Annotated in this window: 42 protein-coding genes and 1 pseudogene; 23 read left to right on the top strand and 20 right to left on the bottom strand. The window is 60.3% G+C overall.

Features of this window, described 5'->3' with window-relative positions; all coding sequences use genetic code 11:
* The 4 genes and pseudogenes from HMPREF2967_RS08455 to HMPREF2967_RS08440 all read right to left on the bottom strand — a co-directional run.
* Positions 1-514 (bottom strand): annotated as a pseudogene (locus HMPREF2967_RS08455) (HNH endonuclease); the annotation flags it as partial.
* Between the two features lie 187 nt (positions 515-701).
* Positions 702-1,892, bottom strand: coding sequence for an MFS transporter (locus HMPREF2967_RS08450; protein WP_070524013.1), 1,191 nt, complete (start codon positions 1,890-1,892; stop codon positions 702-704).
* Positions 1,893-1,994: 102 nt separating this feature from the next.
* Entirely contained in the window at positions 1,995-3,278 is a 1,284-nt protein-coding gene (locus HMPREF2967_RS08445; protein WP_070686023.1) for a D-arabinono-1,4-lactone oxidase, read from the bottom strand.
* Positions 3,275-4,447, bottom strand: coding sequence for an alanine racemase (locus tag HMPREF2967_RS08440; RefSeq protein WP_070686021.1), 1,173 nt, complete (start codon positions 4,445-4,447; stop codon positions 3,275-3,277). Before HMPREF2967_RS08440 ends, HMPREF2967_RS08445 begins: the two co-directional genes overlap by 4 nt.
* Before the next feature lie 90 nt (positions 4,448-4,537).
* Between HMPREF2967_RS08440 and HMPREF2967_RS08435 the strand changes: the two genes are divergently transcribed.
* Positions 4,538-6,085 carry a succinic semialdehyde dehydrogenase gene (locus tag HMPREF2967_RS08435; protein ID WP_070686019.1) on the top strand — a complete coding sequence of 516 codons (1,548 nt, stop codon included), beginning with the start codon at positions 4,538-4,540 and terminating at the stop codon, positions 6,083-6,085.
* A gap of 11 nt (positions 6,086-6,096) precedes the next feature.
* Entirely contained in the window at positions 6,097-7,059 is a 963-nt protein-coding gene (locus tag HMPREF2967_RS08430) for a winged helix DNA-binding domain-containing protein (RefSeq protein WP_070686017.1), read from the top strand.
* On the opposite strand, the gene HMPREF2967_RS08425 is transcribed toward HMPREF2967_RS08430, so the two are convergent.
* Positions 7,045-7,953: a cation diffusion facilitator family transporter gene (locus tag HMPREF2967_RS08425; RefSeq protein WP_070686015.1), complete on the bottom strand. Its 909-nt coding sequence runs from the start codon at positions 7,951-7,953 to the stop codon at positions 7,045-7,047. The genes HMPREF2967_RS08430 and HMPREF2967_RS08425 overlap by 15 nt on opposite strands.
* A 144-nt stretch (positions 7,954-8,097) precedes the next feature.
* Between HMPREF2967_RS08425 and HMPREF2967_RS08420 the strand changes: the two genes are divergently transcribed.
* The 6 genes from HMPREF2967_RS08420 to HMPREF2967_RS08395 are packed head-to-tail and all read left to right on the top strand — an operon-like array spanning position 8,098 to position 13,044.
* On the top strand, positions 8,098-8,751 hold the full coding sequence (locus HMPREF2967_RS08420; RefSeq protein ID WP_070686013.1) for an HAD family hydrolase: 654 nt from the start codon (positions 8,098-8,100) through the stop codon (positions 8,749-8,751).
* A gap of 32 nt (positions 8,752-8,783) precedes the next feature.
* Entirely contained in the window at positions 8,784-9,770 is a 987-nt protein-coding gene (locus tag HMPREF2967_RS08415) for a phosphate/phosphite/phosphonate ABC transporter substrate-binding protein (protein WP_070623775.1), read from the top strand.
* A gap of 31 nt (positions 9,771-9,801) precedes the next feature.
* Positions 9,802-10,602, top strand: coding sequence for a phosphonate ABC transporter ATP-binding protein (gene phnC / locus HMPREF2967_RS08410; RefSeq protein ID WP_049155476.1), 801 nt, complete (start codon positions 9,802-9,804; stop codon positions 10,600-10,602).
* Positions 10,599-11,393 carry a phosphonate ABC transporter, permease protein PhnE gene (gene phnE / locus HMPREF2967_RS08405; RefSeq protein ID WP_046649249.1) on the top strand — a complete coding sequence of 265 codons (795 nt, stop codon included), beginning with the start codon at positions 10,599-10,601 and terminating at the stop codon, positions 11,391-11,393. The genes phnC and phnE (HMPREF2967_RS08405) overlap by 4 nt, the downstream gene beginning before the upstream one ends.
* Entirely contained in the window at positions 11,390-12,190 is an 801-nt protein-coding gene (phnE, locus tag HMPREF2967_RS08400) for a phosphonate ABC transporter, permease protein PhnE (protein WP_070523995.1), read from the top strand. Before phnE (HMPREF2967_RS08405) ends, phnE (HMPREF2967_RS08400) begins: the two co-directional genes overlap by 4 nt.
* An 11-nt stretch (positions 12,191-12,201) precedes the next feature.
* Positions 12,202-13,044, top strand: coding sequence for a MurR/RpiR family transcriptional regulator (locus HMPREF2967_RS08395; RefSeq protein WP_070686011.1), 843 nt, complete (start codon positions 12,202-12,204; stop codon positions 13,042-13,044).
* On the opposite strand, the gene HMPREF2967_RS08390 is transcribed toward HMPREF2967_RS08395, so the two are convergent.
* Positions 13,041-14,231, bottom strand: a complete 1,191-nt coding sequence (locus HMPREF2967_RS08390; RefSeq protein ID WP_070686009.1) for an amidohydrolase — start codon at positions 14,229-14,231, stop codon at positions 13,041-13,043. The two genes, HMPREF2967_RS08395 and HMPREF2967_RS08390, sit on opposite strands and share 4 nt — an antisense overlap.
* A 31-nt stretch (positions 14,232-14,262) precedes the next feature.
* Positions 14,263-15,348, bottom strand: coding sequence for a redox-regulated ATPase YchF (gene ychF, locus HMPREF2967_RS08385; RefSeq protein ID WP_070523989.1), 1,086 nt, complete (start codon positions 15,346-15,348; stop codon positions 14,263-14,265).
* 47 nt (positions 15,349-15,395) lie between these two features.
* On the opposite strand from ychF, the gene HMPREF2967_RS08380 reads away from it, so the two are divergent.
* The 3 genes from HMPREF2967_RS08380 to HMPREF2967_RS08370 are packed head-to-tail and all read left to right on the top strand — an operon-like array spanning position 15,396 to position 18,769.
* A complete protein-coding gene (locus HMPREF2967_RS08380; RefSeq protein ID WP_070686007.1) occupies positions 15,396-16,883 on the top strand; it encodes an AI-2E family transporter in 1,488 nt (495 codons plus the stop codon).
* Positions 16,884-16,919: 36 nt separating this feature from the next.
* Positions 16,920-17,990, top strand: coding sequence for a DNA recombination protein RmuC (locus tag HMPREF2967_RS08375; RefSeq protein ID WP_070562602.1), 1,071 nt, complete (start codon positions 16,920-16,922; stop codon positions 17,988-17,990).
* A 35-nt stretch (positions 17,991-18,025) separates the two neighbouring features.
* Positions 18,026-18,769: a DUF6542 domain-containing protein gene (locus HMPREF2967_RS08370; RefSeq protein WP_232770788.1), complete on the top strand. Its 744-nt coding sequence runs from the start codon at positions 18,026-18,028 to the stop codon at positions 18,767-18,769.
* Here the strand turns inward: HMPREF2967_RS08370 and HMPREF2967_RS08365 are convergent.
* The gene (locus HMPREF2967_RS08365; RefSeq protein WP_180952102.1) at positions 18,766-19,725 is read right to left on the bottom strand and encodes a 4-hydroxy-3-methylbut-2-enyl diphosphate reductase; all 960 of its coding nucleotides are present in this window, start codon (positions 19,723-19,725) and stop codon (positions 18,766-18,768) included. The two genes, HMPREF2967_RS08370 and HMPREF2967_RS08365, sit on opposite strands and share 4 nt — an antisense overlap.
* 142 nt (positions 19,726-19,867) lie before the next feature.
* Here HMPREF2967_RS08365 and xseA point away from each other — a divergent pair, with 142 nt between their 5' ends.
* Genes xseA through HMPREF2967_RS08350 form a run of 3 tightly spaced genes read left to right on the top strand, consistent with a single transcriptional unit; the run spans position 19,868 to position 21,790 of the window.
* Positions 19,868-21,109, top strand: coding sequence for an exodeoxyribonuclease VII large subunit (gene xseA, locus HMPREF2967_RS08360; RefSeq protein WP_070523981.1), 1,242 nt, complete (start codon positions 19,868-19,870; stop codon positions 21,107-21,109).
* A gap of 39 nt (positions 21,110-21,148) precedes the next feature.
* Positions 21,149-21,436 carry an exodeoxyribonuclease VII small subunit gene (locus HMPREF2967_RS08355; RefSeq protein ID WP_070523979.1) on the top strand — a complete coding sequence of 96 codons (288 nt, stop codon included), beginning with the start codon at positions 21,149-21,151 and terminating at the stop codon, positions 21,434-21,436.
* Positions 21,437-21,790, top strand: a complete 354-nt coding sequence (locus HMPREF2967_RS08350; protein ID WP_070523977.1) for a hypothetical protein — start codon at positions 21,437-21,439, stop codon at positions 21,788-21,790.
* Between the two features lie 4 nt (positions 21,791-21,794).
* On the opposite strand, the gene HMPREF2967_RS08345 is transcribed toward HMPREF2967_RS08350, so the two are convergent.
* Complete coding sequence (locus tag HMPREF2967_RS08345; RefSeq protein WP_070562565.1) at positions 21,795-22,385, bottom strand: DUF4245 domain-containing protein; 591 nt, start codon at positions 22,383-22,385, stop codon at positions 21,795-21,797.
* Between the two features lie 201 nt (positions 22,386-22,586).
* On the opposite strand from HMPREF2967_RS08345, the gene glpX reads away from it, so the two are divergent.
* From glpX to HMPREF2967_RS08325, 4 genes are all read left to right on the top strand, one after another.
* Positions 22,587-23,606 (top strand): class II fructose-bisphosphatase, encoded by a 1,020-nt coding sequence (glpX, locus tag HMPREF2967_RS08340; RefSeq protein ID WP_070523973.1) that lies wholly within the window; start codon positions 22,587-22,589, stop codon positions 23,604-23,606.
* Positions 23,607-23,704: 98 nt separating this feature from the next.
* On the top strand, positions 23,705-25,105 hold the full coding sequence (locus HMPREF2967_RS08335) for a class II fumarate hydratase (protein WP_070623765.1): 1,401 nt from the start codon (positions 23,705-23,707) through the stop codon (positions 25,103-25,105).
* A gap of 180 nt (positions 25,106-25,285) precedes the next feature.
* Entirely contained in the window at positions 25,286-25,897 is a 612-nt protein-coding gene (locus HMPREF2967_RS08330; protein WP_154762179.1) for a TetR/AcrR family transcriptional regulator, read from the top strand.
* Positions 25,891-27,465 carry an MDR family MFS transporter gene (locus HMPREF2967_RS08325; protein WP_070686003.1) on the top strand — a complete coding sequence of 525 codons (1,575 nt, stop codon included), beginning with the start codon at positions 25,891-25,893 and terminating at the stop codon, positions 27,463-27,465. Before HMPREF2967_RS08330 ends, HMPREF2967_RS08325 begins: the two co-directional genes overlap by 7 nt.
* Before the next feature lie 150 nt (positions 27,466-27,615).
* Here HMPREF2967_RS08325 and HMPREF2967_RS08320 read toward each other — a convergent pair whose 3' ends face one another.
* The 5 genes from HMPREF2967_RS08320 to HMPREF2967_RS08300 form a co-directional block, all read right to left on the bottom strand.
* Positions 27,616-28,752, bottom strand: a complete 1,137-nt coding sequence (locus HMPREF2967_RS08320; RefSeq protein ID WP_070686001.1) for a hypothetical protein — start codon at positions 28,750-28,752, stop codon at positions 27,616-27,618.
* An 82-nt stretch (positions 28,753-28,834) separates the two neighbouring features.
* Positions 28,835-29,410 (bottom strand): GNAT family N-acetyltransferase, encoded by a 576-nt coding sequence (locus tag HMPREF2967_RS08315; RefSeq protein WP_070523963.1) that lies wholly within the window; start codon positions 29,408-29,410, stop codon positions 28,835-28,837.
* A 71-nt stretch (positions 29,411-29,481) separates the two neighbouring features.
* On the bottom strand, positions 29,482-30,840 hold the full coding sequence (locus HMPREF2967_RS08310) for a PhoH family protein (protein ID WP_070523961.1): 1,359 nt from the start codon (positions 30,838-30,840) through the stop codon (positions 29,482-29,484).
* A gap of 373 nt (positions 30,841-31,213) precedes the next feature.
* The gene (locus HMPREF2967_RS08305) at positions 31,214-31,876 is read right to left on the bottom strand and encodes an LGFP repeat-containing protein (RefSeq protein WP_070686000.1); all 663 of its coding nucleotides are present in this window, start codon (positions 31,874-31,876) and stop codon (positions 31,214-31,216) included.
* A gap of 127 nt (positions 31,877-32,003) precedes the next feature.
* Positions 32,004-32,705: a LysR family transcriptional regulator substrate-binding protein gene (locus HMPREF2967_RS08300; RefSeq protein ID WP_070685998.1), complete on the bottom strand. Its 702-nt coding sequence runs from the start codon at positions 32,703-32,705 to the stop codon at positions 32,004-32,006.
* Positions 32,706-32,803: 98 nt separating this feature from the next.
* On the opposite strand from HMPREF2967_RS08300, the gene HMPREF2967_RS08295 reads away from it, so the two are divergent.
* Positions 32,804-33,124: a DUF5997 family protein gene (locus HMPREF2967_RS08295; protein ID WP_083299207.1), complete on the top strand. Its 321-nt coding sequence runs from the start codon at positions 32,804-32,806 to the stop codon at positions 33,122-33,124.
* Here the strand turns inward: HMPREF2967_RS08295 and glyA are convergent.
* Positions 33,121-34,422 carry a serine hydroxymethyltransferase gene (gene glyA / locus HMPREF2967_RS08290; protein WP_070685995.1) on the bottom strand — a complete coding sequence of 434 codons (1,302 nt, stop codon included), beginning with the start codon at positions 34,420-34,422 and terminating at the stop codon, positions 33,121-33,123. The two genes, HMPREF2967_RS08295 and glyA, sit on opposite strands and share 4 nt — an antisense overlap.
* Before the next feature lie 195 nt (positions 34,423-34,617).
* Between glyA and coaA the strand changes: the two genes are divergently transcribed.
* Positions 34,618-35,544 (top strand): type I pantothenate kinase, encoded by a 927-nt coding sequence (gene coaA / locus HMPREF2967_RS08285; protein WP_070523949.1) that lies wholly within the window; start codon positions 34,618-34,620, stop codon positions 35,542-35,544.
* A 14-nt stretch (positions 35,545-35,558) separates the two neighbouring features.
* Here coaA and HMPREF2967_RS08280 read toward each other — a convergent pair whose 3' ends face one another.
* Genes HMPREF2967_RS08280 through mca form a run of 3 tightly spaced genes read right to left on the bottom strand, consistent with a single transcriptional unit; the run spans position 35,559 to position 37,537 of the window.
* A complete protein-coding gene (locus HMPREF2967_RS08280) occupies positions 35,559-36,329 on the bottom strand; it encodes an isoprenyl transferase (RefSeq protein ID WP_070523948.1) in 771 nt (256 codons plus the stop codon).
* A gap of 20 nt (positions 36,330-36,349) precedes the next feature.
* Complete coding sequence (locus tag HMPREF2967_RS08275; protein ID WP_070523946.1) at positions 36,350-36,643, bottom strand: hypothetical protein; 294 nt, start codon at positions 36,641-36,643, stop codon at positions 36,350-36,352.
* 3 nt (positions 36,644-36,646) lie between these two features.
* Complete coding sequence (gene mca, locus HMPREF2967_RS08270; RefSeq protein ID WP_070524017.1) at positions 36,647-37,537, bottom strand: mycothiol conjugate amidase Mca; 891 nt, start codon at positions 37,535-37,537, stop codon at positions 36,647-36,649.
* Between the two features lie 117 nt (positions 37,538-37,654).
* Here mca and HMPREF2967_RS08265 point away from each other — a divergent pair, with 117 nt between their 5' ends.
* From HMPREF2967_RS08265 to HMPREF2967_RS08255, 3 genes are all read left to right on the top strand, one after another.
* Positions 37,655-38,146 carry a DUF4307 domain-containing protein gene (locus HMPREF2967_RS08265; protein WP_070523944.1) on the top strand — a complete coding sequence of 164 codons (492 nt, stop codon included), beginning with the start codon at positions 37,655-37,657 and terminating at the stop codon, positions 38,144-38,146.
* Positions 38,147-38,263: 117 nt separating this feature from the next.
* Positions 38,264-38,785 carry a transcription elongation factor GreA gene (greA, locus tag HMPREF2967_RS08260; protein ID WP_010187368.1) on the top strand — a complete coding sequence of 174 codons (522 nt, stop codon included), beginning with the start codon at positions 38,264-38,266 and terminating at the stop codon, positions 38,783-38,785.
* Positions 38,786-38,833: 48 nt separating this feature from the next.
* Positions 38,834-39,094 (top strand): hypothetical protein, encoded by a 261-nt coding sequence (locus HMPREF2967_RS08255; RefSeq protein WP_070523942.1) that lies wholly within the window; start codon positions 38,834-38,836, stop codon positions 39,092-39,094.
* Positions 39,095-39,174: 80 nt separating this feature from the next.
* Here HMPREF2967_RS08255 and HMPREF2967_RS08250 read toward each other — a convergent pair whose 3' ends face one another.
* Together HMPREF2967_RS08250 and HMPREF2967_RS13130 are read right to left on the bottom strand one after the other, a co-directional pair.
* Complete coding sequence (locus HMPREF2967_RS08250) at positions 39,175-40,680, bottom strand: hypothetical protein (protein ID WP_070686025.1); 1,506 nt, start codon at positions 40,678-40,680, stop codon at positions 39,175-39,177.
* Positions 40,681-41,033: 353 nt separating this feature from the next.
* Positions 41,034-41,285 (bottom strand): hypothetical protein, encoded by a 252-nt coding sequence (locus HMPREF2967_RS13130; protein ID WP_158014708.1) that lies wholly within the window; start codon positions 41,283-41,285, stop codon positions 41,034-41,036.
* Between the last annotated feature and the right edge of the window lie 856 nt (positions 41,286-42,141).

Raw genomic sequence — 42,141 nt, 5'->3', positions numbered from 1 at the left:
TGGAAGAAAAGCGGTAGGTGTCTTTGGGGCGGGTGTCGCGAAAAGCGATGGAATCATCCAGGGTTTTACAGATGTCGCGGACTTTACGCCTGATTTGGCTGCGGGTAGGAAAAGCCTGATTGGGTTTCGAAGGGGTGAAAAAGTCAGCCAGGATGGTGTCGATAAAATCCAGGGTTTCCGTAGTCAAGGCGGTTAGTGCCGACATGGGCTGGTCAATAGCGATGAGGGACTCGATGTCGAGCAGGCAGTGGGTGTCTTGTATGGCTTTGACTTTCGGCAGGCTATCAAGCCGGTGGATGGCACGCAGTCCGGATTTGATGTGACCTTCCGGAAGTGACCAGGCCGCCACTAAAGATAGGGCGGTGGTGTTGATATCGGCTTGTAGGCTGGGCATGGCAGCCTGCCAAGTGTCATAGATGGCACGGCGGGCTTTAGCGCGAGCAACCGCGTGTGGGTTATTAGGGTTGGTCGTTGAGAAGAAAAAGGTAGGCGGGCGTGTAGCGGTGGTGGTCATGGGTATCTCCCCCGAGATAAACCTGCATTAGAAGAAATGTTCTAAACATAATCCTAGCGGCCACCGCCACACATCGCTATAGCCAGTGGTAAATTCCCGTCAAATCATTACTATAAACGGGGGTAGACACCATGGGTTAGCCAGGACATTCGACGCCAACCAACGAAAAATCCCACCAACGTGGAATCTATTCGTAGCGCACGTCACCACGTGCAACGTCCTTGCGCCCATGAACAATGAAGTAGACCACCGAGGCCACCAGCATCAAGGCAGCCAACATCCAGTACATGACGGAATAGCCCGCCGCGGAGATGATCTGCCCCAGCAGAATCGGTCCAAAGCCAATACCTAGGTCCAGCAGCAAAAAGAAGGTCGAGATTCCCGCCCCCATCTCATGCATGGGAACCAAGCGCACGGCGATAGCCTGGCCCGCCGGCAAAATTGAGCCGTAACCAAAGCCCACCAAGGCACCCGCAACAATGATCTGCCAATCAGCTGCAGCCAAAGCAAGGACTACCAGGCCAGCAATAAAGAAGACGAGCGAGGAATAGATGATGATGTTGTCACCGCGACGATCTTGCAGCTTGCCCAGCACAAAGCGCAGAATGAGGCTCACCACCGCATAGGCCAGGAAGAAGTAGCTAGCGCCCTTCTCCAGGCCCGCATGGGAGGAGTAGCCGTTAAGAAACGTAATAATGCCCGTGTACGCAACGCCAACCAAAAGGATAAAGACGCCAAAAGGCGCCACCGCTGGGTGCACGATATTCCCCAAAGAGAACGACACGCTGGGCCGCTCCTGTGTCGGGGCCTTCACAACGAGACCCAGCCCCAACGCCACCACCGTCAGCGTCAGCGCCACCATAAACACGGTGTTATAGCCAGCTTGGTGGACAATCGCCAAACCAGCCGCTGGACCAAAGGCAGTGGCTAGGGTCGTCCCCAAGGCGAAGTAGCCGGTCCCCTCGGCACGACGGTGGTCCGGAATCACCGATTGCGCCACTGCCATCACAGCAGTCGAGGCCACCGCATAACCGAAGCCGTGCAAAATACGGACGGCAAAAAGCATCGGCAACGAGTGCGCTGGCATGTACAGCGCCATGGCTACAGCCACCACAATGAGCGAGGCCACCAACGAGCGTTTTCGCCCAGCCGCGTCAACGATGTAACCGGAGAAGAGACGAGCAATCGTCGCCCCCACCACAAAGGCACTGGACGCAAACCCGCCCGCCGTATCCGAAGCCTGAAACTGCTCCACGGCATAGAGCGCCATGATGGTCACAAGCAGATAGAAGACCGTAAACTGGGCGAAATTTACCAACCACGCAAACACGAATGTCGGCGTAATGAGGGACTGGGATTCAGAGGACGTTTGAGACACCTTCTTCGATAGCGTTATGGAATTAAGACTTCCACACGCTACCAAAGATCAGAGATACTTTCGAATCCAATTCACGGATTGCACTGCGCTTGACGACGCCCTCTACCCGAACAGTTTCCGCAGGTAGGGCGAACCGAACTTCCACTCCGGATCCATCTTTTCGCGCAGTTCGCAGAACTCATCAAATCTTGTATAAAGTTGAGCAAAGTCATTCCGGGACAGGGAGTTCATCTTGCCCCAGTGCGGGCGCCCACCTGCTGCACGGAAAATAGGTTCCAGCTTCGGCATGTAGTCCTGCGGATTCAGCGCACGCGGAATGTGGAAGGCAATGTACATCGATTCACGGCCCGACGCCGTCGAAAGAGCAACGTCATCCGCGGCCGTCGTACGCAGCTCCATCGGGAATCCGATGCGCCAGTCCTGTTCATCGATGAAGCGACGGATTTCGCGGACGGTGGCGGGGCCGTCGGCAAGCGGCACGGCGTACTCCATCTCGTGGAAACGAACCCGGCGCGGGCTGACAAACACGTCGTGGGCGGCGGAACGGTAGCGATTATGAGAAATGACCGAGGTGGCGAACTTATTAAGGGTCGGAATCGTTCCCGGAATCAGGCGCCCCAACGCCAAGGCGGCGGCAAAGGCGCCGTTGCCGATGAGCTCGTCGTCGATAAGTGCTTTGAGACGTGAGCGGCGCTCCCCATTCGGTTCGAGGCGCGTGTTGGCCTTGACCATCGCGCGGTCGGTATGCGGGAACCAATAGGACTCGAAGTGGTCGACGCTGCGGGAGAGCTCCTCCCAGTTGTCCATCAACTCATCGAAGGCAATGCCGGACTCCTCTGCCAGCAGGTCGAAGGCATCCACACACTGCATTTCGACTTCGACGACCACGCCGAGCGCGCCCACGCTGACGACTACGAGGCGCAGGAGCTCCGGGTCCTCGTCGATGGAATAGGTGCGGGTGTTGCCGTCGGCGTCGATAAGCGTCAGCCCAGTGACCGTCCCCGCAAATCCCGTGTAATTGATGCCGGTGCCGTGGGTCGAGGTCGAAATCGCACCCGCCAGCGATTGCGGGTCCACATCGCCCTGGTTAGCCAGGGCAAGCCCAAACGGGCGCAGGAGCCTAGGCACATCCCGCAAGCGAGTGCCGGCCAGGAACCGGACGCGTTTGCGCTGCTTATCGACGCTCACCAGCCCACTCACGTGGTCTAGGTTGAGCATCGTCTCCTCCCCTGCCGCGATGGGAGTGAAGGAGTGGCCGGCGCCCACCGCACGCACGCTGCGGGAGCGGCTAATAGTTCCGGGGATCTCGTCTATGCGGGAGGGCTGTACAAACTCCTGCGGTTTCGCAGCAACCGAACCTGCCCAATTGCTAAATGTGGTTGTCATCGGAGTGTCCATCCTTGTCCTCTATAGGTGTCCCATACATCAACGCCGTCGTGCCCGACGGCGAGGAGGCGGTCGACGTTTTCCGTCATTTCGCCGGCCTTGGCGTGGCGGAACCACACCAGGTCCTCGACTTCTAAGTCAGCCCCGCGCAGTGGGGTCTGGACCTCACCGGCGCCCTCAGTACTGGAGTAGCTAAGGCCCGCCGGCCACACCGGTACGGGGACGCGATCCTTCGCGGGAGGGCCGGAGGCGATCCAGCCGCCGGAGTTGACCGTGGCCCAGCCCGGCGCGGGCACACGGGATACTTGGCAGACGAAGAACGCGGCCGCCTTGTGGTTAATGCCAGTGAAATCATCAAAGATCGCTGGCGTATAGAAACCGGATCCAGCGGCCAGCTCGGTCAAGGTTCCCTCGGCCGCGGATTCCTGGAGGCTGCCCGTGCCACCGCCGTTGACGAATTCGATGTCCGCTACCTCCCGCGCGGCCTCCACGCAGGCTCGGCGCCGCGGGGCGAGGTCCGCCATGGACTTTGAACGCAACCAACGCTTGACCGCTCCCACCGGCCCCGGCAAGCCATCCGCTACGGACGCCACCTGCCCCTCATAGGCCATGAGCCCCACCAACCGGTGACCGCGCCGAAGAATTTCACGCGCCAGCGCTGAGACCTGTTCCGGAGTGCGCACGGGCGAGCGCCGCGGGCCGATGACCGCACCCGGCAAATGGAGGGTGCAGTCAATATCGATGGCCACGCGTACAGAACCCTCGAGCAGGCTCAACAGCTCCACGCTATCCACCATGACGGTGATGGATTCGCGCGCCGTGTCATCTGCGGCGAGCTCACGCAGGGCTTGACGGTTAACGCTCGGGTAGGCCACTACGATGTCGCGGAAACCCTCCCCGACCAGATGCAGCGCCTCCGGTACGGAATACGCGAGGATGCCTCGGTAGCCCTCATGCTCGAGGGCACGGCGTAGTGCCGCCACGCTGCGTATTGACTTCGAGGCCACGCGGATGGGCAGTCCCCCGGCGCGGGTGGGCATCTGTGCAGCGTTGTAGTCGAATGCATCGAGGTCGATAACGCCGACGGGCGCTGAGCTTTCACCGGACCTGACGAGCGGCTCAACGGCCGAACGCACCTGGGCCTGTGGAGTGGTCGCGAGGATTGGCATAGCGTCATCCTAACCACAACTAGTTTAGTTTGTGAGACAAATCTCGAAAAACTCATAGCGGCATCCCATATTTTTGGGACAATAGACCGCATGAAAACCTTCACTCAGACACGCCTGCCCCAGCGAGTGCACAATTTCTTGGATACGGACCCCGCCCGCGATGTTCGCGGCACGGGTGAGCAGAACCAAGCTCACGCGCCGTTTAGCGGTGACAAGCTCTTTAGCTTCCCCGTCGCCACCGCCGGGGACGTCGAGAAGGCAGTCACCTATGCGCGCACCGGCGTCGGGCAAGGTGACCGCGCCGCTATCCTGCTGCGCCTGCACGACCTCGTTCACGAGAACGAGGAGCTCATCCTCGACCTGATCCAAGCCGAAAACGGCAAGTCCCGCTCCCACGCCTATGACGAGCTGATGGATCTGTATAACTGTGCTCGGTTCTATGCCGTCAGCATCCGCAAAGCTTTCGGAAACGACCGCCGCCCCGGCGCGCTTCCCGTGCTGACCAAGACACGCACGCAGTACTACCCACTCGGCGTGGTGGGGCTCATCTCCCCGTGGAATTACCCACTGTCCTTGGGCGTGGGCGACGTCCTGGCAGCACTCTCCGCCGGCAATGCCGTGGTACACAAGCCGGACTCCCAGACCACGTTGACGGCAATTCTGCTGCGACGCCTAGCCATTGAGGCGGGCCTTCCGGAGGCCGCCTGGCAGCTGGTTCCCGGCCTGGGTGCCGAGGTGGGTGACGCCCTGGTTCCTCTGGTGGATGGGCTCTCCTTTACCGGTTCCACCCAGGCTGGCAAGTCGATTGCCACCCAGGCCGCGGGGCGCCTCATCCCCACCATGCTGGAGTTGGGCGGCAAGAACCCGATGCTCGTGCTTGACGACGCCCCCCTTAAACCCACCGCCCAAGGTGCCGTACGCACCGCCTTCTCCTCCTCCGGGCAGCTGTGCATGTCCGCCGAGCGCGCCTATGTCCACGAGAGCGTCTTTGAGGAGTTCCTCGCAGAACTCAAGAACGCCCTGGACCAGCAAGTGCTCGGGGCAGCATTCTCCGATGCTGCCACCATCGGCTCGCTGACCTCGCAGCGCCAGCTCGATGCAGTAGTTTCCCACGTCGAGGACGCCCTGTCCAAGGGCGCCACCGTGGTATATGGCGGAAAGGCTCGGCCGGATCTTGGGCCCTTCTTCTATGAGCCCACCGTGCTCACCGGCGTGACCCCAAAGATGGATCTCTATGCCACCGAGACTTTCGGCCCAGTGTTGGCGGTATACCCGGTGAGCTCCGATGCCGAGGCCATCCAGCGCGCCAATGACACCACCTACGGTCTTTCTGCCTCAGTATGGTCCGGAAATTCCCGCCGCGCGTGGAAGGTTGCCTCCCAGCTAGAGGCCGGCATGGTCAACATCAACGAAGGCTTCGCCGCCGCCTACGGTTCTATCGCCGCGCCAGGTGGAGGCGTCAAGGAATCTGGCCTGAACCACCGCCACGGTATTACCGGCATGCGCCTGTGGGCCAACGAGCGCACCGTGGCCGAGCAGCGCCTGCACCCGCTTGCGCCGTCGGAGTACGTCTCACCGGAACGCTTCCGCCAGCTGGTTTCGACGGGCATGCAGCTGATGAAGACCTTCCGGCTCTAATGTAGACAGCCATGAAGGAACTTAACCGCGACGAACTTCTAGCCCGCCGGCTCATTGCTCAAGGCCTCGCCCCATCGGCCGCGAGGCCATCGCTCGCCTCGGCGCTGGACGTCGCTGAGCATCTCCTCGCTCTGCAGGGGCAGACCTACGATGCCGGCATCACAGCACTAGCCCTTCGCGCCGGCTGCACTGATCAAGAGGTGCTCGGTGAAGTTGGACACTATCGCGTGGTGCGCTGTTGGCCACAGCGCGGCACGCTGCACTTCATGCCGGCTGCCGACGTCCGCTGGATGTCCCGCTTGCTCTATCCGCGCGTGGCCTCCAGCCAGAAATCCCGGCGACCGAGCTTGGGGCTCAGCGAAGACATGGTGGCAGCAGCTTCGGAAGCACTACATGGCGCAGCCACCGAGCCTCTCACTCGCACGGAGGTCTACGAGATTTTCGCTGAGGTTGGAGTGGACCCCACAGAAGGCAGGGGCTCCCACCTACTCCGCGCATTCGGCGGTGCCGGTGACTTGGTACAGGGCCCAAAAGCTGGCAACCAAGAGACCTTCCTCCATGTCGATGCGCTACCTACCGTCCAGCGTGAACCGGACCAACCGCTCTCAGAGCTAGCCCAGCGCTATGTCGAAGGCCACGGCCCCGTATCCGTAGCCGACCTCCAAACATGGTCCAAGCTCAGCAAATCCCAGGCTGCCAAGGCTCTTGCGAGCACGGAGGCCACGACCGTTAGCCATGATGGGCAGACACTGTGGATGGCGGGCTGGCAGGAGGATGTCACCGCGAGCGAAATCGACGGTGCCTTAAAAATCCGGCTCGAACTCCCCGCCTTCGACGAATACCTGCTGGGCTATGCCAACAAGGATTGGATCGTGCCCGATGAGATCCGAGCAAACGTCCTCACTCGAAATGGCCTCAGTTGGCCGTGGGTCATGGAAGGCGGGCGCGGCGTAGCCAGCCTACGGCATCCGTAGGATGCGGCGATGAACCGTTCCTTCGGGCTCGACATGGATAAACACTTCCGCACCGGGAAAAAGCTCATCGATGGCGTCTTCGATGCGGTCGGCGATTGTGTGCGAGTGCAGCACCGTCCACTCGCCGGGAACATCCATGGTGAGGTAAACAAGGCGCTGGCGCCCTGCCGCGACCGTGCGGCGTGAGGTGAAGGAAACATCGTGACGGCCCTCCAGCTCATTGAGAAGCGCGTCCAGCTGGGCGTGCTCTTCCTTCGGTAGAGACTCCGACAACAGGGAGCTCAAGGATTCCTTGAGCAGCTTATACCCAGTCCACAAGATGTTAATGCCCACTGCCAGCGCAATGACGGGATCCAACCACAGCCAGCCAGTCAGTGCGACTGCACCAATGCCGAGGAGGACGCCGACGGACGTCCAGACGTCGGTAAGCAAGTGCTTTCCGTCCGCCTGCAAGGTAGCTGAACGGTGTTGCTTGCCTGCACGCACGAGCAGGAGGCCCACGCCCAAGTTCAGCAAGGAGGCGATGAGTGACAGTAAGAGGCCGAGCCCAGGTTGCTCCAGCGGCTGCGGAGCCAGAAATCGGCGGATGGCCGTGTAGATGATCATCGCGGCGGCCACGAAAATCATCGCGCCCTCTACCAACGCGGAAACATACTCGGCCTTGCCGTGGCCGAACTGGTGGTTTGCGTCTGCCGGCTTCGCCGCAATTTTGATAGCCACAAACCCCACGACGGCGGCCACGAGGTTCACACCGGATTCGAGGGCGTCGGAAAGAAAGCCCACCGATCCTGTCGCCGCAGCAGCGACGACTTTGAGCGCGATCGTGGCCACTGCGGTGGCAATGGAGAGCTTCATGAAGCGTTCGAGCAGCAGTTGCTCGGTTGGAAGAGACATGTGCGTCTTTCTATATGTCCTTCGCTGAGGAAAATTTCTATTTACCGTGAGTCAGGGTACCAAGGGCGAGTGTGCACGTACTGTTCACGCATTGTTTACCGCGTGTGGTCGTAAAGTACATACACCGTCGTTAGTTTGTACTTCATGTCCAAAGACATATCTCCCCCAGTTCTCCTCTTCGATTTCGACGGCACCGTTAGCCTGGGCCACGGGCCCGTGCTGGCCTATGCCCGCCACATCGGGGAGGCAACCGGAAACCACTCCATCCCCCACACCGCCGAGCGCATGCTCTCAACGAACGACGCCTCCCTAGTGCACTATTGCGACGGCTACGACCTCGTCCACAGCCTCGCCGCGGATTGCGATGTCCCGGAGGACTCCTGCCAACAGGCCTACATGGCCTCCCGACTAAACCTTGCGGACACCGGAATCAAAGCGCCCGAAGGCCTCGCCGAGTTTCTAGGCTCGTATCCCGGCCGCGCGGTTCTCGCCACCAACTCCCCCGAAACTGGCCTCGCAGAGGCGCTAAAGGTTTTGGGGCTGAGCAACTCCTTCGACGCCATCTACACGAGGGTGGGCAAGCCCGACGGCTTGACTCGAATCCTCGAATCTGATTTCCCCGATAGCCCCATCATCGCTTTCGGCGATATCTGGGATTTCGATCTCGCTCCCGTGACTGCCCGTGGCGGGCGCACCGTTTTATTGGAAACACCGTTCGCCACCCCCGCAGACGCCAACCCCACGTGGCGCGCTCAGCGCGTCACCGACATCTTTTCTGAACTATCTTCCGCCTTCTAGCACTCCACCCCTCGACACAGAAAGACATTCTCATGCGCCGTTTCACCGCCCTCGCTGCCTCCGCCCTTGCACTGTCGCTCTCCCTGACCGCTTGCTCCTCTGATTCCTCCTCAACCGATGACTCGAACTCCCCCGACAAGCTCACCCTCGCGCTCATCCCGAACGAGAAGGTCAACGATCTCGTCACCACCGCAAAGCCGCTGACTGACTACCTTTCCGAGGAGCTCGGCATCGAGGTCGAGGGAGTCGTGACCAAGGACTACCAGGCCGCCGTCGAGGCCATCGGCTCCGGCCAGGCAGATATCGCCATCGCCTCCGCCGCGCAGCTGGCCTCTGCAGAAGACATGTACGGCGCTCACGCCGTACTGCAGGACGAGCGCTTCGGCGCGGATTCCTACGCCGGCCAGTTCGTCACCAACAACCCCGACAAGTACTGCAAGGACGAGCCGGTGGCCTCCACCTATGCTGCCAGCGGTGCCGACTACCTGTACTGCAACGGCACCGCCACCCCGGAGGAGAACAAGGGCCAGGGTCCGAAGGGCCTCGAGGCGCTCAAGAAGATCGATGGGGAGACCACCGTCGCCATGCTGGGTGCTACCTCCCCCGCCGGATACCAGCTGCCGGTCATGGCCATGGAATCCCAGGGCATCGACGTCGACAGCCTCAAGAAGGTGCCTGTGACCTCCAACGACGCCTCCATCATGGCGGTCTACAACGGCGATGCCGAGGTGGGCTTCAGCTTCTGGGATGCGCGTTCCACCATCGACGCGTCGGAGGCCCCAGGTCTGGCCGAGAAGCTCGTGGTCTTCGGCTACACCGACATGTACCCCAACGGTGGCGTCGTGATTTCTGATGAGGTGCCGGAGGATCTGCGCGGCCAGATCACCGACCTCATGGACGGCTTCTCCGAGGTTGATCCGGACACCATGTCCGCCATCTTCGACATCACCGACTGGGTTCCCGCCAAGCAGGAATCCATCGATATGGCGCGCAAGGTCAACGAGCGCTTCGCCCAGTAGCCTGACGCCCCTACTCAGAAAGGCTTCACCCATGACGGAGGAGAAAGCGTGGGGAATCCGCTTCGAGAATGTCTCGGTGCGCTACCCCAACGGAACGCTGGCGCTCGACGACGTCTCCGTGGACATCGCTCCCGGCGAATTCGTCGCCATCGTCGGCCTGTCCGGCTCTGGCAAATCCACGTTCATCCGCAGCATCAACGGCCTCGTGCAACCGACATCCGGCAAGATTTTCGTCGGCGACCACGAGATTTCCGCAGCGAAAGGAGCACAGCTGCGGAAGCTACGCGGCCGCATCGGCATGATCTTCCAGGAGTTCAACCTAGCCGACCGCGCGAGCGTCTTCTCCAATGTCCTCGTCGGGCGCTTTTCTCACAATCCCAGCTGGCGCACCCTGTTGGGAATCTCTACCGCCGAGGACAAAGCAATCATCGCCGAGGCCCTCGACTCCGTAGGGATCCTCGACAAGGCGTGGAATAAGGCCGGCGCCTTGTCGGGCGGCCAGAAGCAGCGCGTGGCCATCGCCCGCGCCCTGTCCCAGAAGCCGGCGATCATGCTGGCCGATGAACCCGTCGCCTCCCTCGACCCGCCCACTGCCCACTCCGTGATGAAGGATCTGCGCCGCATCAATACCGAGCGGGACCTGACCACCCTGGTGAATTTGCACCTGGTGGATCTGGCGCAAGACTACGCCACGCGCATCATCGGCATTCGCCACGGCAAGATAGTTTTCGATGGGCCCGCCGCAGGCTCCACCGTGGAGGATTTCGAAGCCATCTACGGCCGCCGCATCCGCGAGGAAGACCAGCTGGGAAGTCAGGAGAGCCGGGCATGACGGCGGTACTTCCCCCACGGCAGCGCAACTGGCCCGGCATCCTTGGCGGGCTGGCTGCTTTTCTCGCGCTCACCATCGCCACCTGCGTCCCCGCCTGGGGCGGAATCGAGATCGACTTTGGGCAGATCGCTCGCAACTGGCGCAACGGCGCCGACCGCTTGGCCCTGATGTTCAGCCCCGACTGGTCCATCCTCCCGCGCACGTGGGAGCCGATGCTTGAAACCCTCGCCATGGCTGTCGTCGGTGCCGCCATCTCCGCGGTCATCGCTCTGCCCTTATCCCTGTGGGCGGCGCGGCCCACCAACCCATCGACACCGTGGCGCTCGCTAGTGCGCGGCATCGTCAACGTTGTCCGCGCGGTGCCCGACTTGGTCTACGCCACCATCCTCGTGGCCATGCTCGGAGTCGGTGCCCTGCCCGGCATCATCACGCTGGTGCTTTTCGACGTCGGCATCGTGGTCAAGCTCGTCTCCGAAGCCATCGACTCCGCGGATGATTCTTACATGGAGGCCGGCCGGGCCGCCGGCGGCACGCAAACCCAGATCAACCGGGTTACTGCCCTGCCGCAGACCTGGCCGGTATTTGCCAGCCAGGTGATCTACTCCCTCGAGCTCAACGTCCGCATCTCCGCGGTCCTCGGCCTCGTGGGCGCTGGTGGCATTGGCCTGCTGATCGACGAAGTCCGTGGCTTCTACCGCTATGACGCGCTCTCCGCCATCGTGCTCGAGCTGCTCGTCGTGGTCATCGCCCTAGAGATCGTGTCCGTCAACCTGCGAAAGAGGCTGCGATGAGCACTGCACATGTACTTCCCTCCCGCTCCCGCAGCTGGGGAGTCTTCGCTGCGTGGGCCGGATTCCTTATTATTTTGGCGCTGTCCTTTGGCTACATTCGCGTTGATCTGACGGCTCTTAAAGATTTGCCCTCGAACATCTGGCACTACCTCGTGCTCATGTTCTCCAACCCGGACTGGTCCAAGCTGGGTGAGGCCCTCCTGCAGACCTGGCGCTCCGTGGCCATGGCCTGGATCGGCGCGCTGCTCGGCGTGTTCCTCTCCACCATCCTCGGTGTCCTAGCTGCCAATACGGTCTCCCCGGGGTGGGTATGCCTACCACTGCGCGCGCTGTTTGCCATCATCCGCGCGGTACCGGAGATCATCATCGCCATCATTATCCTCACCGTCACCGGGTTAACCCCGTTTACGGGCGCGCTAGCTCTAGCCATCGGCGGCATCGGCACGCATGCGAAGTGGACCTATGAGGCCATTGAAACCGCGCCGACTGGCCCAGCCGAAGCGGTCAAGGCAGCCGGCGGCAGCCTGGCAGAAATGGTACGCTGGGGAACCTGGCCCATTGTCCAACCCGAGCTGGCTTCGCTCGCGCTCTACCGTTTTGAGATCAACGTGCGCACCTCCGCGGTCCTCGGCCTCATCGGCGTGGGTGGCATCGGTGACATGCTCACCGGCTATACGCAGTACCGCCAGTGGGACGTCGTCGGCGTCCTGCTCATCGTGGTCATCGTCATCACCATGTCCATCGACGCCATCTCCGGCGCTATCCGCCGCCGCATCGTGGCCGCCAAATTCACCTGATAGTTACCCCTATGACTGATTCCGCCCCGCTCTCCGCGCACATCACCACGCGCATGCCGAGCCTGCAGCCCATCGAACAACGCGTGGCCCAGGCAATCCTCGAAGACATGGACTTCGTCCTGCACGCCACTGCGGACCAGCTGGCAGCCAAGGTAGGCACGTCCCGTACCTCCGTCATCCGCACCGCGAAAGCGCTGGGCTACGACGGGTACCAGCAGTTGCGTGTGGCGCTCACGCAGGAGATTGTGCAGCGCCCCACCCCGCCGGCGGGTGCCGATTCCACCCACGTCGGCCGCATGAGTGCCGAGATTGCCTCCTTCAGCAACTACCTGCATGGGCTTACTGCCCTGCTCAACGAGGATGAGCTAGCCGCGACAGTGGAGGCAGTAGCACAGGCCAAGCGGGTTCTCCTCGTGGGCAATGGCCTCTCTGCTCCCTTGGCGCAGACCATGGCGCTGCGCCTCACAAGCATCGGGCGCCCCGCCGAGTTCGTGGCGGAGGCCATGGGCCAGCACATCGCGGCGACGCAACTAGACGCAGAGTGCGTGTGCCTCGTCGTTTCCGGTTCAGGGTCGACCACGCTCACGCTCAAAGCCGCGACCGCATCCTTCGAGGCGGGCGCGAAGCTCATCGCGCTGACTTCGTTTACCTCCTCGCCCTTGGCGGAGCTCGCCTCCTACACGCTGGTCATCCCCTCCCCGGATGGGACATTTCGTGCAGAGCTGCAGGATGCCTCGCGCGTTGCTTTTCTGCTGGTGCTTGAAGCACTCGTGACGCTGGTGGATTCCCACCTCGATGATTCCGCGGCACGGCGCACGGTGCTCTCCGTGCTCCATTCGGCGATGGAAGATTAATTTCCCAGGTAGGCGTAGGCCGCGGCGATGAGCGCCTGCGTCGCGGTGCTGAGCGTCGGCTGCAGCTCCGGTGCAAAGCGCGGATTGTGGTTCGGGACGGAAACGCCGTCCGTGCGGCCACCGAAGCCCCAAAAGCAATAGGGAGCGCCGAAGGCATCGGGGAGTCTCGAGAAATCTTCCGATGCGGTCCACGGTTCCATGTCGAGGACGTTGTCGCTTCCGAGGACGTCGACAAGCTGCGCGCGCACCTTGTTCGTGACTTCCTCATCGTTGACAGTGAGCGGGTAATTATCGCTTTCGGTGATCTCCGGCTCACGTGGGGACATCGCTGCCTGGCACTCGGCGTTGACAATCCGGTGGATGGCCACAACGATTTGCTCTCGAATCTCCTCGCTATAGGCGCGGACATTGATGCGCAGGGTGGCCGAATCCGGGATGATATTGGCCTTCGACCCCGCTTGCAGCGCGCCGACGGTCAGTACGGCGAACTGGTGAGGATCGACTTCGCGGGACGCGACGGTCTGCAGCCGCAACACGATGGAGCTGGCCAAGACGACTGGATCGACACTGAGGTGTGGCATCGAACCATGGGAACCGTGGCCATAGACGGTGACGGTGAGTGAGGTCGCTGTCGACAAGACCGGGCCGGGCGCAATCAGTACGCTGCCGGCCGGGGCGTTTTTATCAATAAAGATGTGTTGACCAAAGGACACGTCAGGTGTGGGGACTTTGCCGGTAAGTCCCGCGTCCACCATGGATTGCGCGCCCTCAGCGGTTTCCTCGCCCGGTTGAAAGAGCGCGATGAAAGTACCGGACCACGCGTCAGTGGCCTTCGCCATCGCTTCCGTGGCGCCAAGCAAGGCGGTCACGTGGGTGTCGTGGCCGCAGGCGTGCATAACCTCGCCCGTGGCCGAGTAGTCCAAGCCAGTGTCTTCAGTGACCGGCAGGCCGTCGAAGTCAGCGCGCTCTAAGACCGTCGAACCCTCACCGTTGCGGAGGATGCCGACGACTCCCCCGCCGAATTCAAGCACCTCAACCCCTGGAAACTCCCGGAGCTTGCCCGCGATGACGCCGCGGGTGCGCTCCTCTTCCATGCTGAGCTCAGGATGCTGGTGAAGGTCCTTGTACAGGGCTTCTTGCCACTGCGTGGCATGTGCTGCTCGGTCTAGGATGTGGGCGATACTCATGCCCACAGCCTACGCGCTATGAGCGCACGAGCTAGCCGCCGATCTTGAAATCGCAGACGTCGCCATCCTGCATGATGTATTCCTTACCCTCCTGGCGCACCTTGCCAGCGTTGCGGGCTTCCGCCATGGAGCCAGCAGCGTCTAGGTCGTCGAAGGAAACGATTTCTGCCTTGATGAACTTCTTCTCAAAGTCGGTGTGGATAACGCCAGCAGCCTGCGGTGCCGCAGAGCCCTGCCTGATGGTCCACGCGCGGGCTTCCTTCGGGCCAGCGGTCAGGTAGGTCTGCAGGCCGAGGGTGGCGAAGCCGGCCTTGGCCAACGTCGCCAAGCCTGGCTCTTCCTGGCCGACAGACTCCAGCAATTCCAGAGCCTCTGCCTCGTCGAGCTCAAGGAGCTCGGTTTCAGTCTGGGCATCGAGGAAGACGCACTCCGCCGGGGCGACAAGCTGGCGCAGCTCCTCCTTCTTGGCCTCATCGGTGAGGACGGCCTCGTCCGAGTTGAAGACATAAAGGAAAGGCTTCGCTGTCATGAGGTGCAGCTCGCGCAGCAAGGACAAATCAATCTCATTGTTCTTGGACGCCGCGAAGAGGGTGCGGTCATCCTCCAAGATGGCCTGGGCCTTCTTGGTCTCCTCCACGGTTTCTGCCAGATCCTTGTTCTTGCGCGCTTCCTTTTCCAAGCGCGGCAAAGCCTTCTCGATGGTCTGGAGGTCCGCAAGGATGAGCTCGGTGTTGATGACCGAAATATCGTGCGCCGGGTTAACCTCGCCGTCGACGTGGATAACGTTCTCATCAGCGAAGGCACGCACCACCTGGCAGATGGCATCGGCTTCACGGATGTTGGCAAGGAAGGCGTTGCCCATTCCCTCACCCTTGGAAGCGCCCTCGACAATGCCGGCGATGTCTACGAAGGACACGGTGGCCGGAAGGATGCGCTCGGAGCTGAAGATTTCCGCGAGGCGGTTCAGGCGGGAATCGGGAAGCTCCACTAGTCCGACATTGGGCTCGATGGTGGCAAACGGATAGTTCGCTGCCAAGATATCGGAACGGGTCAGGGCATTAAACAAAGTGGACTTGCCCACATTGGGCAGGCCGACGATTCCAAGTGTAAGACTCACGGGGCCAATCCTAACGCACCCCGGATCTTTTAAGGCAAGATGGTGGGGTGAGTTCTGATCAGCCATCCCCCAATGCATCCTCGCCTGAGCTCGCCGCCGCTGAGGCAGCGCTTGGCGGACGCTTCGATGATTCCGTCGACGCCGCTTCGCTGAACGCAGTCTCGCCGCACCCGCCAGGCAACCAAGTGGATCGCTCCGTGGTGGTCGGCGAGGTCATCAAGTCCGCATCGCTGTGGGCACTGCGCCTGACCATTATTGGGCTATTCCTCTATGCCTCATTCCGCATGTTGGGCAACTTCTGGCGTGGCATTTTGCCGGTTCTCATTGCTCTCATCATCTGCACTGTGCTTGCCCCTGTTGCGAGCGCCATGCGGCGCAAGGGGTTGCCGTCGGCCCTGGCTGCGGCGGTAACCATCCTCGTGTCCTTTACCGCGGTGGGCTCGCTTTTCATGTTCATTGCTCCGGACTTTGCGCGGCAATCCCAAACGCTGTACCTGCAAACTGCGGAAGGCATTCAGCGCCTGCAGCTATGGGCACAGGGTCCGCCGCTCAACCTCGATCCGGATGATATCGGCCAATACATCGATGAGATCGCCCTGTGGCTGCAGCGCCAGGCCGGCTCTATTGCGGGTTCCGTGTTCACAGGAATTGGCACGGCGACCTCCATCGTGGTCACGCTCTTCATCATCGTGGTGCTGACCTTCTTCTTCCTTAAAGATGGCCACAACTTCCTCCCCTGGTTGCGACAGGCCACGGGCCGCCGGACCGGCTGGCACCTCACTGAGCTGCTCACCCGTGTGTGGACCACGCTGGGCGGTTTCGTGCGGGCGCAGGCGGTGGTCTCGCTTGTCGACGCCATCTTCATCGGCCTCGGCCTCGCCCTCATCGGGGTGCCTTTGGCCATGGCGCTGGCCATCATCACCTTCATCGCCGGCTTTATCCCCTTTGTGGGCGCGATCGTGGCTGGTGCGCTATCCGTGACCATCGCGCTGGTCTCCTTGGGCTTTACCAAAGCACTGCTCGTTCTTGGCTTGGTCCTTTTAGTTCAGCAGCTTGAGGGCAACGTACTCTCCCCGTGGCTGCAATCGAAGGCCATGAACCTGCACCCGGTCATCGTGTTGATTTCTGTGACTGTAGGTTCCGCGCTCTTCGGCCTCGTCGGCGGCTTCCTCGCCGTTCCGGCGGCGGCGACCATCGCGGTGGTCTACCGCTACTTCCAAGACATGATGATGCTCCAGTCCGGCGAAAGGACCGCCGAAGACTTGGAATTCTCAACGGTCGCCGGCTTCCTCATCGGGCGCTACACACAGCAGCAGGGTGACCGGAAGCGCGAACAATGGCTGTCCATCCCGGACCACGCCGCACCCGAGGGCGCAGCAGAGGACGTAGCCCACGACGGCACCAGCCCGCTGGACCAAAAGATCGATGTCGACGTTGACGCAGACTTCAGCGAACGAGATAGCGGTGCCCGAGCGGGAATCAAGCGAGCGATTGGCACTCTCGAACAGATTTTGCAATCAAAAGACAAGAGCTAAGCCTCCGTGTCCGGGGAGCGTGCCATGATGACAGGCATGACGTCTTCCCTTCCCGTAGTGCTCTTGTTCCTCGGCCTCATCATCGGGGCTGCTCTGGGCTGGCTGGCCCGCGCCTATTCCGCACAGTCCGCCCAGCCATCAGAGGAACACCGTGCACTTCAAGAGTCTCAACGCCGCCAAGCAGAACTCGCCCCTCTAGAGAAGGCCATGGACCGTTTGGGCCTCCAGCTCCAAGAAATCGAGGAGGATCGGGCGACATCGCTCGCAGCACTCAGCAGCCAAGTACAAGCGGTGACCCGCACGTCGACACGCCTGTCTGACCGCACGGACAAGCTGGTCGGCGCACTGCGTTCCCCGAATGTTCGGGGACGCTGGGGCGAAGTGCAGCTCGAGCGCGTCGTCGAGCTCGGCGGTATGCGCAAACACGTGGATTTTGATTCACAGGTGAACGCCCGCATCAATGGCTCGCTCGTCCGCCCCGATCTTGTCGTTCACTTGGCCGGCGGGCGCAGCATTATCGTGGACGCCAAGGTACCGCTCAGCGCCTACCTCGATGCGATGGAGACTGAAGACCCGGAGGAGCGGGCTGGATACCTACGCCGCCATGCGCACCTCATGCGTTCCCACGTGCAGGCACTGGCGTCGAAGGACTATATCGAGGCCTTCTCCCCCACACCACAATTTGTGATCCTCTTTGTCCCCGCTGACACCTTCGTGGACGCGGCCTTGTCTATCGACGCTGAATTGCTCGAGTTCGCCTTCGAGCGCAACATCGTCATCGCTACCCCGAGCACCCTTTTCGCACTCTTACGTACCGTTGCGGTGAGCTGGCAGCACGAAGAGATCGAGGATAAAGCCCGCGAGGTCCAGCGCCTGGGCCGCGAGCTGTACACCCGGCTCAACACTCTTAATGAGCACTACGACAAGGTGGGCCGCGGGCTGGAGCGCGCGGTGGAGGCCTATAACGCAAGCCTGGCTAGTTTGGATTCGCGCGTTTCGGTCACTGCACGGCGGCTCAAAGAATTGGACGTCCCCGCCCGCGTCGACCGCCTGCCCGTGGAGCCGCGCCGTGTCGGTTCTTGGCCGCGGCGCGCCCAGAATGAATAACGGTTTGGCCAACATTCCCGGTAAGCTCTCTGGGCGTGTCAGTTGCCAAAAATCGTCGCCGCCCTCCCCGCCGCGGGATGCCGCTTACCCGAGCGCTTCTCCTCGCGCTCGTCGTAACGCTCGTGGCTTTGACGGTCTCAGGAGTGCTTGGCAGCGTGGGGCTGCCGTTCGCCCTGATTTTTGGACTGGGATCGCTCGCCGTCACCTGGCTGGTGGAAACCCGCGGGCTCTACATGCTGGTAATTTCATTGCCCCTGCTCTACGCGCTGGGAACCGTGGGCGGTGGCTTCATCAGTTCCACGTCAGCCTTGCCAGAAGGCGCGTCGCCGTTTTCTAAGACCGCGCTTCTCACCACGGCCTTCCCGCTGCTGCAGCACTTCCCCGTACTTATTGTCACAGTTATTGCCTGCGCGCTACTCGCAGTCCTGCGCCTGTGGCGCAGCGACAATCGAGCGAAGAGCCGTGAGGCTGAAGCCCAGGAAAAGCGCCGCACCGACGCAGCTTCCGACCTTCGAAACCGCTCCGAGCGTCTTTCCGTAGCGGAACTGCTTGCCCGTGAAGCCACAGTCTCGGGCCGCGTCCGTGAGCGCGACCGCGAGGAACGCCGCCGGATTCAAGCTGAAGAACGCGAAAGGCGCCGCCAAGCATCCCCCGATGCAGACGAGCGGGAGGATTTCCGCCGTGCCGCCGCTGAATCGGCAGAGAATGCGCGGCGCGCACGGGAGCACTCCCAGCGGTCCTCCCAGCCGCTGGAAGAGAATCTCTACGACGAGGATTAACGCGCGGTGCGTGCCGGACGCAGATCGCGCGGCAAGGAGAACGTGATAGTCTCCGTGGAGGTCGTCACCTGCTCAACGTCGTGGTAGCCACGCTCGTCCAGGAATTCCAGTACCTCACGGACCAGCAGTTCAGGCACGGATGCGCCACACGTCACGCCGACGGTGTTCACGCCCTCCAGCCAAGCTTCTTCGATCTCCGAAGCGAAGTCTACGAGGTGCGAGGCCTTAGAGCCTGCTTCTAGGGCGACCTCGACGAGACGCTTGGAGTTGGAGGAATTCTGGGACCCGACGACGATCATGAGATCACACTTCGGGGCAATGGCCTTCACCGATTCCTGACGGTTCTGAGTGGCGTAGCAGATATCATCTGATGGCGGATTCTCCAGGTGTGGAAAGCGCTCACGCAGCTTATTGACGATCTGAATGGTTTCATCAACCGACAACGTGGTTTGCGACAACCAGATGAGTTTCTCATCGTGGAGGAAATCCGGCAGCTTGTCGACGCCGTCCAAGCCATCTACCAAGTGGGTAACCTCTGGGGCCTCACCGGCAGTGCCTTCGACCTCTTCGTGGCCCTCGTGGCCGACGAGCAAGATGTGATAGCCATCGCGCTCAAAGCGCTGTGCTTCCTTGTGCACCTTGGTCACCAGCGGGCACGTTGCGTCCAGCGTTAGCTGCTTGCGTTCCTCCGCTTCCTTGCGCACCGTCGGCGCAATGCCGTGTGCAGAAAATACAAGGTGAGCGCCTTCAGGGGCTTCGGAAGCCTCCTCCACAAAGATGACACCACGCTTAGCCAGGGATTCAACAACGAAGCGGTTGTGCACGATTTGCTTGCGCACGTAGATAGGGGCGCCGTATTTCTCCAACGCCTTTTCCACTGTCTCAACAGCACGGTCCACGCCGGCGCAATAGCCGCGGGGAGCCGCCAGGAGCACCTTCTTTGCAGTTTCAGTCATGGCTCCCAGAGTATCGAAAGTCGCGCGCATACTGTAGTTACAGCTTGCCAGGCTTGGCCGGTAGCACCAGATGTCCGGCACGCCTCTTACACTGGACGGAACATACCCGAGAGACTAGACCACTCAAGAGAAAGGACTGCGCGTGAACCAACCGGCCAATTCTGCGGAAACGCCGTGGCCCGTCGGCAAGGTCAATGACCAAGTCAAAGGCTGGATCGAGCGCCTCGGTTTCCTCTGGGTGGAGGGGCAGATCACCCAGCTGAACATGAAGCCAACATGGAAGCTCTCCTACATCACATTGCGTGATGTCGAACAGGAAAAATCTGTTCAGTTGACATGTAACACCTCGCTCATCCGCAATGCCCCCTCACCGCTCAAGGATGGCGACCGCGTCGTGGTCTACGGCAAGCCCGCCTTCTACGCCGGACGCGGAAGTTTTTCCCTGTGGGTCACGGAGATCCGCCACGTCGGTATTGGTGACCTTCTTGCTCGGGTAGAGATGCTGCGCCAGCGGCTGCGTCAGGAGGGCCTGTGCGACGCTTCCCGTAAGCTGCCGCTTCCCTATCTACCGAAGAAGATTGGCCTCATCACCGGCCGCGGGTCCCATGCCGAGCGCGATGTGCTCTCCGTAGCGCAGGATCGTTGGCCAGCGGTTCAGTTCGAAGTCATTAACACTGCTGTCCAGGGAGCCACTGCCGTTACCCAGGTGATTGACGCGCTCCGGACTCTCGACGCGAACCCGGAAGTCGATGTCATCATCATCGCCCGCGGCGGTGGTTCAGTGGAAGATCTGCTTCCCTTCTCCGAGGAGGCGCTCCAGCGCGCTGTGGCAGACGCCCGCACTCCGGTTGTCTCCGCCATCGGACACGAACCGGACCACCCGGTGCTCGATGATGTCGCCGATCTGCGCGCCGCCACGCCCACCGATGCGGCCAAGCGCGTCGTTCCTTCCGCCGCCGAAGAGTATGCGCTGATCTCTGAAGCCCGCTCGCGCATGGCGGCAGCGCTGCGCGGCTGGGTGGACAGGGAACGCCGCGGCCTCGAGAGCATCCGCTCCCGCCCGGTCCTCGCCGATCCCATGGTGCCGATCAACGCGCGCCGCGAGGAACTTGAGCGCAACCTCGCGCTGATTCGCCGGGTAGTTACGCACCGGTTGGATCGCGAAAGTAACCAGGTAGCCTCGTTGCGTGCTCGCGTCTCAGCCTTGGGCCCCTCGGCCACACTTGAACGGGGCTACGCCATCGTTCAGGTGCTGCCTCGCGACGGTAGCGGACCAGAGGTTGTCACCAGCTATGCGCAGTCTCCCCCGGGATCGCAGCTGCGCATCCGCGTTGGCGATGGTTCGATTACCGCCGCCGCAATGGCCTCCCAGGCCGCAGATTAAAACGATTTATTAGAGCACAAGAGAAAAGGAATTGACCCCATGACTGACACAATTGGTGCCGGCCAACCCGGCCAGGACGCGTTCCCACCGGTAGAAGAACTGAGCTATGAACAAGCCCGCGATGAACTCATTGAGACCGTAAAGATCCTCGAGCTGGGCCAGATGGGCTTGGACGAGTCTCTTAAATACTGGGAGCGTGGCGAGGCCCTAGCAAAAGCTTGCGAGGCGCACCTCGACGGCGCATCGAAGCGCGTAGAGGAAGCCCTCCGCAAGAATACTGAGGGCACCGATAGCGCAGCCACCAATGCAGAAGCAGGAGAGGATTAAATGAAAATTTACGGCTACCCGGGAGATCGCGTCGATTTCGTCTCCAAGTCGGGCGGAGCGGGATCCATGGTCTTTGGGGATTCACGCCAGCTCGTCGAGGAGTTTTTCGGCCCGCCGCACACCGTGAGCGGAGAGGAAATCAGCTATTTCTCCGGCTCCATCGTCCTGCGTTTTAGCGCTGATAAACTCGTCGAAATTGCACTCTTCCCCGGCAAGTCCCAACACGAAAAGGTCGATGTCTACCTGGGCAAGACGCGCCTGAGTGGGCTCGACCCGGAGTCTCTCACCAGTGCCGCCGGCGATGCCGTCGAGGTGGAGTGGGATGAAACGCTGCAGAGCGTGACGTTCCGCTAACTATTTACTCGCTGACGACGCTGCCATCCTCAGCAATTTGGAGCGGCTCAGCTTCCGCGAAGGCGGTGAGGGCCGTCTCATAATCAGCGTCGGAGGCAGAGCCCGTAAGAACGAGGCGGGCATCGCCCAAGTCAGTAATCCACAGTGGACGCACATCTTTGTCGTCACTGCTCAGGATTTCCACGTCGTGGCCCGCCACCTCACGCCGCTCGGAGTTGCCACGATAGTTGGAGTCGTAGGCCGAGGGGACATCGCCAAGCGCCAACTGCGTCTGCGCCGATTCCACGTAGCCTTCCTCGGCGGTAAGCCAGCTCACCACGGCACCGGATTCGCCGCCCATCTCCTTACGCCGTGCGGCCGTAGGCTGCCAGCCCTCCGGCATGACGGGCTCCCTGATGACGGCCCCGGTGCCGCGCGCCTCCATTTCCAGAAACGTAGCGGCATCCACGTTCTGCACGGGCCCCGGCTTTTCCGGGTTGATCGAGCACAGTCCCGTTGCTCCAACCGCCAGGAACATCATGATGAGGATGACGCCCACCGTCAGGGTGATATCACGCGCGTCCTCAAAAATCTTAGGTTTATCTTCAGATGCCACCCGCCCAGTATGTCACGCCGCCTCCCGCGCTCGCGACAGCGACCTCCCACCTGCCCTTTTGGTGGCCAACTTGACTGAGACCCTCTTCTGGGGGAGGCATTCGGGCTTGGATACGAGGGAAAAGTGGAAGAATGGAATATGTATTCCGGGTTGTCCCCCACCCCGGGCCGAGCCACCTGAAAAGAAAGGGACTAATCACACATGTCTGATAACACGTCTTATATCCCCGATCGCAACCTAGCCATGGAGCTGGTGCGTGTCACTGAGGCAGCAGCACTCGCCTCGGGTCGCTGGGTTGGCCGTGGACAGAAGAATGAAGGTGACGGCGCCGCGGTGGATGCTATGCGCAAGCTCATCAACTCCGTAGAGATGAACGGCATCGTCGTCATCGGTGAGGGCGAAAAGGATGAAGCCCCCATGCTGTTCAACGGAGAAAAAGTCGGCACCGGCCAGGGTGCAGAGATGGACATCGCCGTCGACCCGGTTGACGGCACCCGTCTTATGGCAGAAGGCCGCCCGAACGCTATTTCCGTCATCGCTGCTGCTGAGCGCGGCACCATGTATGACCCATCCGCAGTGTTCTATATGAAGAAGATTGCTGTCGGCCCAGAGGCTGTTGGCTCAATCGATCTCAATGAGTCCGTGGAGTGGAACATCAAATCCGTGGCCAAGGCCAAGGGCATCAAGCCAGCTGACCTGACCGTCGTCGTACTCGACCGCCCGCGCCACGATGACCTTATCCGCCAGATCCGTGAGGCAGGCGCCAAGGTTCGCCTCATCATGGATGGTGACGTCGCCGGCGCCATCGCCACCTGCCAGGACACCAACTCCATCGATATGATGATGGGTATCGGTGGCACCCCAGAGGGCATCATCACCGCATGTGCCATGAAGTGTATGGGTGGTGAAATCCAAGGCAAGCTGTGGCCTAAAGATGAAGCAGAGGCAGAGAAGGCACGCAAGGCCGGACACGACCTTGATCGCGTCCTCACCACCAACGATCTGGTCTCTTCTGAAAACTGCTACTTCGCCGCAACCGGCGTTACCAATGGCGACATGCTCCGCGGCGTGTCCTACCGCCCCAACGGCGCCACGACCCGTTCTCTGGTCATGCGCTCCAAGTCCGGCACGATCCGCTACGTCGATTCCATCCATAAGCTGGCTAAGCTGCAGGAATACTCCGTGGTGGACTACACCAACCCCCACGATAAGGAAAGCTAATCCACTTTCCTGCGAAGAGTGCTACGGTGGCCATCAATGCCGTGCCACGGCACACATAAAGAACTCTACAATTCTCATCTCACAGAAAAGGTGACTTCATGACTGAATACCGCATCGAACACGACACTATGGGCGAAGTCAAGGTTCCGGTCGACGCCCTGTGGCGTGCCCAAACCCAGCGCGCTGTGGAAAACTTCCCCATTTCTGGCCGTGGCCTTGAAGCTGCCCAGATCCGCGCACTCGGTCTTCTCAAGGCCGCCTGCGCTCAGGTGAATAAGGATTCCGGCAAGCTGGATGCGGAGAAGGCCGACGCTATCATTGCGGCAGCCACCGAGATTGCAGAAGGCAAGCACAACGATGCCTTCCCGATCGATGTCTTCCAGACCGGCTCCGGTACCTCTTCCAACATGAACACGAACGAGGTCATCGCTTCCATCGCCCACAACAATGGCGTGGAGATTCACCCGAATGACCACGTGAACATGGGCCAGTCCTCCAACGACACCTTCCCCACCGCAACCCATGTTGCGGCGACCGAGGCTGCCGTCAACGACCTCATCCCGGGCCTCAAGGTCCTCCACGAATCCCTCGTGGCTAAGGCCAAGGAATTCGCCGACATGGTCAAGTCCGGACGCACCCACCTGATGGACGCCACCCCGATCACCTTGGGCCAGGAGTTTGGCGGCTACGCTCGCCAGATCGAGCTCGGCATTGAGCGCGTTGAGGCAACACTGCCGCGCTTGGGTGAACTGGCCATCGGCGGCACCGCAACCGGTACCGGCCTGAACACTTCCGCCGACTTCGGCGGCAAGGTTACCGAGGAGCTCAAGAAGCTCACCGGCGTCAAGGAGCTGTCTGAGGCTAAGAACCACTTTGAGGCCCAGGCCGCTCGCGACGCCTTGGTGGAGTTCTCCGGCGCTATGCGCACCGTGGCTGTCTCCCTCAACAAGATTGCCAACGACATCCGTCTCATGGGCTCCGGCCCGTTGACCGGTTTGTCCGAGATCCACTTGAAGGACCTGCAACCGGGCTCCTCCATCATGCCGGGCAAGGTCAACCCGGTTCTGTGTGAGGCCGCCACCATGGTCGCTGGCCAGGTTATCGGTAACGACGCAGCCGTTGCCTTCGGCGGCTCCAACGGCCACTTCGAGCTCAATGTCTACATCCCGATGATGGCTCGCAACGTTCTCGAGTCGGCCCGCCTGCTGGCCAACGTCTCCCGCGTTTTCGCTGAGAAGTGCGTTGACGGCATCGAGGCCAACGAGGAGCGCATGAAGAAGTTTGCGGAGTCCTCCACCTCCATCGTGACCCCGCTGAACTCCAAGATTGGCTACGAGAACGCAGCCAAGGCAGCTAAGCACGCACTGCACGAGAAGATCACTGTCCGCGAGGCAGTCATCGACTTGGGCTTCGTCGACGGAGAGAACCTCACTGAGGAGGAGCTCGATGAGCGCCTCAACGTTCTCACCATGACCAACCGCGACCGCGACAACTTCTAAGCTCGCTTTCGCGAACGCCGCCGCTCTCCTTCGGGAGGGCGGCCTTCGTCGTTTTCAACGCCCACGCTCAGCGTCATAGTAACCACCGTCATATTTTTAGATCTCCCTTTCAAAAATCACTCGAATTGCACTTGGTGCAAATTTGCACTGAGTGTACTGTTGCACTCTGTGCAAGAAGAAATGTCATTACGCGAGCAGAAGCGCCTCAAGACGCGCCTGCGAATCGAAGACGCCGCCACCCGTCTCGTGGATGAGCGTGGATTCGCCGACGTTACCGTCGAGGAAATTTGCGACGCAGCGGGGATTTCTCGGCGCACCTTTTTTAATTATTTTGATTCCAAAGACACTGCTGTGCTCGGTGCGCCGAGTCACGACTTCACAGAGGAACAGAAGAAGGCTTTCCTTAGCGCCCCTACGGATAGCGTTTTCAGGCTGGCGGTCGACCTAGTTAAAGGACACCTCGTTGGCCAGCATGTCAACGAGGTCATCGCTGAACGTCGCCGTCGGATCTCTGGGGACAGCGATGCCGCGGCGGCGGCACTCAGCCGTAAGCGGGCCAAGTCGAACGAGATCCTGGGGCTCATCACCGAGCGCCTTGACCAGGATCCCTCCTTGCGGCAGATGCCCGAGGTCACGGCTGAGACTGAGGCGATACTCATTGCCTTTGCTATCAGGGAAGCATTCTGGATAGCCACTGCGTCGCCAGATTTCAGCTGCGACATCCCCTTTGAGGAACGCTTCGAATCTGCGCTCACACTCATTAATAAATTTTCGAAAGGACTGACATGGTAGATACCGCGGCTAAGCCGGCCTCTCAGGCCGGCAGCGGCAAGCCGGATAACAACCTTGCCCTCGTATTCTCCGCCCTCGTGCTCACCATGCTGATGAGCTCTTTGGGCCAGATGATTTTTGCCACCGCTCTACCCACCATCGTCGGCGAGCTCGGCGGCGTGGACCACATGAGCTGGGTCATCTCCGCCTTCTTGGTCATGATGACAATCGCCATGCCTATCTCCGGCAAGCTCGGTGACATGATGGGCCGCAAGTGGCTCTACATTGGCGGCATCGGCGTCTTCGTCATTGGCTCCACGCTCGGCGGCTTCGCTGATTCGATGAACCTGCTCATCATTGGCCGCGCCGTGCAGGGTTTCGGCGCTGGTTTCATGATGATTTCCTCCCAATCCATCATCGCGGAGGTCACCACCTCCCGTGAGCGCGGCAAGTTCATGGGCATCATGGGCGGCGTCTTTGGACTCTCCTCCGTCCTCGGCCCAGTCCTCGGTGGCTGGTTCACTGACGGCCCGGGCTGGCGCTGGGGCATGTGGATGAACATCCCGCTGGGTCTGCTCGCCATCATCGTATGCACCCTGGTCCTCCACCTGCGCGTCGGCGATACCGACCTGCGCAAGTTTGACCTCCTCGGCGCCATCTTCATTTCCATCACCACCGCCTCCCTGATCCTTATGACGACCTGGGGCGGAACCCAATACGAGTGGTCCGACCCGATCATCCTCGGCCTGGGCATCACCGTGGTCATCGGTGCCATCATCACCGTCTTCGTCGAATCCAAGGCCAAGGAGCCGCTCATCCCGGTGCAGCTGTTCAAGAACCGCAACATGGTTCTCACCACCGCAGCCGGCATGGTGCTGGGCCTGGCGATGTTCGGCGTGCTGGGCTACATGCCAACCTACCTGCAGATGGTTCACACTCTGACCCCGACCAAGGCAGGTCTCATGATGATCCCGATGATGGTCGGCATGATCGGAACCTCCACAGCCGTCGGTTTCATCATCGCCCGCACCGGTCACTACAAGCGCTACCCCATCATCGGCCTAGCAATCACTGCTGGTGCGCTGTTCTGGATGTCCAAGCTGACTGCAGACACCTCTCTGACCCAGCTCGGTGCAGAGTTCCTCGTCTTCGGCATCGGCCTTGGCTTCGTCATGCAGGTTCTGGTCCTCATTGTCCAGAACTCCTTCCCCATCGCCCTCGTCGGAACCGCGACTGCCGCAAATAACTTCTTCCGTCAGATCGGTTCCGCCATCGGTGCTTCCCTCGTCGGCTCCCTCTTCATCCACAACATGAAGGATGAAATGGCCGCCAACATGCCCGCTGCCATCAAGTCTATGGGTGAGGCAGGCAAGCCCTTCGCGGAGAAGTTTGCCAGCGCTAATGGTGGTTCCTCCAGCCTCACCCCGGCTCTGGTTGCTCAGCTGCCGGACCCCATCAAGGACGTTATCCTCAACGCTTACAACGACGGCCTAACCCCCGTCATCCTGCTGATGGTTCCTATGGCCATCATCGCGCTCCTCCTCATCCTCCCCGTCCGCGAGGAGCACCTCAAGGAGACGATTGATTAGAAGCCACTGCTTCGAGACAAGCTGGCGCTTGACGACGAGCAACGGTGGTCTGGGAGCTGGGATGTCCCCTCGGCGTAGAAACCGGGTGAAGTAAGAACGAATCCTCGCTACGAGCATTCACGTAGCGAGGATTTCTTATTGTCACGATGCTTAGCGCAAGATTCCCAACTGGCGTGCTACCTGGGCAGCCACGCCGATGAGCGCGAGCACGCCGGCGAGGATGCCCACGATGGCACCAATGTTCGTGCCGCCGGAGCTCAAGTCCCCGCCGAGGGACTTCTTGGTCACCTTCACGGTCTTGGTGATCTGGTTATCCGAGACCTTTGCCTGGCCATTGCGCAGAACATAGGTGTTAAAGGTGACGGTCGCGGTGCCCTCAGACTTTGCTGTGTAGGTTCCGTCCTCGTTGACTTCAAGGACCTCTGGGTCGTTACTGCTGGGCGCCGCCACCGGAACCCCCAGCTTCGCTCCCCAGAATCCATCGATGCGCAAACCCAGGCTTCCTTGGCTTCCGACCGAGGTGCCTCCCGTGGTCATCAGTTCAGCACGGTTTATAGCGCTTTCCGGCACGGCGATGGGGAATGCGTGGCGACCGGCCGTCAACCGCGCCGGTTCGGACGGCTTATCATCGGCCGAATAGAGACCAGCTGTCACTTCTCCGATTTGAGCCTGCGCAAACTTCACGTATTCAGGATTAAGAATCGTGTACAGGTGGCCATTATTTGTTGACCATTGGCCGTTCTCTCGGACAAGGTAGTCCCACTCGCTGGGACCGCTGCTTCTGCTTGTAGACCACGATTCAACGGCATGTTCCATGTCCGTCGTGGTCAGGTTGTCCAAGGTATTGTAGTTGTCCAAGATTTCAGGAGTACGTGTGCCAACTGCGCGGCGATGATCAAACAAGAAGTTTCCCTCAGCAGCACGCTGCAAAACCGCGTGCTCGAGACCGCGGTCCCAGGAGATTGAATTCACATATGCCTCGCGGGTGCGGTAGCCAGCGGCACTAGCGGCCTGTCGCAGGGTTCCGCCGTTGAAGGGCAGGTTGGTGTCCCAGGCTTTGCCGCGCAACTCGCGAACTTGGCGGGTAACCAAGTCGATGTCGGACTGCATCACTGGCTCGGCAAAGACATAGGCCAGAGCGCCGTTAGGCTGATTAACGTCGAGCTCGGCCACAGGAACGGAACCAGCCGACGGATAGGTTGCTGCCGTGGCAACAGGTGCGGAGAAAGCACCGGTTGCCACGGCTGCGGCTGTAGTAAGGGCAAGGACAGAAGTGCGCAAGGACATGCTTCACCTTCTAAGCGAGAGGGAATAAGAACAGCTTTAATTCTATCCCCACTCATGCCCTTCCATTAGAAAAGCAGGATAATTACTTTCTCTTCTGGTTGGCTGCTGCCTTCTTCTCCTCGGGCTTCGGCAGAAGAAGCTCATACACGTCCGTATCGCGCCACTGGCCGGCGAGCTCACCGTAGGTCATCTTTGCCATGTGGGAGTACGTGCCCACCTTGACGAAGCCACGGGACTTATGGAGGCCGGCGGAACCTTCGTTCTCCGGGAAGATCCACGAGTGGATAGCCCACTTATGCAGGTCGCGGCAGACCTCGATGAGCTGATCCAGCAAGGCGCCACCGATGCCCCTTCCCTGGGCTTCCTTGCTCAGGTAGATGGAATCCTCGACGACGCCGTGGAACACGGTGCGGGTAGACGCCTGTGCGGCGCACACCCAGCCGAGAACCTTTGAATCATCCTCCGCCTCAACAGCGACGAAAACTGACGCCATGATTTTGACGTTTTTGAACTCTTCAAAGGTCAACGAGCGGGTCTCGTAGGTAGCGTGGCCAGTGTTGAGGCCCTGCTCATAGATTTCTCGCATCTGCGGATAGTCCGCCGCATTGAAGGGACGGATGCGGAAATCCTTCTTCTTGTCTTTCGCGTTGTCGCTCATGGAACAATTATTACTGAGCACACGGCGTCAATGCCAAGCTGAGGGCAGAGAGATCGCCGCGCGCGAACGCGTTAGCTTTCGCCTTCCAGCAGATCGGTGACCAGCTCTGCAATGGCAGAGCGCTCAGAGCGTTGCAGCGTGACGTGTGCAAAGAGCTCACGCCCTTTAAGTTTTTCAATGACTGCCTGCACGCCGTCGTGGCGGCCAACGCGCAGGTTATCGCGCTGAGCAACATCATGCGTCAGTACAACTCGGGAGCCACGCCCCAAGCGCGACAAAACAGTCAACAGCACATTGCGCTCAAGCGATTGGGCCTCATCAACGATGACGAAAGAATCATGCAGGCTGCGGCCGCGAATATGGGTCAACGGGAGAACCTCCAGCAATCCGCGGTCCTGGACTTCGTCCATGACGTTTTCGGATACCAGACCTTCCAGAGTGTCATAGACGGCCTGCGCCCATGGATTCATCTTCTCGCTTTCAGAGCCCGGCAGATATCCCAGGGACTGCCCGCCCACCGCATACATGGGGCGAAACACCACGATACGACGGTGTTCGCCGCGCTCCAGCACTGCCTCCAAGCCAGCACACAACGCCAGCGCGGACTTACCAGTGCCCGCCCTGCCTCCGATGGACATGATTCCAACGGAGGGATCCAAGAGAAGGTCCAGGGCAACGCGCTGCTCAGCAGAGCGGCCTTGCAGACCAAAGACATTCGCATCGCCGCGCACCAAGCGAACGGTGCCCTCAGCCGTCATCCGGCCCAGAGCGGACTGCCCGCCCGCCTGCAGCGTAATGCCACAGTGCACCGGCAGGTCCTCGACGCGGGTGCCGGCGGTGGTCACGGATCCGTCGATAAGCACCTCGCCCTCCCCGTAGAGCTCATCGATGACCTCAGCGCTGGTGGGCACCGTAGCCATGCCGGTGTAACCGGTGAGCACGACGTCCTGCGCATGGTATTCATCCGCCTGCAGGCCTACAGCACCAGCCTTGACACGCAATGGGACGTCCTTAGTCACCAGGACGGTGTCCTTGCCCTCATGCTGGAGATTCAGCGCGCAGGCCAGAATCCGGTGATCTCCCTCCGGCCCGCGAAAGGCCGCTGGCAACAAGGATTGATCCTGGTGGTTGAGTTCCACGCGCAAAGTCCCGCCCGCTGCATTTACGGGCAGGGGCTGGTCCAACGCCTCATAGGTAGCGCGAAGGTCCTCCAAAAAGCGAAGAGCTTGGCGGGCGAACCAGCCAAGCTCCGGGTGATGACGTTTTCCTTCCAACTCAGAAATAACGACGATGGGCAGTACCACATCGTGTTCAGCAAACTTACGCAACGCCCAGGGATCTGAGAGAAGGACGGACGTATCGATGACATAGGTCTTGGTCAAAACAGAGGCCTCATGCGGCTGCTCGGTGAGGACGGAAGGATTGGTCATAGCGGCAGGGTTCTCCCTTGTTATGCCCGCCCCAACTTATCGACCTGGGACGGCATGGTGAAGCTGGTGGTTTTCGAACTGTCCGGAGACTGTTCTTAGCGTCCGGACACCGTCCACGCTAGAGAGCAAAGGTTGAAATTACATGGGTGCAAGATGAACAGTATTAAAACGACAATCACCAGCGTCACACCATCCCCATCAGGCTCTACGAGCCTGTCGTCTCTCCCCCACTCCCACCCAACACTGCAGCTACATTCTTCAGCCCTGCACTTTCACGCGTTGACCGTGAAAAACGAAGAAGCTCCGCACCGTGGTTATCAGTGCGGAGCTTTGTCGCTTTAGCTCACAAGACAGCGAGCCGTTTCATGAGCGCTTAGTTGATGGTGGCCTCGTACTCACCGGACTCACCCTGCATCCAGGAGATGGTGCCATTGGTGAACTCCTGTACCCAGCCGTTGCCCTCGGCCTGCTCCGGGCCAGTCGGCAGGCCAACCTTGCTCTCCAGGCCGCCTTCCTCGGTCCAGGTCTCTGCGATCTTGCCGATGATCGGCTGGGTGCCGTCACCCTCACCGAATGCCAGCAGCTTGTCCTTGGCAAAGGTAGCAACGCTTCCCTTGTCGGTGTTTTCAATGGATTCCGGATCGCCCCACTCAGCAGCCTTCTCCTTGATGGCCTGAGCGAAATCAGAAGGAACCTCTACGTCACCATTGGCGGTGGACACGCTCTCCTTGTCGCCCTCAGCGCCAGCGCCATCCTTCGACTCGGCAGAGTCCGACTCAGAAGAATCGGCACCTTCGCTGCCCTCGGCCCCCTCAGAGCCCTCGGCCTCGGAAGAATCGGCGGACTCGGAGTCCTTCATGGAATCCTTTGCGTCCTTAGCGGCAGAACCGGCAGCATCGGTAGCGTCGGACGCAGCGGACTGAGCAGCGTCGCCAGCATCCTTAGCGGCATCCTCAGCATCGGAACAAGCAACGACACCCAGGGACAGGGTGGCGGCGGCGATACCTGCGGCGAAACGACGAGTCATCTTCTTCATATTCTTAAGCCTTTCTGTCTAGTTGAGCACTGTTCTAAGTACTTTTGTTGAGAACGATGCCCACCGTAGGCATGGCCAGCACTTCCTGCCACCACAGAACCTATGATTTGACAACAAAGACGTTGCTTTATCTCCGTTTCCGCTGTTGAGAACCCCTATATCTTTTTGATAACGGTTTGGAAGCCGAGCCTCTTTGAGGCTTTTCTTGGGACTTTCTGCGCGCTTGCTTAGCTTTTGCTTTGTCGCGTGCGCTGCGTTTCGGAGCGGCATTGCGGGATGAATTCCGCGTCCTTCCCTTTGCGACCCCGACGAAGTCTTGGATCTCATCGCCGTCATCAGCCCGGCGCCACACCAGTGCAATCACTGTGCGAGCCACAGTGGGGTCCTCCAAGCCCAGTGCCACGACCTGCTTCTTGCTCAGCACCTTCAACAAAGGCCGCGGCGCGATGGCTACGCCCACGTTGGCTGCCACGACCTGCAAAGCGGTGCGCAGCGCCGGAACATCGACGCTGCCGTCCTGCGCAATCCGGTAATTCACTATTTCTTCGGCAACATCCTCCTGCGTGACGTCCTCCCCAACCTCCGCGTAGACAGAATCTTTCGGAACGGCGATGCCGGGTGCTTCCTCATAGAGCTGGACGACGTGGAAGCTGTCATCAACCCGCGAATCCGGCAAGCGGGTCAGCGCTAGATCTGCCTCATGAGCAAGAAGAACGTCCATCGCGTCATCGGCGTCGACGGTTACCAGGGACTCTGGAGAGTGAGAATCACGGTAGCGACGAAACCATTTGCCGGGTTCTGTGCCAGTGGAAAAGACAAGGCGGAGCATGCACCTCATACTACGGTGCTGCTAGCGTTGTGAGCGTGACTGATACCCCGAATAGTGAAACCCCAGCCAACGAAACCCAGCAGCCTTCCGGCACCGCCATGCGTGCACAAACCGCAGCGAAGAAGTTGGGCATCTACCTGCCGGCCGCCCCGGAGGAGTTTCAAGCCAACGCGGTAACCCACGCGCAGCTGCGCGACTTACAGGAGAACCCGCCGGAGTGGCTCGCTACCCTACGCCGCGAGGGCCCCCACCCGCGCCCGGTCGTGGCACAAAAGCTGGGAATCTCCGTGACCGCGCTGAAGAAGAACGAGATGGACCGCCCTCTCACCACCGCGGAAATTAAAGAGCTCCTCAGCGCGATGCCCGAGTGGCTCGAAGCCGCCCGGAAAGCCCACGCTGAAGAGCGCAAGGAAGCTTAGACCAGCTTCCAGTCCTCAAGGCCGTCGTAGAGCGGGAAGTCCGCGGCGACCTTCTCAACGCGGGCGCGCAGCTTGGCGACGTCCGCGTTCTTACCGTTTGCCAGTGCAGTACCGATAACGTCGGCAACCTCGGTGAAGGCCGCCGTGTCGAGGCCGCGGGTAGCCAGGGCCGGGGTACCAATGCGCAGGCCGGAGGTGACCATCGGCGGGCGCGGATCGTTCGGCACCGCATTGCGGTTCACGGTGATGCCGACCTCGTGGAGGAGGTCCTCCGCCTGCCGACCATCAAGCTCGGAGTTGCGCAGGTCCGCCAAGACGAGGTGCACGTCGGTGCCGCCAGTGAGGACGTCGACGCCCGCCTTGGTGCAGTCCTCGGCGGTCAGACGCTCAGCCAGAATGCGCGCGCCTTCCAGGGTGCGCTCCTGGCGCTCCTTGAACTCCTCGGTGGCCGCGATCTTCAGCGCGATAGCCTTCGCCGCGATGACGTGCATGAGCGGTCCGCCCTGCTGCCCCGGGAAGACGTTGGAGTTGATCTTCTTGGCAAAATCCTGCTTGGCCAGGATGAGACCGGAACGAGGGCCGCCCAGCGTCTTGTGCACGGTGGAAGACACGACATCGGAGTGCGGCACCGGGGAGGGGTGCAGCCCAGCTGCCACGAGGCCCGCGAAGTGCGCCATATCCGTCCACAGGTACGCGCCGACCTCATCCGCGATGGAACGGAAAGCCTCGAAATCAATGGTGCGCGGGTAAGCGGACCAACCAGCGATGATCACCTGGGGCTTTTCTGCCAGCGCCTGCTCGCGCACCTTATCCATGTCAAGGCGCATGGTCTCCGGGTCAACCTCGTACGCGGCAACGTCGTAAAGCTTGCCGGAGAAGTTCAGCTTCATGCCGTGGGTCAGGTGCCCACCATGAGCCAAGGACAGGCCCATGATCTTGTCACCCGGCTGGATCAGCGACGCCAGCACAGCAGCATTGGCCTGGGCGCCGGAGTGGGGCTGGACGTTGGCAAAATCAGCGCCGAAAAGCGCCTTGGCACGATCACGAGCCAGATCTTCTACGATGTCAACGTGCTCGCAGCCGCCGTAATAGCGGCGCCCCGGGTAGCCCTCGGCATACTTGTTGGTCAGAACAGAGCCCTGCGCCTGCAGAACCGCGCGGGGGACGAAGTTTTCCGACGCGATCATCTCGAGGGTATCGCGCTGACGAGCAATCTCACCGTTAATAGCAGCAAAGACCTCGGGGTCGAGATCGCGCATCTCCTGGTAGCGCACGTCTGAATTGTTCGTAGTGGTCATGAAAGCGTGATGTCCCTTCGTAGAGGTGGTCAATGAAGCCCGCGGCGCCCGCCCGCGGCACGACACCACCGGCTCTGCAATCGCGGAAGCTAGTTCTACATCCTAACGCCCGCATCCCCCGCGTGGGGGCCTCCTCGAATCTTTTCATTCGGGGCGATTGCCACAGGCGCTCTGCTGAGTGGAACAATAGTCGGCATGGCGCGAATGACCGATGCGAGCCCGTACCTCGATTTTGACCGCGATACGTGGCGTGCCCTGCGTAAATCCATGCCACAGGTGCTAACGGCGACCGAGGTGGAAAAACTTCGTGGCATCGGTGACCGCATCGACCTCACTGAGGTGGCTGAGGTCTATCTGCCGTTATCCCGTCTTATTCACATGCAGGTTGAGGCCCGCCAAAAACTCACCACCGCTACCGAGGCATTCTTAGGAAACCCACCCACGCACGTTCCTTTCGTCATCGGCGTTGCCGGCTCCGTCGCGGTGGGCAAGTCAACGACCGCGCGCTTGCTCCAAGTTCTTCTACAGCGCTGGGATTCCCACCCGAAGGTTGATCTGGTCACCACCGACGGGTTCCTCTACCCCACCGCGTATCTTAAAGAGCACGGGCTTATGCAGCGCAAGGGCTACCCGGAGTCTTATGACCGTCGCGCGCTCATGCGTTTTGTTACCGACGTTAAGTCCGGCAAGCCGCTGGTAACCGCACCGTTGTACTCGCATGTGTCTTATGACATTGTTCCTGGTGAGTTTCAGGAGGTTCGCCAGCCGGACATCCTCATTTTGGAAGGCCTCAACGTCTTACAAACCGGGCCGACCCTCATGGTTTCGGACCTGTTCGACTTCTCTGTTTACGTGGACGCCCGAGTCGACGACATCGAAAAGTGGTACATTGATCGCTTCCTCAAGCTCCGCCACACTGCCTTCCGCGAACCAGGGGCGCACTTCGCGTCCTTCGCGGACATGACGGACGAGGAGGCCTACGTGCAGGCCCGTGAAATCTGGCAGTCCATCAACCTGCCCAACCTCATCGAGAACATTTTGCCCACCCGGGTACGCGCCTCCCTGGTTCTGTGCAAGGGCTCGCACCACCTGGTTGACCGGGTGAGGATGCGTAAGCTCTAGCCCGATCGCCAGAGCTAGCGGCCGAAGCGGCGCGAGCGCTGTGAATAGTCACGCAAGGCGCGCAGGAAATCCACCCGGCGGAATGCGGGCCAATAGGTATCCGTGAACCAGATCTCCGAGTAAGCGGCCTGCCACAGCAGAAAGCCGGACAGCCTCTGCTCGCCGGAGGTACGAATGACGAGATCGGGGTCAGGCAAACCCTTGGTATAGAGGTTGCCCGTAATGGCCTCCGCCGTCACGTTGTCCGCAATTTCCTCAGCGCTCAACCCCTTGCGGGCTTCGCCACGAATGAAACTCTGCACGGCGTCCACAATCTCCTGGCGCCCACCATAACCGACCGCAATGTTGACGATGACGCCCTGGTGATCCTCCGTAGCCTCAGCCGCGCTTTGCATCTTGGCCGTGACCTGTTCAGGGAGCAGATCTAGGTGCCCAACGAGCCGGATCTGGCAATCCAAGTCCCCTTGGGAGAGGTGCGTGACGACATCCGAGATGATGTCGAAGAGCAGCTGCACCTCCTGCTCGCTGCGCTTCAGGTTCTCCGTCGAGAGCAGGTAGATAGTGACAACCTCGATGTCGGTGCCCTGGCACCAGGAGATCATCTCGCTGATCTTCCGCGCGCCCTGCCGGTGGCCGTGGCTGATATCCGTAAATCCAGCCTCGCGCGCCCAGCGGCGGTTGCCATCAGCCATGATTGCCACGTGGCGTGGTTGCGGCTTGTTCTTGATTTCACGTGTCAGACGCGCTTCGTACAGGGGGTACAGGAGCTGGCTTAGGAACTTCACGGTGGGAATCGTCCTCTACCTTAAAAGATGGACTTCTTGCTGTTATCGAGGATGCCGGCTTCCTTCATTGCTGAATCGATCGCCTCATCATTGAACGGATCGATGCCGTGATCCTGCGCAAACATGGTTCGACGACGGAAGCGCGAATAGCGGCGGTGAAAATTCCAGCCTGCAAAAAGGACAGCAACACCCATCAGTGCGAGGATGAGCAGACCAATAGGCGAAGCCTTACCAAACTCCGGTCCAACCGGCCCGCTTTGGCTTCCTTGGGCGAGCAGGGCGACGTCGTGCGCTGCGAGGTAGAAAGCGTTCATGCTTTAAGACTCCCCTACTTCTGGAATTCCCGCAAATAAATCATCTTCCGGCAGTGCAGTAGAAACGCGAGTTTTGGCCAACTCGAATTCCTCCGTGGGCCAGTGCTCCTGCTGTACGGACACGGGCGTGGCTAGGAAGGCACCGGCTGGATCAATTTGGGTTGCGTGCGCACGGAGCGCATCCTCACGATTCTGGAAGTAATCCGCGCATTCGACCTGTGTGGTTACCCGCGCCATGATGTCTCCGAACGTCGTATCCCAGCGCGCCAGCATCGGCTCATATGGACTGATCTTGCCTTCCTCCAGAAGAAGATCATGGAAGATCTTCATCCTTTGGTATACGAAGCCATGCGTGTAGTACAGCTTCTGCGGCTCCCACGGCTCACCCAATTCTGGGTGGTATGCCGCGTCACCCGCGTTTTCCCACGCCAGCATGGACGCGCGGTACACCATGAGGTGATCCGGGTGCGGATAGCCGCCGTTCTCGTCGTAGGTAATAATGACGTGGGGCCGGAACTCACGGATGATTTCAACCAGCTCTTGGGCTACGTCATCATCTTCCTTAAGCGCAAAGCAGCCCTCAGGTAGTAAGTCCTTGATATTGGGCGCGAGCGGGTTACCAGGAAGGCCCGAATCAATGTGCCCAAGCCAGCGATGTTGCACGCCCAAGGCGGCGGCTGCTTTCGCCATTTCCTCACGGCGAATGCTGCCCATATTCTCAAGGACACCGGGGCGATCCATGGCCGGGTTGATAATATCTCCCCTCTCGCCACCGGTGCAGGTCACGACGAGGACTTCCGCCCCCTCCGCGGCATATTTTGCTGTCGTCGCAGCACCCTTCGAGGACTCATCGTCAGGGTGCGCGTGGATAGCCAAAAGGCGCTTCGTGCTCACTGGGTGATACATCTCCCTACATCGTCCCTACTTCGCCTCATTAATACAGAGGCATTAAACAGAGGCCTAGTCTAGTGGATAGTTTCTTCGCGGCGACTGTTGGATAGAATCAGACTCATGTCTGACGCCCAACCTGCTTCTCAACCCGCACGCTCGCAGTCCCGCTACGGTTCTTCCTCTCAGTCCACTCGCACAAAAGGTTCATGGACCAACCGGGCACTGGTGCTGGTATTCCTGGCTATGTTGATTGCGGCCATTGTCTACGGCGTTCAGTATTTCCGCAGCCAGCAAAAGGTCAACGCAGATATCTCCTACGTCACCCACGAGATTCTGTCTGATGACACAGCGCGCGTGTGGGTAGACATCACCCGCAACCGCGTGGAAGAACCTGCATACTGCATTGTCCAGGCCTTCGACTACTCCAAGGCTGAGGTGGGGCGCCGCGAGGTCGCCGTGCCTGCTGGCGGTGAGTCCGCTCAACGCATCGCGGTGGATATCCCCACCAACCACAGAGCCGTCGCCGGTGGCGCCTACGGTTGCTCCGGAAGCATCCCGTCCTATTTGGACACCAGCACGATGGATACAGCGGGTGAGGCTACCGGCGAGTAAAAGCCCAGCTGTGCTAGTATGTTGAGCGTTCTGAATGGGCCGCGCCACCTGCGCTTTCTGGCCCATCCAATGAGAAGTAGACCCGTTCATTAGGAACCGTAAACGGAAGGTTGCACTATGGCTGAGCAGCAGAAGCAGTACATTACCCCGGAAACCAAGGCCAAGCTCGAGGCCGAGCTGCAGGCCCTCATCGACCACCGCCCGGTCGTCGCCGCGGAGATTAATGAGCGCCGCGAGGAAGGTGACCTCAAGGAGAACGCGGGTTACGACGCAGCCCGTGAGATGCAGGACCAGGAAGAGGCCCGCATCAAGCAGATCTCCGAGGTTCTGGCGAACTCCACCACCGAGCGCACCGCCGTCCAGGAGGGTGTTGCCCACATCGGTTCCGTTGTGCACGTGTACTACAACGGCGACGAGGAGGACCGCGAGACCTTCCTCATCGGTACCCGCGCCGCTGCTTCCGATAACAAGGACTTGGAGACCTACTCCGAGCAGTCCCCGCTGGGCGCTGCACTCCTGGGTGCTGCTGAGGGCGAGACCCGCGAGTACACGGCGCCGAATGGCAAGACCTTGTCGGTCACCGTGGTCTCTGCGGCACCTTATGATTCCGCAAAGGCTGCCACTCCGCGCAAGTCCTAATTTATACTGCTCTTAGGTCATCGTTTTTCCGAGAAAGAGTTTTAACCCATGAAGAAGTTCACTCGTTTCGCTGCCGCTGGTTTGGTTTTCTCCGCTGGCCTCACCCTCGCTGCCTGCCACCCTCCGAACCAACAGGATTCCTCTGAGAAGGTTGACACCGGCGCTTCCTTTGCCGGTGAGGCTCCCGGCGCAGGTGCAGCCGCCCCCTCCGAGGCTGCGGCTGAGTCCGAAGCAGCCACTGAGTCCGAAGCCGTTGCTGCAACCGAGGTTGCTCCGGCTGAATACACCACTGCTCCGGTTCAGCAGTAGGTTCAACGGCAACTGGCAAAGAAGCGGCGTCCCGATAGTTGGGGCGCCGCTTTTAGCTTTCTGGGGTCCGTCGTCTTTTTCTACTTTGCCTCCCGGGCCCAATCCCCGATAACCCCTGGCAGTACTGCGGGTGCTTCGCCGAGTAGATCACGGCGGTTGGGGTCGCGTTCTACTTGAGTCGTGACGGACTTGACCCGCCTTTCGCCTTCGCCGCCGCGTGCCATGCCACCCATCATGGGCATCATGCGCATCCCCGCACCGCGGGCACTGCCGACGCCCTGCCTCGCACTACCCGCTCCGCCCGGGGCTCCCAGGACACCACCAGCGCCACCAGCGTTGCCGACGCCCCCGGAACCTCCCGTACTGATGGCACCACCTCCGACGAGGCCGCCTCCGCTTAGCGACGTCCGCCCTTCCCTCTGTTGTCCAGTTCCCGTTACGGCCCCAGGAAGGCCTCCTAATACCGGATGCGTTCCGGTCTGCGGCCCACCGAATGAAGCGCCCGCGCCTCCGAACCCCGCTGCGTTTGTCGTTGGATTCGCCGACATTTCCGGCAAGCGACCGCTGTGGCCTGCCACGCCTCCGGGAAGCTTGTTCCCACGGCCATCAGCAAGACCGATGGCTCCCAATCCCTGGCCTACAGCGCCGCTGCCTAGACCTCCGAGCCCGTTTACACCAGCTGGCATGTTTGCCGCTCCGCTGGTAGCTGCCAACGATCCTGGCGCTCCTCCCCGAACGGGATCAAGGGCGCTCAAGCCTGCGTTGGCAGCCGAGGTATTCACCTCGCCTGCATTGATCGGCGCTAATGCGTCTCCGAAACCAAGCTCGCTGAGGATGCTGCGCCCACGATTGTGTAGCTCATTGTGAAAGCGCGCGATATCGTCAGCCCCCATCCCCACGCTTTCCAGACCTTGGATGTGGCCATCCGCAACGCCAAAGGAGCCTGGGCCCATGGTGCCGTTTTCTATCGCTTCGGCTATTGGCTTCGGCCATGTGACTCCATCGGTGTTGTAGCGATTTCCGTCGCCCATGACTGCCCCAAAGTGGGTACTGGTGTCTCCGCCGCCGCTGGGCGGCGCTGCGTCCATAAGCGCATGCTGATACGGCATAGCGGAAATCACTTGCTGCTGAAGGACGCCCTGCATATAGACCAAGGCTGCTTGTTCAGCGGCTTGACGCGTAGCAGGCTCTGGGATTGCCGCCACCTCAAAGGCCAAGGCAATGGCTTCCGGCTGAACATTCATCAGCTGCGCTTGGAAGCCGAACAGCTTCTGTTGCATGACGCTCGCATTGGCAATGAAGTGTGTACCCGCCTGCGCAACTTCACGAATCTTCTGCGCTGCGCGTGTGGTGGCTTCACTGTCGTTCTCGGCTTCCAAAGACGCGGCCGAGTTTTCAAGACCCGCAACGATTTCTGCGACTTCCCCACTCAAAGCGCCCCACCGCGCATTCGCTTCCGACACATCCCAGAAGCGCGTGCTAAACAGATTCGATGCTAAGCCCATGATGGACGCGCCGGTGTCCACGATTGGGATGGTAAACCCAAACGGGCTGTATCCCGGGTCGGGCTGCGACACGATCGGCATCGATACCGCCCCGCCTCCCCCACCAGCGTCAGCGACATCTAACCCCCGACTCGTAAGCTCATCCTGCGATTCGAAGCTTGCTAGCTCAGTTTTGAGTGTCTCCCCGAGCCAAGAAACCTGCCCCCTAAACCCCTCTAAAGAATTCCGCGCCGACCCCGGATCCGTTACCAACACACGCTGGTGTATTGTACCGACCTCACTTAGGCCGGTGATGGTGGAAAAACCTCCATCGAGTGGACTGTGCGCCCTTTGTCCAGCTAATGATATATTCCGGCCCAAATTATGAATTGCGTCGACCTGTTGCTTTAGATTCCCTATATTAACAATCATCGTTTACCCCGAGCCCCACCGATTTAAATGACGGACCCAATTACCCTTTCAACGTTTTTGCAGTTATCGACTATCGAAATAGCGTCAGAAAAATTGGTCCAGGAAACTGAGAGTGTCCCCTGTACAGTCTCCACATATCCGGTACAAGTCACATTGGATACAAGGGTTTCTTCAACAAGGTAAATGGATTCCCCCTCTTCCCCTTTTACCTCGATTCCCATGGGAAACGCAGAGCGAATCTCGGTGAGATTGTAGTCTCTCGATTCAATGCTCACACTAGCGCTACTTCCATCAATGTCCTCAGCCTCAAATTGGCAAGACCGATATCCAGTCTCACGTCTGACTGAACCAGCGAAAGCTAATCCTCTCCCTTCAAATGCAGAGACAGCGCTCGCGCTACACGGATCAAACACCTGAAATCCAGGCACTGTCCGGTCAAACTCACCTAGCGGCGGAAGTACCCCACCGCCTGCACGAGACTGCTCACTTTGAGCTTGAGACTCTCGCCCCGTCGTGGCGGTGGCATCAGCGACCCCCGAGTCCACTGAGCCACCGCCGGCTTTCATGTCAGGAGAATTGCGAAAGTCCCCCGCGTTACTACCATCGCCACGAACACTGAGGCCGAGCGGTAATGCGCAGTTTGACAGCACCCCGATACAAACCGCCATCATCACAAGGCCCCCGATTCGTTTCATGGTGTCCCTTCAACTAACTTTCCTGACCGTTAGAAGCCCCTCCCTTGAGCTTTAAGCTCCGAGCGACTTCTGCGACCAGAATGCACGAGAAAGAGCAAGAAGTCGCGCCAGTGCCAAATTAGTCATTTTCTATATGCAAATTTATTGTAACTATTCGACCATGCTAATAGAACCATCCGTTAATAATAGCTGGTCGTAGCCTGTATGGAGCTTGGATACCCGCCGTGAACTACATGTGTCTTGGCTGCCGATTATAACCAATTGGGGGTACCCGAATTACAACACTGTCAATTTTTGGGGTGTCGTTTTTCCTCAATTAAGAAGCATTCTTGCCCACTTTGCCGCACGCCGCTTAGAGCATCGCATCCTTGGGAACATGAGAAACCCAATTCTGTCGGCATGGTGTTCAGAAGACTGAAATGGTAGCGGTGTGGTG

Origin of the sequence: Corynebacterium sp. HMSC059E07, assembly GCF_001814395.1 — a bacterium.
Taxonomy (GTDB): Bacteria; Actinomycetota; Actinomycetes; order Mycobacteriales; family Mycobacteriaceae; genus Corynebacterium; species Corynebacterium hesseae.
This window is presented reverse-complemented; position numbering and strand designations above follow the sequence as displayed.

Coding starts and splice junctions, on each gene's coding strand:
- HMPREF2967_RS08430 (WP_070686017.1), top strand. CDS start 6,097: ATGAAGGAACTTAACCGCGACGAACTTCTAGCCCGCCGGCTCATTGCT.
- HMPREF2967_RS08310 (WP_070523961.1), bottom strand. CDS start 30,840: ATGACCAATCCTTCCGTCCTCACCGAGCAGCCGCATGAGGCCTCTGTT.
- phnE (WP_046649249.1), top strand. CDS start 10,599: ATGACGGCGGTACTTCCCCCACGGCAGCGCAACTGGCCCGGCATCCTT.
- HMPREF2967_RS08365 (WP_180952102.1), bottom strand. CDS start 19,725: ATGACTGAAACTGCAAAGAAGGTGCTCCTGGCGGCTCCCCGCGGCTAT.
- HMPREF2967_RS08265 (WP_070523944.1), top strand. CDS start 37,655: ATGTCTGACGCCCAACCTGCTTCTCAACCCGCACGCTCGCAGTCCCGC.
- glyA (WP_070685995.1), bottom strand. CDS start 34,422: ATGACCACTACGAACAATTCAGACGTGCGCTACCAGGAGATGCGCGAT.
- coaA (WP_070523949.1), top strand. CDS start 34,618: ATGGCGCGAATGACCGATGCGAGCCCGTACCTCGATTTTGACCGCGAT.
- HMPREF2967_RS08415 (WP_070623775.1), top strand. CDS start 8,784: ATGCGCCGTTTCACCGCCCTCGCTGCCTCCGCCCTTGCACTGTCGCTC.
- HMPREF2967_RS08325 (WP_070686003.1), top strand. CDS start 25,891: ATGGTAGATACCGCGGCTAAGCCGGCCTCTCAGGCCGGCAGCGGCAAG.
- HMPREF2967_RS08350 (WP_070523977.1), top strand. CDS start 21,437: ATGAAAATTTACGGCTACCCGGGAGATCGCGTCGATTTCGTCTCCAAG.
- HMPREF2967_RS08315 (WP_070523963.1), bottom strand. CDS start 29,410: ATGAGCGACAACGCGAAAGACAAGAAGAAGGATTTCCGCATCCGTCCC.
- glpX (WP_070523973.1), top strand. CDS start 22,587: ATGTCTGATAACACGTCTTATATCCCCGATCGCAACCTAGCCATGGAG.
- HMPREF2967_RS08435 (WP_070686019.1), top strand. CDS start 4,538: ATGAAAACCTTCACTCAGACACGCCTGCCCCAGCGAGTGCACAATTTC.
- HMPREF2967_RS08305 (WP_070686000.1), bottom strand. CDS start 31,876: ATGAAGAAGATGACTCGTCGTTTCGCCGCAGGTATCGCCGCCGCCACC.
- phnE (WP_070523995.1), top strand. CDS start 11,390: ATGAGCACTGCACATGTACTTCCCTCCCGCTCCCGCAGCTGGGGAGTC.
- HMPREF2967_RS08420 (WP_070686013.1), top strand. CDS start 8,098: ATGTCCAAAGACATATCTCCCCCAGTTCTCCTCTTCGATTTCGACGGC.
- HMPREF2967_RS08250 (WP_070686025.1), bottom strand. CDS start 40,680: ATGCCGATCGTGTCGCAGCCCGACCCGGGATACAGCCCGTTTGGGTTT.
- HMPREF2967_RS08330 (WP_154762179.1), top strand. CDS start 25,286: ATGTCATTACGCGAGCAGAAGCGCCTCAAGACGCGCCTGCGAATCGAA.
- HMPREF2967_RS08320 (WP_070686001.1), bottom strand. CDS start 28,752: ATGTCCTTGCGCACTTCTGTCCTTGCCCTTACTACAGCCGCAGCCGTG.
- HMPREF2967_RS08275 (WP_070523946.1), bottom strand. CDS start 36,643: ATGAACGCTTTCTACCTCGCAGCGCACGACGTCGCCCTGCTCGCCCAA.
- HMPREF2967_RS08395 (WP_070686011.1), top strand. CDS start 12,202: ATGACTGATTCCGCCCCGCTCTCCGCGCACATCACCACGCGCATGCCG.
- HMPREF2967_RS08445 (WP_070686023.1), bottom strand. CDS start 3,278: ATGACAACCACATTTAGCAATTGGGCAGGTTCGGTTGCTGCGAAACCG.
- HMPREF2967_RS08375 (WP_070562602.1), top strand. CDS start 16,920: ATGACGTCTTCCCTTCCCGTAGTGCTCTTGTTCCTCGGCCTCATCATC.
- HMPREF2967_RS08295 (WP_083299207.1), top strand. CDS start 32,804: ATGCGTGCACAAACCGCAGCGAAGAAGTTGGGCATCTACCTGCCGGCC.
- HMPREF2967_RS08425 (WP_070686015.1), bottom strand. CDS start 7,953: ATGTCTCTTCCAACCGAGCAACTGCTGCTCGAACGCTTCATGAAGCTC.
- HMPREF2967_RS08335 (WP_070623765.1), top strand. CDS start 23,705: ATGACTGAATACCGCATCGAACACGACACTATGGGCGAAGTCAAGGTT.
- greA (WP_010187368.1), top strand. CDS start 38,264: ATGGCTGAGCAGCAGAAGCAGTACATTACCCCGGAAACCAAGGCCAAG.
- HMPREF2967_RS08440 (WP_070686021.1), bottom strand. CDS start 4,447: ATGCCAATCCTCGCGACCACTCCACAGGCCCAGGTGCGTTCGGCCGTT.
- HMPREF2967_RS08390 (WP_070686009.1), bottom strand. CDS start 14,231: ATGAGTATCGCCCACATCCTAGACCGAGCAGCACATGCCACGCAGTGG.
- HMPREF2967_RS08255 (WP_070523942.1), top strand. CDS start 38,834: ATGAAGAAGTTCACTCGTTTCGCTGCCGCTGGTTTGGTTTTCTCCGCT.
- HMPREF2967_RS08355 (WP_070523979.1), top strand. CDS start 21,149: ATGACTGACACAATTGGTGCCGGCCAACCCGGCCAGGACGCGTTCCCA.
- HMPREF2967_RS08300 (WP_070685998.1), bottom strand. CDS start 32,705: ATGCTCCGCCTTGTCTTTTCCACTGGCACAGAACCCGGCAAATGGTTT.
- phnC (WP_049155476.1), top strand. CDS start 9,802: ATGACGGAGGAGAAAGCGTGGGGAATCCGCTTCGAGAATGTCTCGGTG.